This is a genomic window from Nitrososphaerota archaeon (assembly GCA_027887005.1).
GTDB lineage: Archaea > Thermoproteota > Nitrososphaeria > Nitrososphaerales > Gagatemarchaeaceae > UBA183.
The window spans coordinates 1-55,472 of sequence record JAPCJI010000008.1; the positions used below are offsets into that span (position 1 = coordinate 1).

At 59.1% G+C, this 55,472-nt stretch carries 59 protein-coding genes and 5 tRNA genes (1 of these 64 running past the window's edge); 25 read left to right on the forward strand and 39 right to left on the reverse strand.

What is annotated here, in order from left to right; all coding sequences use genetic code 11:
* Positions 1 to 21: 21 nt before the first annotated feature.
* Positions 22 to 126 (forward strand) — tRNA-Arg (locus OK438_06420).
* Positions 127 to 169: 43 nt separating this feature from the next.
* Here OK438_06420 and OK438_06425 read toward each other — a convergent pair.
* Together OK438_06425 and OK438_06430 are read right to left on the reverse strand one after the other, a co-directional pair.
* On the reverse strand, positions 170 to 1,675 hold the full coding sequence (locus OK438_06425; protein ID MDA4125065.1) for a gamma-glutamyltransferase family protein: 1,506 nt from the start codon (positions 1,673 to 1,675) through the stop codon (positions 170 to 172).
* A 36-nt stretch (positions 1,676 to 1,711) separates the two neighbouring features.
* Positions 1,712 to 2,296 carry a GNAT family N-acetyltransferase gene (locus tag OK438_06430; GenBank protein ID MDA4125066.1) on the reverse strand — a complete coding sequence of 195 codons (585 nt, stop codon included), beginning with the start codon at positions 2,294 to 2,296 and terminating at the stop codon, positions 1,712 to 1,714.
* Positions 2,297 to 2,364: 68 nt separating this feature from the next.
* Here OK438_06430 and OK438_06435 point away from each other — a divergent pair, with 68 nt between their 5' ends.
* Positions 2,365 to 3,033, forward strand: coding sequence for an ArsR family transcriptional regulator (locus tag OK438_06435; GenBank protein MDA4125067.1), 669 nt, complete (start codon positions 2,365 to 2,367; stop codon positions 3,031 to 3,033).
* Positions 3,034 to 3,060: 27 nt separating this feature from the next.
* Here OK438_06435 and OK438_06440 read toward each other — a convergent pair whose 3' ends face one another.
* Positions 3,061 to 3,237: a hypothetical protein gene (locus OK438_06440; GenBank protein ID MDA4125068.1), complete on the reverse strand. Its 177-nt coding sequence runs from the start codon at positions 3,235 to 3,237 to the stop codon at positions 3,061 to 3,063.
* 104 nt (positions 3,238 to 3,341) lie between these two features.
* Entirely contained in the window at positions 3,342 to 4,187 is an 846-nt protein-coding gene (locus tag OK438_06445) for a proline dehydrogenase family protein (GenBank protein ID MDA4125069.1), read from the reverse strand.
* On the opposite strand from OK438_06445, the gene OK438_06450 reads away from it, so the two are divergent.
* Positions 4,177 to 5,346 carry a Xaa-Pro peptidase family protein gene (locus OK438_06450; GenBank protein MDA4125070.1) on the forward strand — a complete coding sequence of 390 codons (1,170 nt, stop codon included), beginning with the start codon at positions 4,177 to 4,179 and terminating at the stop codon, positions 5,344 to 5,346. The two genes, OK438_06445 and OK438_06450, sit on opposite strands and share 11 nt — an antisense overlap.
* Before the next feature lies 1 nt (position 5,347).
* Here the strand turns inward: OK438_06450 and OK438_06455 are convergent, their stop codons facing one another.
* Positions 5,348 to 5,617: an Lrp/AsnC ligand binding domain-containing protein gene (locus OK438_06455; protein MDA4125071.1), complete on the reverse strand. Its 270-nt coding sequence runs from the start codon at positions 5,615 to 5,617 to the stop codon at positions 5,348 to 5,350.
* 57 nt (positions 5,618 to 5,674) lie between these two features.
* Between OK438_06455 and polX the strand changes: the two genes are divergently transcribed.
* From polX to OK438_06470, 3 genes are all read left to right on the forward strand, one after another.
* A complete protein-coding gene (gene polX, locus OK438_06460; protein ID MDA4125072.1) occupies positions 5,675 to 7,363 on the forward strand; it encodes a DNA polymerase/3'-5' exonuclease PolX in 1,689 nt (562 codons plus the stop codon).
* Positions 7,364 to 7,406: 43 nt separating this feature from the next.
* Positions 7,407 to 7,505, forward strand: a tRNA-Leu gene (locus OK438_06465).
* 93 nt (positions 7,506 to 7,598) lie between these two features.
* A complete protein-coding gene (locus OK438_06470; GenBank protein MDA4125073.1) occupies positions 7,599 to 8,195 on the forward strand; it encodes a tRNA (adenine(22)-N(1))-methyltransferase TrmK in 597 nt (198 codons plus the stop codon).
* An 85-nt stretch (positions 8,196 to 8,280) separates the two neighbouring features.
* Here OK438_06470 and OK438_06475 read toward each other — a convergent pair whose 3' ends face one another.
* Positions 8,281 to 8,859: a DUF998 domain-containing protein gene (locus OK438_06475; GenBank protein ID MDA4125074.1), complete on the reverse strand. Its 579-nt coding sequence runs from the start codon at positions 8,857 to 8,859 to the stop codon at positions 8,281 to 8,283.
* A 69-nt stretch (positions 8,860 to 8,928) separates the two neighbouring features.
* Entirely contained in the window at positions 8,929 to 9,528 is a 600-nt protein-coding gene (locus OK438_06480) for a DUF429 domain-containing protein (GenBank protein ID MDA4125075.1), read from the reverse strand.
* A 72-nt stretch (positions 9,529 to 9,600) separates the two neighbouring features.
* Between OK438_06480 and cpsA the strand changes: the two genes are divergently transcribed.
* The 3 genes from cpsA to OK438_06495 are packed head-to-tail and all read left to right on the forward strand — an operon-like array spanning position 9,601 to position 12,583.
* Positions 9,601 to 10,791, forward strand: coding sequence for a carboxypeptidase CpsA (gene cpsA / locus OK438_06485; protein MDA4125076.1), 1,191 nt, complete (start codon positions 9,601 to 9,603; stop codon positions 10,789 to 10,791).
* Positions 10,792 to 11,703: an MBL fold metallo-hydrolase gene (locus tag OK438_06490; protein MDA4125077.1), complete on the forward strand. Its 912-nt coding sequence runs from the start codon at positions 10,792 to 10,794 to the stop codon at positions 11,701 to 11,703.
* Positions 11,704 to 11,728: 25 nt separating this feature from the next.
* Positions 11,729 to 12,583, forward strand: coding sequence for an extradiol ring-cleavage dioxygenase (locus tag OK438_06495; GenBank protein MDA4125078.1), 855 nt, complete (start codon positions 11,729 to 11,731; stop codon positions 12,581 to 12,583).
* On the opposite strand, the gene OK438_06500 is transcribed toward OK438_06495, so the two are convergent.
* The 4 genes from OK438_06500 to OK438_06515 are packed head-to-tail and all read right to left on the reverse strand — an operon-like array spanning position 12,573 to position 15,780.
* Positions 12,573 to 13,277 carry an HAD family hydrolase gene (locus tag OK438_06500; GenBank protein ID MDA4125079.1) on the reverse strand — a complete coding sequence of 235 codons (705 nt, stop codon included), beginning with the start codon at positions 13,275 to 13,277 and terminating at the stop codon, positions 12,573 to 12,575. The two genes, OK438_06495 and OK438_06500, sit on opposite strands and share 11 nt — an antisense overlap.
* Before the next feature lie 43 nt (positions 13,278 to 13,320).
* The gene (locus OK438_06505) at positions 13,321 to 13,701 is read right to left on the reverse strand and encodes a DUF1634 domain-containing protein (protein MDA4125080.1); all 381 of its coding nucleotides are present in this window, start codon (positions 13,699 to 13,701) and stop codon (positions 13,321 to 13,323) included.
* 1 nt (position 13,702) lies between these two features.
* The gene (locus OK438_06510) at positions 13,703 to 14,536 is read right to left on the reverse strand and encodes a sulfite exporter TauE/SafE family protein (protein ID MDA4125081.1); all 834 of its coding nucleotides are present in this window, start codon (positions 14,534 to 14,536) and stop codon (positions 13,703 to 13,705) included.
* 50 nt (positions 14,537 to 14,586) lie between these two features.
* Complete coding sequence (locus tag OK438_06515; protein MDA4125082.1) at positions 14,587 to 15,780, reverse strand: hypothetical protein; 1,194 nt, start codon at positions 15,778 to 15,780, stop codon at positions 14,587 to 14,589.
* 139 nt (positions 15,781 to 15,919) lie between these two features.
* Here OK438_06515 and OK438_06520 point away from each other — a divergent pair, with 139 nt between their 5' ends.
* From OK438_06520 to OK438_06535, 4 genes are all read left to right on the forward strand, one after another.
* Positions 15,920 to 16,213, forward strand: coding sequence for a hypothetical protein (locus tag OK438_06520; protein MDA4125083.1), 294 nt, complete (start codon positions 15,920 to 15,922; stop codon positions 16,211 to 16,213).
* Positions 16,214 to 16,326: 113 nt separating this feature from the next.
* Complete coding sequence (locus OK438_06525; protein MDA4125084.1) at positions 16,327 to 17,463, forward strand: Re/Si-specific NAD(P)(+) transhydrogenase subunit alpha; 1,137 nt, start codon at positions 16,327 to 16,329, stop codon at positions 17,461 to 17,463.
* Positions 17,460 to 17,765 carry an NAD(P) transhydrogenase subunit alpha gene (locus tag OK438_06530; protein ID MDA4125085.1) on the forward strand — a complete coding sequence of 102 codons (306 nt, stop codon included), beginning with the start codon at positions 17,460 to 17,462 and terminating at the stop codon, positions 17,763 to 17,765. The genes OK438_06525 and OK438_06530 overlap by 4 nt, the downstream gene beginning before the upstream one ends.
* Positions 17,762 to 19,150, forward strand: a complete 1,389-nt coding sequence (locus OK438_06535) for an NAD(P)(+) transhydrogenase (Re/Si-specific) subunit beta (protein ID MDA4125086.1) — start codon at positions 17,762 to 17,764, stop codon at positions 19,148 to 19,150. The genes OK438_06530 and OK438_06535 overlap by 4 nt, the downstream gene beginning before the upstream one ends.
* A 35-nt stretch (positions 19,151 to 19,185) precedes the next feature.
* On the opposite strand, the gene OK438_06540 is transcribed toward OK438_06535, so the two are convergent.
* Genes OK438_06540 through OK438_06550 form a run of 3 tightly spaced genes read right to left on the reverse strand, consistent with a single transcriptional unit; the run spans position 19,186 to position 21,902 of the window.
* A complete protein-coding gene (locus tag OK438_06540; GenBank protein ID MDA4125087.1) occupies positions 19,186 to 19,731 on the reverse strand; it encodes an alpha-E domain-containing protein in 546 nt (181 codons plus the stop codon).
* Positions 19,732 to 19,752: 21 nt separating this feature from the next.
* Positions 19,753 to 20,601, reverse strand: a complete 849-nt coding sequence (locus OK438_06545; protein MDA4125088.1) for a transglutaminase family protein — start codon at positions 20,599 to 20,601, stop codon at positions 19,753 to 19,755.
* Positions 20,586 to 21,902 carry a circularly permuted type 2 ATP-grasp protein gene (locus tag OK438_06550; protein MDA4125089.1) on the reverse strand — a complete coding sequence of 439 codons (1,317 nt, stop codon included), beginning with the start codon at positions 21,900 to 21,902 and terminating at the stop codon, positions 20,586 to 20,588. The genes OK438_06545 and OK438_06550 overlap by 16 nt, the downstream gene beginning before the upstream one ends.
* A gap of 278 nt (positions 21,903 to 22,180) precedes the next feature.
* Here OK438_06550 and OK438_06555 point away from each other — a divergent pair, with 278 nt between their 5' ends.
* On the forward strand, positions 22,181 to 22,396 hold the full coding sequence (locus tag OK438_06555) for a hypothetical protein (GenBank protein ID MDA4125090.1): 216 nt from the start codon (positions 22,181 to 22,183) through the stop codon (positions 22,394 to 22,396).
* A 57-nt stretch (positions 22,397 to 22,453) separates the two neighbouring features.
* Here the strand turns inward: OK438_06555 and OK438_06560 are convergent, their stop codons facing one another.
* The 3 genes from OK438_06560 to OK438_06570 all read right to left on the reverse strand — a co-directional run bounded on the left by OK438_06560 (position 22,454) and on the right by OK438_06570 (position 25,564).
* Positions 22,454 to 23,530, reverse strand: coding sequence for a redoxin domain-containing protein (locus OK438_06560; GenBank protein MDA4125091.1), 1,077 nt, complete (start codon positions 23,528 to 23,530; stop codon positions 22,454 to 22,456).
* Positions 23,527 to 24,276, reverse strand: coding sequence for a cytochrome c biogenesis protein CcdA (locus tag OK438_06565; GenBank protein MDA4125092.1), 750 nt, complete (start codon positions 24,274 to 24,276; stop codon positions 23,527 to 23,529). Before OK438_06565 ends, OK438_06560 begins: the two co-directional genes overlap by 4 nt.
* A 418-nt stretch (positions 24,277 to 24,694) precedes the next feature.
* On the reverse strand, positions 24,695 to 25,564 hold the full coding sequence (locus OK438_06570) for a hypothetical protein (protein MDA4125093.1): 870 nt from the start codon (positions 25,562 to 25,564) through the stop codon (positions 24,695 to 24,697).
* Positions 25,565 to 25,669: 105 nt separating this feature from the next.
* On the opposite strand from OK438_06570, the gene OK438_06575 reads away from it, so the two are divergent.
* From OK438_06575 to OK438_06590, 4 genes are all read left to right on the forward strand, one after another.
* Entirely contained in the window at positions 25,670 to 26,038 is a 369-nt protein-coding gene (locus OK438_06575; protein ID MDA4125094.1) for a hypothetical protein, read from the forward strand.
* Between the two features lie 4 nt (positions 26,039 to 26,042).
* Complete coding sequence (locus tag OK438_06580) at positions 26,043 to 26,345, forward strand: hypothetical protein (GenBank protein ID MDA4125095.1); 303 nt, start codon at positions 26,043 to 26,045, stop codon at positions 26,343 to 26,345.
* Between the two features lie 639 nt (positions 26,346 to 26,984).
* The gene (locus tag OK438_06585) at positions 26,985 to 27,887 is read left to right on the forward strand and encodes a CPBP family intramembrane metalloprotease (GenBank protein ID MDA4125096.1); all 903 of its coding nucleotides are present in this window, start codon (positions 26,985 to 26,987) and stop codon (positions 27,885 to 27,887) included.
* Between the two features lie 55 nt (positions 27,888 to 27,942).
* Positions 27,943 to 28,431 carry an SRPBCC family protein gene (locus tag OK438_06590; GenBank protein ID MDA4125097.1) on the forward strand — a complete coding sequence of 163 codons (489 nt, stop codon included), beginning with the start codon at positions 27,943 to 27,945 and terminating at the stop codon, positions 28,429 to 28,431.
* 221 nt (positions 28,432 to 28,652) lie between these two features.
* On the opposite strand, the gene OK438_06595 is transcribed toward OK438_06590, so the two are convergent.
* The 3 genes from OK438_06595 to OK438_06605 all read right to left on the reverse strand — a co-directional run bounded on the left by OK438_06595 (position 28,653) and on the right by OK438_06605 (position 31,570).
* On the reverse strand, positions 28,653 to 30,575 hold the full coding sequence (locus OK438_06595) for an adenylate/guanylate cyclase domain-containing protein (protein ID MDA4125098.1): 1,923 nt from the start codon (positions 30,573 to 30,575) through the stop codon (positions 28,653 to 28,655).
* A gap of 134 nt (positions 30,576 to 30,709) precedes the next feature.
* Positions 30,710 to 30,821, reverse strand: a tRNA-Glu gene (locus OK438_06600).
* Positions 30,822 to 30,841: 20 nt separating this feature from the next.
* Positions 30,842 to 31,570, reverse strand: coding sequence for a hypothetical protein (locus OK438_06605; GenBank protein ID MDA4125099.1), 729 nt, complete (start codon positions 31,568 to 31,570; stop codon positions 30,842 to 30,844).
* A 64-nt stretch (positions 31,571 to 31,634) separates the two neighbouring features.
* Between OK438_06605 and OK438_06610 the strand changes: the two genes are divergently transcribed.
* Positions 31,635 to 32,492: a polyprenyl synthetase family protein gene (locus tag OK438_06610; protein MDA4125100.1), complete on the forward strand. Its 858-nt coding sequence runs from the start codon at positions 31,635 to 31,637 to the stop codon at positions 32,490 to 32,492.
* Positions 32,493 to 32,517: 25 nt separating this feature from the next.
* Here OK438_06610 and OK438_06615 read toward each other — a convergent pair whose 3' ends face one another.
* The gene (locus OK438_06615) at positions 32,518 to 32,832 is read right to left on the reverse strand and encodes an ATP synthase subunit C (protein ID MDA4125101.1); all 315 of its coding nucleotides are present in this window, start codon (positions 32,830 to 32,832) and stop codon (positions 32,518 to 32,520) included.
* Between the two features lie 78 nt (positions 32,833 to 32,910).
* Complete coding sequence (locus OK438_06620; GenBank protein MDA4125102.1) at positions 32,911 to 33,963, reverse strand: V-type ATPase subunit; 1,053 nt, start codon at positions 33,961 to 33,963, stop codon at positions 32,911 to 32,913.
* Between the two features lie 165 nt (positions 33,964 to 34,128).
* Between OK438_06620 and OK438_06625 the strand changes: the two genes are divergently transcribed.
* Positions 34,129 to 36,168 (forward strand): hypothetical protein, encoded by a 2,040-nt coding sequence (locus OK438_06625; GenBank protein MDA4125103.1) that lies wholly within the window; start codon positions 34,129 to 34,131, stop codon positions 36,166 to 36,168.
* A 7-nt stretch (positions 36,169 to 36,175) separates the two neighbouring features.
* Here OK438_06625 and OK438_06630 read toward each other — a convergent pair whose 3' ends face one another.
* The 9 genes from OK438_06630 to OK438_06670 form a co-directional block, all read right to left on the reverse strand.
* Positions 36,176 to 37,636: an NADH-quinone oxidoreductase subunit N gene (locus tag OK438_06630; protein ID MDA4125104.1), complete on the reverse strand. Its 1,461-nt coding sequence runs from the start codon at positions 37,634 to 37,636 to the stop codon at positions 36,176 to 36,178.
* Position 37,637: 1 nt separating this feature from the next.
* Positions 37,638 to 39,113, reverse strand: a complete 1,476-nt coding sequence (locus OK438_06635) for an NADH-quinone oxidoreductase subunit M (protein MDA4125105.1) — start codon at positions 39,111 to 39,113, stop codon at positions 37,638 to 37,640.
* Positions 39,110 to 41,284, reverse strand: a complete 2,175-nt coding sequence (locus OK438_06640; GenBank protein MDA4125106.1) for an NADH-quinone oxidoreductase subunit L — start codon at positions 41,282 to 41,284, stop codon at positions 39,110 to 39,112. The genes OK438_06635 and OK438_06640 overlap by 4 nt, the downstream gene beginning before the upstream one ends.
* On the reverse strand, positions 41,281 to 42,795 hold the full coding sequence (locus OK438_06645) for a proton-conducting transporter membrane subunit (GenBank protein ID MDA4125107.1): 1,515 nt from the start codon (positions 42,793 to 42,795) through the stop codon (positions 41,281 to 41,283). Before OK438_06645 ends, OK438_06640 begins: the two co-directional genes overlap by 4 nt.
* A 62-nt stretch (positions 42,796 to 42,857) precedes the next feature.
* Entirely contained in the window at positions 42,858 to 43,187 is a 330-nt protein-coding gene (gene nuoK / locus OK438_06650) for an NADH-quinone oxidoreductase subunit NuoK (GenBank protein ID MDA4125108.1), read from the reverse strand.
* Positions 43,184 to 43,690 carry an NADH-quinone oxidoreductase subunit J gene (locus tag OK438_06655; protein MDA4125109.1) on the reverse strand — a complete coding sequence of 169 codons (507 nt, stop codon included), beginning with the start codon at positions 43,688 to 43,690 and terminating at the stop codon, positions 43,184 to 43,186. Before OK438_06655 ends, nuoK begins: the two co-directional genes overlap by 4 nt.
* Complete coding sequence (locus OK438_06660) at positions 43,683 to 44,198, reverse strand: NADH-quinone oxidoreductase subunit I (GenBank protein MDA4125110.1); 516 nt, start codon at positions 44,196 to 44,198, stop codon at positions 43,683 to 43,685. The genes OK438_06655 and OK438_06660 overlap by 8 nt, the downstream gene beginning before the upstream one ends.
* Positions 44,199 to 45,368, reverse strand: a complete 1,170-nt coding sequence (nuoH, locus tag OK438_06665) for an NADH-quinone oxidoreductase subunit NuoH (protein ID MDA4125111.1) — start codon at positions 45,366 to 45,368, stop codon at positions 44,199 to 44,201.
* Between the two features lie 89 nt (positions 45,369 to 45,457).
* Complete coding sequence (locus tag OK438_06670) at positions 45,458 to 45,754, reverse strand: stress response translation initiation inhibitor YciH (GenBank protein MDA4125112.1); 297 nt, start codon at positions 45,752 to 45,754, stop codon at positions 45,458 to 45,460.
* A gap of 86 nt (positions 45,755 to 45,840) precedes the next feature.
* On the opposite strand from OK438_06670, the gene OK438_06675 reads away from it, so the two are divergent.
* Positions 45,841 to 45,949 (forward strand) — tRNA-Ile (locus tag OK438_06675).
* A 4-nt stretch (positions 45,950 to 45,953) separates the two neighbouring features.
* On the opposite strand, the gene OK438_06680 is transcribed toward OK438_06675, so the two are convergent.
* Positions 45,954 to 46,412, reverse strand: coding sequence for a nuclear transport factor 2 family protein (locus OK438_06680; protein ID MDA4125113.1), 459 nt, complete (start codon positions 46,410 to 46,412; stop codon positions 45,954 to 45,956).
* Positions 46,413 to 46,482: 70 nt separating this feature from the next.
* On the opposite strand from OK438_06680, the gene OK438_06685 reads away from it, so the two are divergent.
* From OK438_06685 to OK438_06695, 3 genes are all read left to right on the forward strand, one after another.
* A tRNA-Asn gene (locus OK438_06685) sits at positions 46,483 to 46,580 on the forward strand.
* Positions 46,581 to 46,630: 50 nt separating this feature from the next.
* Positions 46,631 to 46,927, forward strand: coding sequence for a hypothetical protein (locus tag OK438_06690; GenBank protein ID MDA4125114.1), 297 nt, complete (start codon positions 46,631 to 46,633; stop codon positions 46,925 to 46,927).
* Positions 46,928 to 47,099: 172 nt separating this feature from the next.
* Positions 47,100 to 47,267, forward strand: coding sequence for a lmo0937 family membrane protein (locus OK438_06695; protein ID MDA4125115.1), 168 nt, complete (start codon positions 47,100 to 47,102; stop codon positions 47,265 to 47,267).
* A 908-nt stretch (positions 47,268 to 48,175) separates the two neighbouring features.
* On the opposite strand, the gene OK438_06700 is transcribed toward OK438_06695, so the two are convergent.
* The 5 genes from OK438_06700 to OK438_06720 are packed head-to-tail and all read right to left on the reverse strand — an operon-like array spanning position 48,176 to position 52,209.
* Positions 48,176 to 48,412, reverse strand: a complete 237-nt coding sequence (locus OK438_06700) for a hypothetical protein (protein ID MDA4125116.1) — start codon at positions 48,410 to 48,412, stop codon at positions 48,176 to 48,178.
* Between the two features lie 60 nt (positions 48,413 to 48,472).
* Positions 48,473 to 50,122: a hypothetical protein gene (locus OK438_06705; protein ID MDA4125117.1), complete on the reverse strand. Its 1,650-nt coding sequence runs from the start codon at positions 50,120 to 50,122 to the stop codon at positions 48,473 to 48,475.
* A 7-nt stretch (positions 50,123 to 50,129) separates the two neighbouring features.
* Positions 50,130 to 50,900: a C1 family peptidase gene (locus tag OK438_06710; protein MDA4125118.1), complete on the reverse strand. Its 771-nt coding sequence runs from the start codon at positions 50,898 to 50,900 to the stop codon at positions 50,130 to 50,132.
* A 53-nt stretch (positions 50,901 to 50,953) separates the two neighbouring features.
* Entirely contained in the window at positions 50,954 to 51,994 is a 1,041-nt protein-coding gene (locus OK438_06715) for a hypothetical protein (GenBank protein MDA4125119.1), read from the reverse strand.
* A gap of 5 nt (positions 51,995 to 51,999) precedes the next feature.
* The gene (locus tag OK438_06720) at positions 52,000 to 52,209 is read right to left on the reverse strand and encodes a hypothetical protein (GenBank protein MDA4125120.1); all 210 of its coding nucleotides are present in this window, start codon (positions 52,207 to 52,209) and stop codon (positions 52,000 to 52,002) included.
* Positions 52,210 to 52,270: 61 nt separating this feature from the next.
* On the opposite strand from OK438_06720, the gene OK438_06725 reads away from it, so the two are divergent.
* Positions 52,271 to 52,954: a DNA alkylation repair protein gene (locus OK438_06725; GenBank protein MDA4125121.1), complete on the forward strand. Its 684-nt coding sequence runs from the start codon at positions 52,271 to 52,273 to the stop codon at positions 52,952 to 52,954.
* Here OK438_06725 and OK438_06730 read toward each other — a convergent pair.
* Entirely contained in the window at positions 52,938 to 54,035 is a 1,098-nt protein-coding gene (locus OK438_06730) for a DNA topoisomerase IV subunit A (protein ID MDA4125122.1), read from the reverse strand. The genes OK438_06725 and OK438_06730 overlap by 17 nt on opposite strands.
* Positions 53,998 to 55,472: the 3' portion of a DNA topoisomerase VI subunit B gene (locus tag OK438_06735; protein MDA4125123.1), read on the reverse strand. The gene runs 151 nt beyond the window's last position; 1,475 of the gene's 1,626 nt are visible here — the last part of the coding sequence; the start codon falls outside the window, past its right edge — the gene reads right to left on this strand; the stop codon is at positions 53,998 to 54,000. Before OK438_06735 ends, OK438_06730 begins: the two co-directional genes overlap by 38 nt.

Below are 55,472 nucleotides of genomic sequence, written 5' to 3' on the forward strand. Positions count from 1 at the left end.
ACCTTTTCACGGCTGTCGGTTGGGCCCGTAGCGCAGATCAAATGAGCGAAATATGGACAGCGCGGCAGCCTCCTACCCTCCTGGGAAGAGAGCTGTAGGTCGTGAGTTCAAATCCCACCGGGCCCGCTCATGTCACGCTTGAACGGGGGACAGGAGGCGTGCCTGACCCTCAGTATCCGGCCGGGATGCCGTCCCCTCGCGGGTCGCAGACAGCTTTGCGATAGTTCTCGGAGATCTCGACCCCCTGGCAGACCCCTGTCCTTCCTGGCATGGGAAGCCATTGGAGGTCGTACCCTCCCGAAGTGGGCGTTTCGTATCCCGCCTCAATGAGGAGACTCTTGGCTCCACCCCAGAGGAACCTGGGGTGTCCTACCACCTGCTCGAGGGGCATTCCGTAGTCAACTGCGTTCGTGACGAAGAGCGTGTGCTGCAGGGGGCGGTAGTCTCCTCCGCTGGTCCCTATCGCCATGTAGGGTCTGCCGTCGCGCTCGAGGAGCATCGAAGAGAGGGTGTTGAGGGGACGCTTCCGGGGCTGAACGGAGTTCGGCCCGGACAGGCTGAAGCCTCTCCCTCGGTTGTTGAGCATGATCCCGCACTCGGGGACGAAGACTCGAGACCCGAAATGGTTGAAGAGGCTCTGGATGCCGGAGACGAGATTGCCTTCGGCGTCGACAATGGAGAAGACAGTGGTATCTCCGGGGCTGATCCTGCTCCTTGGAAATTCGGACTGACCGTCGGCCTCCATGAACTTCGTAAGGTCGATGTTGGAGAACCTCGGATCACCAAGGATTGCGTCCCTGCGCGAATACGCCGTCAGGACAGCCCCCATTGTGGTCTGGATTCTCTGGCGGGACAGAGGGCCGGTTTTCGAAAGGCCTTTGTCCTCAAGTAGCTTGAGCATCAAGAGACATGTCGCGCCCATACTGTTGGGGGGCATCTCGTAGACGGTTGTGCCTCTGTAATCGAGCTTGAGGGGCTCGACCCATTCAGGTTTGAAGTCGCGGAGGTCCTCCTTTTTCCATTCGACGCCAAGATCCTCCATGGTGTCGCTGACCTTCGACGCTGGCCAGCCTGAGTAGAAGCCGTCGGGCCCAAGGGCTGCGACCTCTGAGATGACCCTGCCCAGGTTCTCCTGTCGGACCCGGTCTCCGGGAGCCAGAGGTCTTCCCTTCGGGGCGAAGACGGCTTTCGCTTCCTTGGACAGCTCGGAGTAGGCTCCTTCAACCGACCGGCAGATCCCGTCTCCTGCGGGGAATCCGGCAGAAGCGTATTCGAGGGGTTGTGAGAGGAGCTTCCCGAAATCTTCGGTCCCCAGTTTCCGGTGCATCTCCCAGACCCCGGCCACGAACCCGGGGACCATGCAGGTGAGGGGGCCGAACTGGGGGATGTCGTTCCCCATTGATTTCACCAGGTCGAGAGTCAGCCCGGAAGGGGCCCAGCCGCTGCCGTTCAGACAGTGGACTTCGCCAGTCTTCGCTTCGTAGAGCATGCCGAAGAAATCACCTCCCAGACCGCCGGCAGGATGGAACGTTACTGCGAGGGTGAAGCTCGTCGCGACTGCTGCGTCGAAGGCGTTTCCACCTCTCTTAAGAACGTCATAGGCGGCGAGGGTTGCTAGGGGTTGCTCGCTCGCCACCGCAGCGTGCTCGGCTCTGATTGTCTTGCTGGGTGCCAAGTGTCGGACCAGAATCCCTGTGCGTTAATAAGAAATCTAACGCGTGCTGAGCGAATAGACCCAGCTGCTCTTCCCCAGTGGACGGACGGGGGAGAAGCCTGCCTCTTCGAATAGCTTCGGAGTCCCGCTCCACAGGAGGGAGGCGGACAGCTTGCCTTCGACCGGATAGGCCTCTATGCTCGTCACGCCGAGGTCTTTCATGGATGCGACCGATTCTTTCACCGCAAGTTCTGCGAAGCCCATCTTCCTGTGGGTCCTTGAGATGAAGAAGCAGGTGATCCGCCAGATGTCGTTGGCCGTCGGGGTGTACCCCTTCCTTCGGTCGATCCTCGGCAGCTCCTCCTTGGGGCCGAACTGGCACCAGCCGACCGGGTCCTGGCCGCAGTAGACAAGGGTCCCGTGGGCGTGCCCTTCGTTCACCAGGGAGTGCTTCGCCTTCCTGTTCCTCTGGTACTGCTTGACGTCCCACTTTTCCGGTGCGTGGAAGAACATGCACCAGCACCCTCCCCAGACCCCGTTGTTGGCGGCGAAGAACTCCTCGAAGTCCGGCCAGGTTGCTTTGGAGAGCTGTTTGGATGAGCGCGCACCGTGCACGTGGGGCTCCGGAGACTCCGTCTTCATCACTTCCGACCCTCTTCGAATCTATTTATAGAAGAGTCATCCGCTATACAACCTCTGGGTGATGACTAGTGGGTCAATCTGAGTTAGACGCAGTATTGGGGACGGTGGAGAATCCCATAAGAAGGAGGATAATCGCTCGGTTGAGCCAGGAGCCCAACTACCAGCTGCAGCTGTCGAAGGAGCTGGGCCTGAGTCAGCAGCTGGTCGCCAAGCACCTGGTTACCATGGAGGACGCGGGCCTCGTGAGCACCATGCTCGAGGACAGTCCGAGGGGACCTCAGAGGAAGGAGTACCTGCTGAAGAAGAGCTTCTCGGTGACGATCGACCTAGCCCCAAGTTGGTTCAGGGCGCGGATCTTCTCTTTCGGGGCGGTTCCGGGCGCCAATGAGCCGGGGGAGCACAGCCAGGTGATGGCTCAGGTAAACGACGCGCTGAGGTACCCGGAGGAAGCTTCGAAGATCAGGCCGCTGGCGCAGATGATTGCCGAGGTTGACAGGAAGCTCCACGAAATGGAGGAGCAGAGGGCGGTACTGCTGTATCTCCGGGGCCTGGCGCTGAAGGAAGCCGCGAAGGCGACGACGTCCCTTGGCACCGCAGACAGGAAGAAGGTGCTCAGGTACATCATGAGGGAGCAGAGGGACGGGATAGGGGACATGTCTGCGTCGCTCGGCCTTCAGCAGAGGGTCGTCGGTGAGATTCTGGAAGAGATAGAAGAAGACCTAAACGCTTCAGACTAAAAAAGGAAGAAGAGGAGCGGTGCTCCTCTACAGTCCTACATTCGGGAAATCGGCCTTGGGAACTCCAAGCTGGCCCTGTAGGGTCCGGATGCGGGTCGCGTACTCTTTCATCCTTGGATTGTCGTTCTGGACCTTGGCGATCCGATAGCCCTTCCAAGCCTTCCTTAAGGCTCCCCAGATTTGCCCCTTTTGGTATTCGGTCATTTGAATCTGCCAAGCAATGAGGCCGCATCGGGTATTTTGCGGGGGGAGTCTAGAGTAGTTGAGCCTGTAATCAACGGTCGCTACCCGCCTCGGCCAGGAGGCCGTCAGACCAGCGACCGGAGCAGGAGCCAGACGTTGCTCGGGTGCTCGGTTATCCTCCTCTTGGAGTAGGCGAACCACCTGTCCCCATAGGGGAGGTACTCCGAAAGGCTGTATCCCGAACCAACCAGCTCTCGCTTCAGCTCGTCGCGGATGCCCTTGAGCATCTCGAACTCGAATTCAGCGTGACTAGACCCCGCGAGCTTCTTCGCCTCGTCGATGAGGGCGGAGTCGTGGGTGCCCACAGCGAACCTGTCGCCTCCTTCGAAGAGCATCGCCAACAGCCTGCCGTAGTTGGCAGAGACTTCCTTCCTGCTTGGGAACACTACCTCCCTGCTCTCACGATAGGCTCCCTTGACGAGCCTGACCATCGCACCCAGGTCCAAGAGGTGCTTGAGGTCGGCCTCGCTCCGTCTCATGTACGCCTGGAGAGCGATTCCCAGGTTCCGATGGCGTTCCAGAGTTCTCGCGTACATGGCGATGGTATCATCGGTGAACTTGGAGCCTTCCATGTCCACCCACAGGGCCTGGTTCAGTTTCCCTGCGTTTGCTGCCACCTTCTCGAACCGTGCCGCTGCTCCCGACTCGTCGGCTCCGAGGCCCAGCTGTGTAAGTTTGAGGGAAACAAACCCTCTGACTCCCTTGTCCGCGATGGCCTGCTGCAGCCTGAGGTATTCGTCTGTGGCCGCGTCCGCAGCAGTGGGGTCGGTGATCTCCTCTCCAAGAAAGTTCACTACTGCACCCATTCCCCTGGCGTTGGCCTTCTGGGCGTCCTTCACGGCGGAATCGAGGTCCACCCCCGAAATCCAGCGCTTCGCCAGTCCTAGAAGGAACAGTTCCTTGAGTCCCAAGACGGAGCATCGCCGACTGGACAAGATATTAACGGATTATGGCGAGACTGGTGGCGTGGTGACACCGAAGGCGAGCTATGCGGCGCGGCTGGCACGGCTAAGGGAGAACCTGTCGGCTGTCGACCTCGACGGCGTGGTAATCGTGCCAGGACCGAACATGCAATACTTCACTGGAGTCGAGTCGCTCCTCCTGGAAAGGCCGTTCATGCTCCTCGTCACGAGGGAGGGAGGCGCGAACCTGGTTGCGCCTGCGCTGGAGGCGGGGCCCTACAGGGAGTGTCCGATGCCCCTGGCGATTCACTCGTGGACGGATTCCCAGGGGTCGGCGGGTGCCATCAGCGAGGCGTCAAGTTCGGCTAGGCTCGGTGGGAGGTGGGGGGTCGAGGGGAAGGTCCCGTTCCTCTTTCTGAGCAAGCTGATGAGGTTGGGCGCGACGAAGTTTGAGGACGCGGAGCCGGTTCTGCAGGGGCTGAGGGAGGTCAAAGACGAAACCGAGGTAGGACTCCTAAAGAAGTCGGCGGAGATACTCGGCAAGTCGTTCGAAGGATTTCCTGACCTGATCAAGGACGGAGTCGCAGAGGCCTGGCTGGCGAAGGCGGCCACCGAACTGATCTACACGAATGGGGCGAGCAAGGTCGATGCGATGCTGGTCCAGTCTGGGGCGAGGGCGGCGGACCCCCACTCCCTTCCGTCCTCCAAGAAGGTCAGGAGAGGGGAGAGCATCATCTTCGACGTCGGGGCCACCTTCGAGGGATACTACGCGGACATCACACGGACTTTCTGTATCGGGGCGGCCCGCGACGTTGAGAAGGTCTACCAGAAGGTCCTCGAAGCGGAGGAAGGTGCTATCCTGGCAGGGGCGGAGGGCGTCGAGGTGGGGAAGGTTGACGGGGCAGCCAGGGAAGTGCTGACCAGGGCGGGGCTGGGGGAGTATTTCATTCATAGGACTGGCCACGGATTAGGGCTCGAGGTCCACGAAGCCCCGTACATCATCGAAGGGGGTAGGGAGAAGCTCAGGAGGGGGATGTGCTACACAGTCGAGCCCGGGGTCTATCGGAGAGGAAGGCTGGGGGTGCGCATCGAGGACGACGTGCTGGTCGAGGGGAGGAAGGGGGTCGTGACCACGGACACCCCGAAGGAATTCGGCTGGTGGAAGTAGACTACTTCGTCTTCGAGAACTGGGAGACCAGGGTCTGAGTGTCCTTGATGTACTTGATCTTCGAGACCTTGTCCAGGATTATCCGATAGATTCGTTCGTCGCTCGGGACGATTATCTCCTTCTGGGACTCGACCACGGCCAGGATGTCCCATTCTCCGGGAACTATGTGTGCCTCCTTGACTTCCGACACCTTCATGAGGTCGTCGAGGACCTTCTTCTCGTGGCCGGGGGCCACCCTAAGGAGGATGAAGGCTTTCTGGAATTTTGCCATGATTGATGGAGCTGGAAAGGTTGCGCTTTTAAAACTCTCGTCGTTCGGAACGCTGCCATGAAGAACCAGGAGGTTGCAGGGGTGCTCGACAGGCTCGGGGACCTGGTGGAGGCCAACGGGGAGGACCGGTTCAAGGTCATCGCGTACCATCGCGCCGCGACGAGTATCCGGAACATGGAGGAGGACGTGGAGGAGCTCTGGAGGCAGCAGAGGCTGGAGGAGATCAAGTACGTCGGAGAGGGGATAGCGAGGAAAATCGACGAGTATCTCAGCACAGGGAAGCTGCGGATCCTGCAGGACTTGCAGGCGAAGACGCCTCCGGGGGTGCCGCTCCTGATGAAGGTCCAGGGAGTGGGGCCGAGAATTGCGCATAGGCTTTCCCACGAGCTCGGAATCACGAGCGTCGAGGAGCTGAAGAAGGCCCTTGAGACCGGGAGGCTGGACAGCGAATTCGGCGCTAGCGCCAGAGCGTCGTTTCTGACAGGGATCGAGAAGCTTCAGAGCTTCGAGAAGAGGATGCTGCTCCCCGAGGCGGAGGGGGTCTTCCAGAAGCTGTCGGCCTACTTCGGAGCCCTCGGCATTCAGGTGGGGATGGCGGGGAGTCTGAGGAGGGGGAAGAGCACGGTGGGTGACCTGGACCTCCTCTCGACCGACGGTCGGGTGATGGAGGCGATGAAGAGGTGCCCCGGGGTCGCCCAGGTGTTGGAGAGCGGGCCCAAGCGCACCAGTGTGAAGCTAGAGGAGGGCGAGCAGGTGGACGTCCGGCTGTTCAGCGAGGACGAGTACGGGGCCGCATTGATGTACTTCACGGGGTCGAAGGACCATAACATCGCCCTGCGGAACCTCGCCATCGAGAAGGGTTGGAAGCTCAACGAGTATGGGCTGTTCGACAAAGGGGCCAAGAGGGTGGCCGGGAGGACTGAGGAGGAGGTGTACGCCAAGCTGGGACTCGGGTACATTCCTCCCGAGCTAAGGGAGAACCACGGGGAGATCGATGCCGCGCGGGAAGGAAAGCTCCCGGACCTGGTCAAATTGGACGACTTGAAGGGAGACGTCCAGATGCACACGACCTGGAGCGACGGGTCCGCCTCCCTGGAGGAGATGGCACTGGCCGGGAAGGAGCGGGGGTACGAGTACGTGGCGGTCACGGACCATTCAGTGTCGGTGAGGGTGGCCAATGGGCTCACAGAAGAGAGGTTCAGGAAGCAGTGGAATGAGATAGAGAGCCTGAACGATAAGCTGGCTCCCTTCAGGGTGCTCAGGGCGGTCGAAGTTGAGATCAAGAGTGACGGTTCGCTTGACTTCGACAGGAAGTTCCTGGACGAGTTCGACCTCGTGGGGGCTTCGCTTCACCAGAACTTCAGACAGGACGCGCAGAAGTTGACGGAGAGGGCGGTGAAGGCGCTGTCTCATCCGTCCGTCGACTTCCTCTGCCACCCAACCAACAGGCTGATCGGGCGGAGGGAGGGGAATCCCATCGACCTCGGGAAGGTCATCAAGACCGCGAAGGACAACGGAAAGTCCCTGGAGATCGACGGGAGCCCGAAGAGGCTGGACATGGATGAGGTGTGGGGGAGGAAGGCTATGGAGGAGGGAGTACCTATTGTAATTGACTCGGACGCCCATGGAGTTGGAGAGCTGGACAACGTGGGCTACGGGGTGACTGTGGCGAGGAGGGCCTGGGTTGGCGCGAAGTCCGTAATGAATGCGAAGAGTTTGAAAGGCCTTCTGAACTCCGTTTCGTGATTCAGCCCCAACTTAATAACGGAAGTTCGACCGCGGTTCAAATGCGGGGGTACTCAAGCCTGGTCAACGAGGCGGGACTTAAGCGGTATCCTGAGAAATCCCGTCCCTCAGGGGTTCGTGGGTTCGAATCCCACCCCCCGCATCAACAGAACCGAGAAATTGAACGCCCCTAGGATTCCCCTTGCGCAATGCTTGTTTAGGTGATGGCAAAGACCGCGTCTAGTTCGAGCAACCGATGAACCGGCTGGGTCCTGAAGATTACCAAAGCGGCAGACACATCAGGAAGTTGCTTCGTCTTGCGGGGGCAAAGGAGGAAGACGTGTTTTACGACCTCGGATGCGGGCGCGGTCAGCTCTGCATTGCTGCGGTCGCCGAGTTCGGAGTCAAGAAGGCGGTCGGAATCGAATTGCACAGGGGAAGGGCGGCCAAGGCAGCGGCCTCAGTTAGGAAGCAGGCATTGACAGACCGGATCCAAATCAGGAATGAGGACTTCATGGAGTCGGACATTTCCGAAGCGACCATCGTGTACTCTGGCCTCGAGGAAATCGAGGAGGATGTCCCCTTTTTCGAGAAGCATCTCGGTACTGGTTCAAGGGTCGTGAGCCTCTTCCTCCCCTTTGTGGGGATTCTACCTGATGCTGCGGACTATCCATTCTACTTGATGAAGATGCCATTCAAGAAGACGAAGGACGTGGATCTTTGGACTTCGAAGGTCCTGTCCAAGAGGACCTCCTTAGATGAGTTCTATGAAGAACTGGACGCTGACAGGGAGTACCGCTACGACAAGCGGGCCTTCAAGCGCATGATGAAGGAACGGTTCCAGGGGAGATGATTCGCCGCATGGAACGGCTCCCGCTCTGGGCGCGAGAACCTAGTCATTCGATTCCTGGTGTCGATTCCGGCCTTTCTGACCGGCTTCAGGGACGCGGCATGTCTTCCATGCCCATCAGATGACCGCCGAACCCGATTGCCCATAGAAGGACCGGGTACACCACCATCCGCTCCATCCCGCCGGCACCCAGACCGAGGTAAATCTGGCCCACGTAGAGGATAAGGGCGAGCAGAGTCCCCGCTCCCAAAATCATGGCGAAGTATGACAGTGGTGTCTTCTGGAACCTCGACGTGACGATGGCGGAAAGGCCGGCGAAGAGGAAGACGACTAGAGAAAAGATTGAATGCAGGGAAAACGGTGACCCTTCGGGAAACAAGCCCACACCCACCGCGCCGATGCCTGCCAGTACCATCAGACAGGTTGCGGGCTTCCAGTGAAAAGACCGCTGAAGGAATAACGCAGCGACTAGCACAGAGACACCGAGGACCACAATTGACGGGTTGTAGATCTGGGAAGAGGGCAGGTTCGCGCCCAAGTCACTGATGTAGTTTGTCGAGACGCTGTAGCTTGGCCAGACTGCTTCGGCGACTATCATGAATATTCCGAACTGAACCGTGCCGATGAACAGCGCGACGCCTGCTTTCGCCGGGTTCGAGAACGTCATGCCCCTTTGCTCTCCCTATCTGCGTTAAAAATGTAAGCGAAGGGGGATTCACGGCCCGTCCCACGCTTCCTATTCCCCGAGAGGTCTTGGGAGAATCATCAACCCCTCCTCGGGGTTACCGATAGCCCTGAACTCACCTTTGGCATAGTGGAGGCCGACGAGGGCAGAAGTGACCGCGTCCAGTTCGTCCCCGTTCAGCTCGCCTGAGGGACGTCCGAGGTCTATGCCGTACTTCTCCAGTGCAGCCGCAAGCAATGGGAGGCCCCCCTGCTTGCGGGGCATGCCCAGCAGATCCTGGATGGCCCCGGGGAAGCTCTCGATGACCTCGAGGCCGCCGCCTTCAAGGTCGGCTCTGAGCTTCATCCCCCGGGCCGTAAGCATTCGCATGGGGCCGAGCGATATCGGGAAGAACCTGATATGCATCCTGAGGAGTTCCTTGTCGCATTCTCTGAAGTGCGGCGGGCCCCGCTTTTCCAAGCTCTCCCTTCCCTTGGGCAGGAACAAGGGGGCGTCGATGCTCACGACCCTGGGTCGCGCAGCGAAGGTCTGCTCAAGTATCTCCGCGTTGGTGTGGAGGACCGCCGTGCGGCAGTGCATCCGGCTGTCCATGACGCAGAAGCCGGTGTTTCTCTTCTCGCTCCCCGCAAGGTCGATGCCAACTACGCTCAATTCAATCTCGCCCCCCGAATCCCAACCTCCGGAATGAGACCTTTTATCCGCCCCTGCCGAGATGGACACCGCATGGATTTCCTTGCGGAGGCCGCGGCCATCGAGCCAGAAATCATCAAGACCAGGAGGATCATACACCAGCGGCCTGAACTGGCCTACCACGAGACCGGGACTGCAAAGATCGTGGCGGAGAGGCTGGAAGCGCTTGGGATCAGCGTGAAGACGGGGGTGGGCGGAACAGGTGTGCTGGGGACCCTGAAGGGGGCGAAGAAGGGTAGAGTGGTCGCCTTGAGGGCAGACATGGACGCGCTTCCCGTGCAGGAGCTGGCAGATGTTGAGTTCAAGTCCGGGAAGACGGGGGTGATGCACGCCTGCGGCCATGACACGCACGTTGCTATGCTCCTGGGGGCTGCCCGCATACTCGCAAACCACAGGAAGGATCTGCAGGGGACGGTGAAGTTCCTCTTCCAGCCTGCAGAGGAGAACGGGGGCAGGGGAGGAGCCATGCCAATGATCGAGGACGGGGTGATGAAGGACCCCAAGGTGGATTTCGTCTTTGGGCTTCACATCGACAGCAACCGGAACTCGGGCGTTTTCGGGATGAAGGAGGGCGCGATTGCGGCCGCCCCGGACACCTTCAAGATCAGGATAATCGGAAGAGGAGGGCATGGCTCGGCGCCCCATGAGACGGTCGACCCGATCTACATAGCCGCCCAGCTGATTCTGGCGCTGCAGGGGGTGTCATCCAGGATGATCGACCCAGTTAGGCCCTTCGTGATTTCCGTGGGCGCGGTCCACTCGGGGACCAAGGAGAACATAATCCCGGACGAGGCGGTGTTGGACGGCACGATAAGGACCCTTGACGAAGCGACCAGGCGGAGGGCGAAAACGAAAGTGGCTGAGGTGGCGAGGGGAGTGTGCAGGACCTTCGGCGCTCGCGCGGAGGTGGAGTTCGAGGAAGATGCCTACCCGGTGACGGTGAACGACGCGAAGGCGACGGAAGGCGCAGAAAAGGTCCTCAGGAGGATTCCGGGGACGAAGGTCAAGGAGATCGAGGCGATATTAGGAGGGGAGGATTTTTCGCGGTTCCTGCAAAAGGCGCCGGGAACATTCTACTTTCTGGGGACGAACAATCCGTCTAAGGGATGCGTGTATCCAAACCACAGCTCGAGGTTCAAGGTGGACGAAGACGTCCTGAAGTACGGGGCGGCTTCGCTCGCCATGCTGGCGTTCGAATTCGGGAACCCAAAGGGACCGCAGTAGGTGGACAGAATCTACTCCACCAAGCTCGCCGACCGAGTCTACATGCTGGACACCTACGCGCTCGGCCAGCCGAAGACTGTCGCCGCCTACGTCATCAAGGGCCCGAAGGTCGCCCTGGTCGACTGCGGCTACGCTTCGTCCTATGAGAGTGTGCTCGAGGGACTGGCAGAGATCGGGGTCGCGCCGTCGGATGTGCGGTACCTAATCCCTACGCACGTGCATCTGGACCATTCTGGCGCAGCGGGGCGCCTGCTCAGGGACATGCCGAACGCAGAGGTCATAGCTCATCAAAAGGCCGTCCCCCACCTTGTCGACCCAACGAAACTGATGGAGAGTGCAACGAAGGTCTTTGGCGAGGTGATCATGCAGCTCTACGGTGCGCCCGAGCCAATCCAGATGGGGAGGATCACGGCGGTCGACACGGAGGCCCACCTGGACCTGGGAGATGGGATGACTGCGACCCTGGTCCACAGCCCCGGCCATGCTCCCCATCAGATTTCGGTGATGCTGGATGAGAGCAAGGACCTACTGACGGCGGACGCGGTCGGCATAGTCTATCCTGAGCTGAGCACCGTGATTCCGACGACCCCTCCCCCGAGCTTCGACCCAGACCGGCTCGTATCGAGTGTGAGGTCCCTAGAGCTGATGGGCCCGGTCAGGCTTCTGACCCCTCACTTCGGACCCAGGTCGGACGTGGCCTATGTTTTCGAGAACACCAAGGAGAAGGTGATGCGGTGGGTGAGGGATGTGGGGGACATGAGAGGAAGGGGCGCGAGCGTCGACGACGCGGCGGTAGCCATGGAACTGAGGGTCTCGGCGGAGACCGGCGTAAAGGACCTGCCGATCTACGTGAAGGTCTCAATCAGGACCTCCGTGATGGGGATCATGCAGTATCTTAACAGGAAAACTTGAATATTCAGAAAGGGCGTTCGTTTTCATGCCCGTCGTCTACGCTTGCATAGCGCCGCACGGGGGGGAGACTATCCCTTCCCTGGCCGGGGAGTCCCTCAGGTTATTCGCGCCAACGAGGGAGGGGATGAGGACCCTTGCGCGGGGGATGACCGCGTCGGCTCCAGACACCCTAGTCATAGCAACCCCGCACAACCTGCGGCTCCAGAAGCACATCGGGGTGGTGATCTCCGAGAACACCTCAGGGAGGCTGGCGGAGGGCAAGGCAGAAGTCAAGCTCAGGGCGAAGTGCGACCTCGAGCTTGGAAGGGCGTTGATTGACCAGGCCGAGGCCATGGGGCTCCCCGTGGCAGGCGCAAACTACGGCGGTCTCGAAGGCCCGTCATCAGACCTTGCCATGGACTGGGGAACATTGGTCCCTCTCTGGTTCTTCTTGAAGGGACGGAGACGCAAGAGTAGGGTCCTGATCGTCACCCCTTCGAGAGGGATACCCTTGAAGCAGAACTTCGACTTCGGGAGAGCGGTGGCCGAGGTCGCGGCTGAGACTACGAAGCGCATAGCCTTCGTGGCGAGTTCGGACCAGGCCCACGCTCATAGAGAGGACGGGCCCTACGGGTTCAGTCCGCGGGCCGAGGAATACGACCGGAAGGTGGTCGAGGCGGTCCGCCGGAATAGGCTGGATTCGATTCTGGACTTCGACCCGAGCCTCATCGAGGCAGCGAAACCTGACAGCTTTTGGCAAATGGCCATGCTTGCTGGGGTCCTGTCGATGGTCCCGATGGATGGCAGGGTCGTGTCCTACCAGGTCCCGACCTACTATGGGATGCTCTGTGCGAGGTTTTCGAGGCGCCCAAGTCCTGGGGACAGGGCGCCTAGCGCTTGAGGTGGTCGTAGACTTCGGCCAAGGACCCGATTCTTGGGCAGTCCACCCCAGTCTGGGTACCTTCCCTGTCGATTAGGATTCCGTCGATTCCTGCGTTCCGCGCACCAACCACGTCGGATTCGTAGAGGTCGCCGACGTGAATGGTCTCTTCGGGCTGTACGCCCGACTGGCGCAGTGCTATCCGGAAAATCTCGGGGTGCGGCTTCGAATAGCCGACGACCCCGGATATGATAACGGTCCTGAGGTAGCGTGGAAGCCCTAGCGCGTCGACGGCCCTGCCCGTGTCGGGGGGAGCGTTGGAGACGAGCGCCATGATGTAGCCGTCCTTGGAGAGCCTCTCCAACAGAGGCAGCGCGTCGGAGTACAGCTCCAGGGGGATCGTCTTCTCGAGCTCCGGCCACCTTTCGCCCGCTAGCCTCGCTATCCGCTCCGACTTTTCCGGAGCCCCCTTGGGGAAGAGGTCCAGGAAGACCTTCGCGTCCAGGTCCCTGTAGGCCCTGTCGGTCTGCTCAGGGTTCATCTTCCTGTTGCCATAGGTCGAAAGCCACCATGACTCGACCTTGAGGTAGGCGGTATGGATTTGCTCGAGGCCAACCTCCATGCCTGCCTCGGCGAGGACGCTCCTGAACACCCTGTCTCTCCGCATGACGAGAAGGGTGCCTCCAAGGTCGAAGAAGACTGCCTTTGTCCTCATGGGTCTGGTTTTCGATTCCTGGGGCTAAATGGGTTTCCTGGCCCTAGAGGAAGAGGAGGCCGAGGGTGATCACAGAGAAGACGATGGAAGTGATGCCGACGTACTTCCAGTCACGCTCGATGAGGTAGTACACCAGTGCCGCAATTATCCGGGCATATGGCGTCAGCATTAGGACGGCCACGCCGAGGGATGCGATTCCGGCGGGGTTTGCGCCGGAGAAGACCGAGGTGAGGCTATTCAATGCGAAGCCGAAGAAGTTTCCACCCTTCGCGAGCCATGCTGCCGATGGGACGGTCAGAGACGAGTCGCCTGTCTGCTGGTAGCTGAGCAGGATTCCCGCGGTTTCGAGGACGAGGCTGAGGCCGACTCCTGCTCGCAGAATCCAGCTTATTCCGACCTGGAGGGTCGTTCCTCGCGAACTCAATTCAGGCCGACACCCCCTTGAAGAGCATTTCGACGATCAGGATGACCAGCACCACCATGAACAGCAGACGGACCGATCTGTTGGTCATCCTCGGGAGGACTCGCGCCCCGCCGAACGAACCAATCGTCGTCCCGATTGCCAGGACGGCCGCGAGGTTCACGTAGACCAGGCCTGACCAGATGTACACCGAAGCACCTGCAAGGGCGGTCATGCCGATTATGAAATTGCTGGTCGCCGAGGCCACCTTGGTGGGCATTCCCATCACGATCTCCTGGACCGAAGTCTTGAAGGCCCCGGCACCGATTCCGAGCATCCCAGCTGCTATCCCTGCGACGACCATACCGGGGGCCGCCAAGAGAGGTCGAGTCAGCGAATAGGTAACCTGGGTTCCGCTCTGCTTGTCGAAGTAGGTCCCTTCGAGCTTCAGGGACCTCGCAAGACTGTCGGGCTGGACGGCGACGGCCCGTCCTCCTTTCCTGCTGAAAATCCCGTAGAAGGACGTGAGGAGGAAAGCGGCGAAGAAGAAGTAGAGGTAGCGCGTCTGGCCGTTGACTAGGTAGCTGGTTACCACTGCGCCGATGATGGCGCCCACCGCAGTGAAGATCTCGAGGTAGAAGGCGGCCCTGATGTTGGAGAGGCCATCCCTGACGTAGGACGACGCCGAGCCGCTCGAGGTCGCGACTATGGCGACCATGCTTGCGCCGATGGCATATTGAATCGGGACCCCGAAGAAGACCAGGACCGGCGTAAGGATCAGAGAGCCGCCGATCCCGACTATGGAGCCCACGAGGCCTGCGAAGACTGCGAAGACGAGGGCCTCGAGTATTCCTATCAATGGCTACTCCCGCTTTGAAGTTCGATGTAGGCTATTTCAAAGTGCCCGCTTCAAGCTTCTTCGAGGGCGGAGACGATCTTCCGATGGGAAGCGTCGATGCCTTCGACTCCGGTGTTGAGGATGATGCAGGGTACCTTCCAGTTCTCGAACATCTCCCTGAAGAAGGCGGCCTGCCTCTCGTTGTCGAGCTCCAGCAGGTAGGGGTTGTACCAGGGTTCGTTCGAAATCGTCCCCCACTTCTCCTTGGGGCCGGCGCCAGGGAGAATCATATACTCCCCTTTCTGCAGGGTGGCGATTGCCTGATCGGGGGTCAGTGCCTCCTCTGCCGGGCTGTGGTCGTCCCTCCTCAGCAGGACCACGAGGTTGACAGGGACTTCGTCCACCACCTTTCCAGGGCCGAGGATTGCCTCTCTTTCGACCAGGACTCGCGAGTTTCCAAAGGAGTAGTAGCACCAGTTCATCCCGTCGTTGAAAACGCATCTCTTGCCTGTCACTGAACAGTGGTCGGGCCCCTCCGGGTACTCGCAGTCCTCCTTCCGCATGGTCACGTTCTCGTTCATGGACCTGTCGAAGACACCCCGCAGCCAAGGCTGCTCCTTTTGGGATTCTGACCTCATGTAGAGGGCCCGCTCTGGCTGCCTGGCGACGAGGGGGGCCGACGGGCGTGGAGGCGCGGGGTCGGGGAAGGACACGTAGGCCCAGTCGTCTCCGCAGATCTTGCCCTCCTTGTTGAGGAATATCCTGAACGATTGGGTCGTCTTCCCGGTGCCAGTCGGGGCGATAATCACGACACCCTTTCCCTTGTAGAGGGCAGTGGCTCCGTGGATTGACAGGGTGTTGAAACTCTTCTCCAGTATCGCTGCGGCGATTCCCAGAGCCCAGGATTTGCACTGGCCGTAGTATTCCGTGTTCAGGAAGAGGGCAGTGTGGAGCTCAGGGCAGTACTGGGCGGAAGGATCGGCTCCTTCGACCCCGGTGACGGAATAGATCTGCGCCTGGGAGGCAAGGCCGTCCGCAGCGGGCCACCAATTCTTTCCCCAGAAGGCGGCCTGGTGGTCGCTGTTGGTGATGAGCTCGACAACGATCCCGTTCAGGTTGGCCTTCAACGACATCGCCTGCGATCGGTCCAGGGTATCCTTCGCCTTTCTGAGCAGGGGGAGGAATTCGGCTTTCGGGGCGTTCTTGTTCCCCTTCACCCGAGACCTGGACTGCGTGATGTAGTTGTGCAGACCCGGGGCGGACATGGAAACGATTCCGACGAGGCCGAGCTTGTGGCCTTAAAACAATTCGTGGGTTCTGGGAAGTGTATCCAGCTGTCGAAGTCGCTCGATGAATCTTCGAGGCGTGGTCGGCTTTATTACAACCCCGGGCCCCAGGCCCGCTGTGAAGAGTTCGGGTCTTCTCCGCCAAAGCGAGCAGCCCGCGAGGATGGGGAGACCCTGGCCTGTGGCGCCGGTAGTGGCCACCATATTGGTAATCATAGCCTGGCTAGTCTTCATACTCCTCTACGCCCTTTATTGGTCGAACGGGTACAGCCTGTTTCAGAACGTCATCGTCACCATAGTTTCGCTGGTCATCACAGCCCTGCTGGTAAGCGTGGGATGGGTCATCTGGGGCTCCAGGCACCACTGGGATTTTGCGGAATACGGTTGGGAATCCCAACACAAGAAAGAGTAGTCTTCTGAAGGTCGGGGAAGCCACTCGTCCTCCAGCTTGCGGGCTGCGTTGCATGTCGCGCACGGTCGCCTTCAGTCAAACGTAAAAACCCACTCCAGAGGGGACTGTCTGCGTTGATAGGGGGGGTCGCGAAGGAGACAGTAGAAGGCGAGAAGCGGGTCGCTCTGACACCAGAATCTGTTCCGAAGATCAAGCAGATGACCGTGGCAGTCGAGAAGGGCGCCGGAGGTGCCGCGGGCTTCTCAGATTCCGCCTACGAAGAAGCCGGGGCGCGGGTAGTCCCCGACTCGAAGGCACTCTATCAAGAAGCGGACTTGATAATGAAAATCAGGCCGCCCTCCCCGGGAGAAGCCGTCCTGTTCAGGGATGGGAGCGCCCTGATCTCATATCTCTATCCGCTCAACAATCTGGAGGCGATGAAGATGCTTGCCGAGAGACGGGTCACTGCGTTCGCTCTCGACTTGCTGCCCCGCATCAGCCGCGCTCAGTCCATGGACACCCTTTCTTCCCAGGCTAACCTGGCAGGATACAGGGCGGTCACCCTTGCCGCGGATTCACTCCCGAAGCTCTTCCCCCTGATGATGACTGCCGCTGGTACCATAGCACCGGCCAGGGTCTTCGTCCTTGGGGCGGGGGTCTCAGGGCTCCAGGCGATCGCCACTGCCCACAGGTTGGGGGCTGTGGTCGAGGCATACGATGTGCGGCCGACGGTGAAGGAGCAGATCGAAAGCCTTGGCGCGAAGTTCGTCGAGCTCCCCATCCAGGCCCAGGATGCCCAGACCGCTGGAGGATACGCGAAGGCCCAGAGCGATGAATTCTACAGGAAGCAGCAGGAGCTCCTGGCCGAGCACACCAGGACGGCTGACGTGGTCATAGCCACCGCCCTCGTGCCTGGGAAGAAGGCCCCGAACCTAATCTCCGAGGAAGCGGTCAAGGGGATGCGCCCAGGCTCGGTTATCATCGACCTGGCAGCCGAGCAGGGGGGGAATTGCTCGCTGACTGAACCCGGAAAGACCGTCGTGAAGTATGGAGTGATCATCAAGGGCCCTCTGGATGTCCCGTCGACCATGGCTCCCCAAGCCAGCCAGCTCTTCTCCAGGAACGTCACCGCTTTCCTGGGAGCATTGGTGAAGGATGGAGCTTTGAACCTGGACATGAAAGACCAGGTCGTCAGGGACCCCATGGTGCTCCTCAAGGGGGAGGTCGTCTACGGTCCGTTGAAGGAGGCATTGGCGGGGAGTAAGCAATGACGCCCCTCACCTCCGCGGACCTTGAGGTTGACCTGCTGATCTTCCTCCTCTCGACCCTCCTTGGGCAGGAGCTCATCAGGCATGTTTCGCGCCTTCTCCACACTCCCCTGATGGCCCTGACCAATGCAATCTCATCAGTCTCGTTCGTGGCTGCCCTGATCGTGCTTTCGGAGCCTGGCAGCGAGTTGGTCTCGCTCTTGGCCGGGGTCGCGGTGGCACTGGCGGCGACGAACATCGTGAGTGGGTTCCTGATCACCGACCGGATCCTGAGGCTCTTCGAGAGGAGGAAGCCGAAGAAATGAGCGACCTTCTGGTTGAGTACCTGTACATCGTGTCCGCTGTGCTCTTCGTGCTTTCGCTGAAGTTCATGAGCGAGGTCAGGACCTCCCGGCTGGGAAACTTCTGCGGCGTCGCTGGCATGGGTCTGGCTGTGGTGGCGACCCTGGGCGCCTTCCAGGTCGGACGCGTGGACCTTCTGGTGGGAGGGGTAATCATCGGAGCCGCCCTCGGGGCCCCCATAGGCCTCAAGGTGGCGATGACGGCCGTGCCGCAGAGGACGGCCATGTCCCACGCGTTCGGGTCGCTCGCGGTAGCCCTGGTCGGGGCGGCAGAGTACTACCAGGGAGCCCCTGCGATTGACACGTTCACGCTTTCTGTGCTTTCAGCGGAGATGATCCTCGGCTTCCTGACCTTCACGGGAAGCTGCCTGGCCTTTGCGAAGCTCCAGGGGTTGATCACCGGCAGGCCAATCCTGTTCCGTGGGAGGACTGTAGTCAGCCTCACGACCCTTGGCGCTGCCGTCGCTTCAGGTGTGCTCCTCGTCGCCTACCCAGGTCAAGAGTACCTCCTCCCTGTGATGGCCGCCCTGGCGCTCCTCTTCGGCTTCCAGCTCGTGGTCGCCATTGGTGGGGCGGACATGCCCACGGTCATCGCGATCCTCAACTCGTTCGCGGGGCTTTCGGCGGCCGCCCTGGGATTCGTCCTAAACAACAAGCTGCTCATTGTTGCTGGGTCCCTCGACGGGTCGTCGGGGCTGATCCTCGCCCTGATCATGAGCAAGGCCATGAACCGGTCCTTCGTGAACATACTCTTCGCCGGGGTCGGGGCGCACCCGGTAGCAGCCGCGGTCCAGCCAGGAGAGCAAGGCAGGACCGCCCAGACCTACACCGTCGAGGACGTGGCGACCATCCTGGCGAACGCCCAGCGGGTGGTCTTCGCCCCCGGGTACGGCCTCGCGGTGGCCCAGGCCCAGCACGTGGTCAAGGAGCTGGCTGACGTCCTGCAGGCGAGGGGGGTCGATGTGAAGTACGCCATACACCCGGTGGCCGGGCGCATGCCGGGGCACATGAACGTCCTGCTGGCGGAGGCCCAGGTCCCCTACGAGCAGCTCTGGGAGATGGACCGGATCAACCCGCTCTTCCCCGAGACGGACGTGGTCATGGTAGTCGGGGCGAACGACGTCACGAACCCCGCGGCGAGGACGAGGGCCGACTCGCCCCTGTACGGAATGCCGATTCTGGACGTGGACAAGGCGAAGACGGTCGTATTCATCAAGCGGTCCATGGGGGCGGGCTTCTCGGGAGTCGAGAACGACCTATTCTACAACCCCAACACGATGATGGTCCTCGGGGACGCGAAGAAGGTGGTCGGGGAGCTCGTCTCAGCGATGAGGAAGCAGAGCACCTAGACTTCCCACACTGGGACGGCGGGAATGTGACGCAGTCACTCTTGCTGGACATACGGTCTGATGAGTTCCGCTTCTGACAGTGGCTGTCTCTTGAACCAGACCACCTCGATTACACCAAAGGTCTTCTTCAGGCCGTCCTGTATTTTGGCCATCAACGCCTGAACGTCTTCTCGTGACATCTTCTCGCCCTGCTCCTTGTGCGAACGGAGTTCCATTATGGTTTCGTTTATGGACGAGATCAATTCGATAGGCCCGACGTGGCTAGCGTTTTCCCTCGCCATCTTCAGACACGAGGAGATGGATGAGCTAGTTTCCTGCCACATGAGCATGATCAGCGCTTCATGGGGGGTCTTTGAGCTCAAGCCCCAGGCGGATGAGATCCTTTCCAAGGCCTGATAGAACCCCTTTTCGGTACTGGAAGTTGAGAGGAGTGCGGCTGCGTCCAGAGCCCTACAGATGTTTTCCGCACGCTCCAGCCATCGCCCCATCCAGATTAGGTTGTAGACCCGCGAATCCGTTAGCCACCTGTCCTTGGCAAAGACGACAGAACGAGGGTCTTCCGATGGCTTCGCGCCAGCCATGAGGTTATTCGGACACTACGGCTAATATGTGTTTGTCCTGGTCGCAGAAGCGAAGACTCGACTCAACCCTCCCGTGCCAGTCGACAGGAAGGTTCCGTTGACTGGTGAGACATCGGTATAGTCTCGCCCCACAGCTAGTTTCAGGTAGTTTGTTCCTGCGTCGATCATTATTGCCTTCGTTGGGTCGGCCGGCAGCCACCCACATTGTGGATGGAGAAACTCAAGGTACGCATGGGTGTCACCATCCTGGCCCGTTAGGATGCAGCTCACGTAACGGGAAGGTATCCACAGCGACCTAAGGATGCCCAACGCCAAGTGGACCTTATCCTGGCAGACACCCCTGCCGTTGGCTAGCACCTGGTGTGCTTCCGTTAGGACAGTAGTAGTGCCCTTCTCGTACTTGATGTTGTCATGCACCCACTGGGTTATCTTTCCGACAGTATCCAGGAGGCTGTCAGAATCCCCCGCAATTTTCACGGCTAGGTCACGCAGGAGTAAGGGCTTCACCAGGGGCGAGGGGGAGAGAAAGTTCGTCACGTCCTGGTTGAAGTTCATGTTCTGTAGCTGTGCGTCGGGATACGGTCCGTGCCAGGGTGCAAGCCTGAATTCTCCCTGTGAGACGATGCTCAGTTCCTTGTGCCTGGTCGTCACCTTGATGCGCCGGACGATGTTGCCGTAGTCGTCGCTGAATTCTACGTATGCGGAGGGCGGAGAGGTCACCACATCGTAGCTATCGAGGAAAGTGTGGTCGTCCATGTGCGGTATGACGCGCAGGAAATCGTCGTTCTGAAGCACGTAATCCGAGTACCGGTAGACCGTTTCGTACTTGTACCGTCCAGCGAACTCGGTCTGGCCTATTTGAGAACCCATGTTGGCTTGCACGACCCACCGGAAGAGTTGTTGGTAATCCTTGTGTTGGCTCGGGCAACACGTGTAAGCCCACCTGGAAAGACGGTCACCCTGCCCTCCCCGTCCTGCACCGCGTAGACCCGGAGGTCGATGTATCGTTCCTGAAACCCTCCTGACTTCCTATCGAATACCACGTGCTTTGAGAAGTCCAGCGGCTCCTGCGCTATGAAAGCGAATGGCCTGTCGATGATCCGTTGCGACATCTCTTTGCGGTGACTCTGATCAAGATCCTGCATGATGTAGACTCCGAGTCCCCCGTACCCCTCCCTCGCCTTGAAGACCAGTTTACCAATGTTCTGGAGCGCAAACTGCCTGACCTTCGGATCCATGAGGTTGTAGGCCTTGGCGTTGGGTAGGATCGGTTCTTGCCCAAGGTAGCGGCGTATCATCTCCGGCACCCACAGGTATACCAGCTTGTCGTCCGCAACCCCTGTACCCAGCGCGTTCACGAGAATTACCTTGCCCTGCCGGTACGCTTCAGTAAGGCCCGGGACAAAGAGCTCTAGGTCTTCCACCCTTCGGTAGATGAGGTCGACCCTGACGTCCCCGTCGATGGTCCTGGCCCGGACTGTCCCGTCCTCAGCTATGAAGAGGTCGGAGCCTTCGACAAGAGGAATCCCTAGTATTTCGGATAGGTACCGATGCTCGAAGAACGCCGGGCCGTAGCTGCCATCGGTCAGGATGACACAGGCCGGCGAGCGGGTGTTGCAAAGAGATTCGAAGAGTCGCAGGTAGGTGCTGCGTATCTCGTAGTCTCTCACTCGGTACGGTCGCTTCAGTTCAGGGATGGCTCTTTCTGTGAGGTTCCTGCACTTGAGTTGGTACGATATTCCTGAAGGGATGCGCAGGTTGTCTTCCAGGACCACGTAGTTCCCGTCGCCTAGGTTCACAAGGTCGACGCCATAGATGTGCGCGTAGACGTCCTTGGCCGGCCTTACCATCTGGAGAGCGGGGTTGAAGTTGACTGAAGAGTAGACGACGCTCTTGGGGACCACGTCCTGCTTGCCGCAGTAGAGTTCCAGGAGGAACTTGTTGATCGCCCTTAGGCGCTGTTCGACGCCAGCGGCTATGCGTGACCACTCCTCGCGTCCGATCAGCCTGGGAACCCAGTCGATTGGGACGGGCCTCCAACGGTGCGGGTCAAGCTGGAAGGTGAACGAGTCCAACTCAACCTGCCGGTTCGCGTTCGACCACCTCTTGCCGATCTCCCTTGCGCCGAGACCGTTGATGGTCTCGATCATCTTAGAATAGGGAGCCCTCACGCTCCTATCTGGACCGAAGACTTCATTGTTGTCTGATGGAATCGGTGTTTGCAGGGATGTGAAAGAGAAAATGGACGAGAAAAACGTTTAGCCCACCTGGAGGGTCGTTGTCATGCGTAAAGCCAGCAAAGAGAATGTTTCCCCAGGTCTGCAAGGCTTAGACTGCATTGACTGCCCGAGGCACAACATCCGCTTTCAGTTTAGCAATCGCCTCTCCAGAATTGCCAATCTTGTGCAAGTCTTAATTATAGGAGGGTCGAAATGGGGACGAAGGAAAAATGAGACGAGCGATTCCAATCGTAGTGGGCATCATACTTCTTCTGCTCGGAATTGTATGGGGGGCGCAGGGAGCCGGGGTAGCAGGGTCAAACAGTTACATGGACAGCAACCCGACCTTCATTAGCCTGGGCGCAGTTGTCGCCGTTATCGGGGTCGTGTTCATCGCCATCGGGACCTTCTGGAGAACCAAAACCGCCCCGTCTTCGACTTCGTAACCACACGCGATCGCCGCGGTTCAATGCACATCGGCTGCGGATTCCACCGAGACGATTCTAACCGAATGTGAACGTGTAGAGTTTGAACCCGGGACCTGCGATTATCTCCAACTCATGCCATCCGTAGGAGGGCCCATTGACGATGTCGTAAAGCCTCGCCGAGCCTATGTTCACAGACGCAACGCCCTGATGCAGCATCACGTCGCTCCCGACGTATGTCGGAGACAGATTGTTGCCGTCCAACCTTACCTCTATCACACTGGAATTCCCCTCCGCGACGACGTTGACGTTCTTGGCCTGGTAGATCAGGAACAGCTTCGAGCCGTTTCCAACCGACACCATGCCGTCAGGCGCGTTGTACCATTCGCCCGAGAAGTACACGGTGTTGTTCTGCATGTTCCCGGTGATGGTGTAGTCGACGACCTGTCTCGGTGAGAATCCCTGAGGGTTCCCTATCGATGACCTTGCTGTGTTGTAACCGACGTAGATCTCCGGGGTTCCTATCTTGCCGAAATCCACGCTGGTCGCGTTCACAGAGTTGGCAACCACCCCCGCGCTCACATTGTACCCCGCCTTCTGCAGCAACCCTATGATCAGCGTTTCGGTGGTGTTGTATCCCCCCTCTCCTATGTGCGTCTCCCTGATGTTTCCCTTCGCGTCTATGAGGTAGTCTGCCGGCCAGTAGTGGTTGTTGTAGGCGTTCCAGGTGGCGGAGTTGCTGTCCAAGGCGACGGGGTAGTTTATCCCGAACGACCTGACCGCTGCCAAGACGTTGCTGTAGTTCTTCTCAAACTGGAACTCGGGGGTGTGCACGCCTACGATCACCAGCCCGTTGTTCCCGTATTTGTCGAACCAAGCGTTGAGGTAAGGGATCGTCCGTATGCAGTTGATGCAGGAGTAGGTCCAGAAGTCCACCAGGACCACCTTCCCACTCAGCCCCGAAATGTTCAGGGGCTGGGTGTTGATCCAGGCTGCTATGCCCTGAAAGTTCGGGGCCGGGCCAAGGTTGGGGAGGTTCGACACGTTTTCGACGGTTTGAGATGGGCTGAGAAACGGGAGTAGGACCGACACACCTGCCGCAACTATCACGATGCCAACGATTCCAAATACGATCACGTACGCGTTGAGCCTCATCGTTTCGCCGCCTCCACTGAGGTGCCAGACACGAACGCCAGGAATGCCGGCACGAGCGGCAGTATGCAGGGCGAGATGAAAGTCAGGAACCCCGCGGAGAGAGCGATCAGAAAGTTGAGCTGGGACTGGGCGAGTGGGTTTGCCAAAGAGCCCAGTGGGCCAACCCCATTTAGGAAGATCTGTAGGATTCCGATGTAGTTGGTGACCACGAGCAACCCCACCCCTATCAAGAACAGCCCGCTGACGACGTTGAAGTACCTCAGGAACCTCCCACTCTTCTTAAGAAACCCGGAGACCCTCGATACGAACGCGCCGGCTACGAGGAAGGGGATGCCCAACCCAAGGGAGAACGCCATGAGGTATAGGAATCCTAGTCCGGGTGAGACGGCTGCGAGGGTGTAGACAGAGCCGAGAATCGCGCCCACGCAAGGGGTCCACCCTAGGGCGAAAGCGACCCCGAACGCTACTGACGTCACATAGTTGTTCTTGAACTTCCTCGGGCGAATCTTGTGCTCGACGCTGAAGAACGGTATCGCGTACCTGACAGATGCGATCATGAGGATTCCGAAGACCACAATGACGGACCCACCGACCAATCTGATCGTGTTGATGGCACCGAGCGAAGCAGTGGAAAGAACAGTCTGCAGCAGCACCCCCACGATTGAAAACACGAAGGTAAACCCTAGAACGAAGAACACCGAATTCAGGAAGACCTCCTCTCTGGCCCTCGCCGGATCTGTCGACATGTTGCCAGGTCACACGGGTCTCATTACAGGCGTTAGGCAGCCGCCTTGGTCGCGTCGTTCATAGCCAGAACTGGCTTGGAAAATGACCTGCATGTTCTCAGTTTCTCACGTGGACTCCGATATTTATGGAGATAGCAGAGGCCGAACCTCAGGAGCGTCAGGGTTCCAGAAGTTGCCCCGGCCGGGAATATGAAACTGCGCGTACGAGTTCCTGACGAGTTCTAAGCCCTGCGAGGCTCCGGGTCCGAATCCCCAAGCGGCCCCTCCCCGGTTTTCACAGCGGACTCAGCGTAACACGTTGATGAGCATCTCTATGTCTCCCGCAAACAGATGCAAACAGGGTTCGAGTCAAATAAGCCATTGTAAGAACAGAGACGAAGTGCGGTGCCAGGATTCCCACTGGCATCACTGGGTTGGCTTAGCTAGGCAAATGCAGAGCTGCTTCAAGCTCGGTCGTCTGGCGAAGCCAGGTTGAGGGGAGGCTCATGGCACTCGCAATAAGGCAGAACCCTCCAGCAGTAAACGGGATGAATGCCACCAGAAGGTCTACGAAGGGGTCGCCCGAGGACGGTATCAGAGTGGATTCTCTCAGGACACCAAAGAGTTCCAGCGCGAAGAACAAGCCGAACCACATCGCGTGTCTTCGGATTGCAGCATCCTTGCCCCTCAGAGCGAAGACAGGTAGGCCCACAGCACCCGCGGCAAAGGTGACGAAGGGCGGAAGCCAGAATGCCCCCTGTTGGGCTACGTGCTGCGTTGCTCCTGAAACGGTCACAGTGTACGTGGATGGGCTGAACAAGTACGCGACAGCTATGACGACGGAGACCACGAACGCGATCCATAGAACCGCCCGCAATTTCGTCTCGCGACCAGCGCGCTGGGATTGCGAGCCAATGCCCGCCACAGGAATCACCGTCCTGTCCACTCCGTAGAGCATCATCGCTGCCCCGACGTACACAATCATGAATTGCGCCTGTTGATAGAGGAAACCTCCGAGCAAGCCTGCTCTGAGAAGTGCCAGGAAAGAAGTCGCGCCGACGAAGACAATCGCGAACCCCAGGGCAGCGAGTCCTGTACCGGTGGCTCGAGCCCGCTGGCCCTGGTCGTTGAATTTGACCCTCACTCTGAGGGCGAATATGGCCGCTGTCAGCGCGACAATTATGATCAAGGCGGTCAATCCGTAGTATGTGGGGTCAAAGACGACGTTTTCGAGGCTCGGCCCTGTGTTTGGCGAGATGCTTTCCGACGAAACGGCGACCGATTGCAGGATTCCTGGGAGTGGATTCACGCCGGATTATGCAGACACCAAGTGAATACTTAACAAACCGTCTGGATGTAAAGTGGGGATAACGTCCACATCGGTTATATCTGCGAAGCGCCAGTAACCGTAGAAATGGACGGATCTGCCAAGGCGACTGAAGAAACTGTTGAGATGGGGCTAGGCGACCTTGAAGAAGCCTTGAGATTCGTGAAGGCGGACGCGTCAAACCTTCTGAGTGACCTTCTCAGGGGCATCTCCATGTGGGGCTTCACCGCCCTGATGGCGTTCCTTCTTGCCGCCATATGTCTCGTCCTTTCACAGGTCATCCTCACCTATGCCCATCCATACGGTTCTCTCCCACCAATCCTCGACATCCTGTACGTCAGCTACGGATTCGCGATAGGGTCGGCATTTCTTGGCTTCGTCCTTTTCTGGAGATACTACTCGCTCAGGAAGAGATACGCGAGACTCTTTGAAATAGTGGGAAGCCTGCGCCGATAGAGACGTGAGCTCTCTCCCCGGCGTCTCGAACAGAATACTTCAGTACCTCAACAAGATAAGTGACGAAGCGGGCAGAGCTAAGAGAATGGATTTCCTGAGAATTGCAGGGAACGAAGCCAACCTCGACGACTGGGTGAAGTACCTGGTCCAGTGCAATCTGGTAAGACTCGAGGTATCTCCGGCAGATGGAAGAACCACATACGTCATGACTGGATTCGGTCATAAGGTGCATCAGATTTTGAAGGATTATCATTATCTCGGCCCACTCTTCGGCGACCTCAGCAGAAACAGGCGTAGGCGTCAATAGGGAGCACACGAACGCAATCGTAAGGCGTAAGGAAGTTTCAAGCGAGACTGCCACCAAGTCAGCGTTGAAATCCGAATTTGAGCAGGGAAGCGGAAAGGAAGGAGAAGTGAACCCGTAGGTTTGATGCCCAGGCCGGGACCTGAGCACCCATATGGGTGCCCTTTCGTTCTGCCAGATGCTTGGGCAGGCGACCACGATATGGCGGCAACATGATTGCATTCATACCAGGGTTGTGCGGTCGCCGCGCAGTTGAACTTGGGTTCAAATCCTAACGGGATCCCCCTTCATGCTCGCTTCATGTGAGGATGCGCTCTGTCTGACACTACGCTTCCCATGTCTGAGAAACGTGGACTGGCCGTAAATACGCTTCAACACGCCTCGTTGTCGAGAGATTTGGCTCCGCGAAAGCGGACCCCTCTACGGGCCCTCATAGTTATTTCCATTCTCATGCTACTTGTTCTTGTCAGCCTTCCCGAACAGCCCTTGGCAGTGTACGAGGGTTCCCTCCTGGGTTTAGTAGGGGTTTGGACCGTCGCTCTCTTCGTCTTTAGAAGCCGCAGCCATACGTTGCCGCAACGTCGGCAACAGCCTGAAAGGGAGCATACGAATCCGACTGTTCTCGCAGAAACCTCAGCGTCCTTGAGCCAACCAACTGTGGCTTCCAACGGTCTGCGAGAGGCGATGCGAAAACACCCGCTGTTCTGCTTCTTCTTGATCGCCTACGCGTCCTCGTGGGTCGCTTTGATACCCGGCATCCTTTCGGTTTGGGGCTTCCTGCGGTTCGATTACACGATTTCATCCATCCTGAGCTCGTTTGCGGGACCGCCCGTGGCGGCCGTGATAATGACCTACATCACCGAGGGGAAAGCAGGCGTGAATGGCTTGCAGCGGCGTCTTAGACAACGAGGCGCCGGCAAGCCGTGGTATCTGTTCATACTGCCGTGCATTCCATCGCTGCTCTTGCTTGGGATAATTGTCCAGCCAGGAATGCTTGCGAGCTTTCAGGGTCTTACCCCCACCCTTTTGGTGACCTATCCTGCATACTTCTTCGTGGTCTTCTTTGGGGTTGCGCTGCCCGAGGAAATCGGTTGGCGCGGCTTCGCGCTACCCCGCATGCAACCACGCTATGGACCGCTTTGGGGTACTCTGCTTCTAGGCGTCCTGTGGTCCTTCTGGCACCTGCCCCGCTTCCTGGCGCCGGACCAAGGGGGCGGGCCAGGCACGGGCATCGCCACCTTCCTCACAAACTTTTCCGTCTTCTTTCTCTTGCTTCTGGCATTGGCGATTATCTTCACTTGGGTCTTCAACTATACCGGAGGAAGCGTCTTCATCTCCAATTTGTTGCATGCCAGTATCGATACCCCAGCAGCTGTCTGGATACCCCTCTTCGCTGCCGTGAACGTGACGAGCATAGACTTGGCCAACCTCATCGCGTTTGGAGTGCCAGCACTTTTGATTCTCATCCTGACCCGGGGTCGGCTTGGATACAGACCAGTGATTATGGCTGCCCCGAGGAAAGCGGAGGTCGTGCTGCAACCGTAGCGATTGACTCCCTAAACTTCATAGTCACGTTTGCCCTGACCAGGGATATCGCACAATGAGCAAGAATTCAACTCATGTCATTCGACGCGTGAACGCGACGCGTGAAAGAATCTACCGCGCGCTTGTTGATCCGATTGCGATTGCCAAGTGGCGGGCGCCAAATGGGATGACAATGCGCGTGCATTCATTTGAAGCTCGCGAGGGTGGCCCGTTTCGGATTTCCCTCGAATATGACGATCCAACATCGAAAGGCAAAACTAGCGCGCGCACTGACACATATCATGGTCGATTCGTAAAGCTAGTTCCAAATGAGCAAGTCGTCGAAGTGGACGAGTTTGAATCCATGGACCCCGCGCTTGCAGGCGAGATGACAATAACGATTACGCTTGTGGGAGCGGGTGGAAGCACCGACGTCATTGGCATACACGAAGGACTACCGCCGGGAGTGTCAACCGCCGACAACGAGCAGGGTTGGCGAATGGCACTCGGAAAGCTCGCCAAAATGGTTGAGACCAAAGAAAAACGCACCCGTAGCAGAACTTGAGAGGTCAAGGCTCTTGAACTTCTGACTCATTGAAATGAATTGGGACGGTGGGGTTGGGTAGCAATAGTGTGCCCCGGCCGAGCTTAGCACCAACTAGCTAATTGCCCTGACATACTCTAGGTGAATGAACCGGTAGGGAAAGGTCACCTTTGTGGACCATGCGTTAGCCCAGCCATCTTGAAAACCACCTCAAGACGACAATAGCAATAATGCTTGCGTGATTAGAACGTCGCTCTCAGCTTCTGCATTAATGCCTGGTATCTAGGATCATCTCTTGATTTGGCCAGAAGTGGACAATACATCACGTACGCATATCGAATTGTGTGTTGGTCAAGTGCCAGATTGGCATAAGTGAAGTATGAATCGAGGTCCCCGAGAGCGTGGTAGATGAAGGCGATGTCATTCAGGTTCGTGGCTCCAAGCCACTTCTTCTCAATTTCTTGAATTACATCTAGGGCTCCTTTTCTGTCACCCGTGTAGCCAGCTATGAAGCCTCTCATCCATGTGGCCCAGCGATGAGTGGGGTCCAACCTTTCTACTTTCGAATGAAACTCCCTCGCCTTTTCGACGTCACCTTTGTAGAGGTAATATTCGGTCATCGCTCTGTATGTGCCAGCGGGGGCGACCAGCACCGTCTTCTCCCAGTGCTGCAGAGCCTTGTTCTCCATCCCAAGGTAGAAGTAGAACTGTCCAAGTCGCTCTGCGTAGCGCGCCAATACCGGATCTAGTCTGTAGCAACTCTCCGCGGCACTGATCCCTTCTTCCTTTTCGCCTCTCGTCAGAAAGACGTTGGACAGGACAAAGTGAGCCTCCGCAAGACTAGGGTTCAATTCGATCGCACGTCTGGCTTCAGTTTCGCACCCTTGAATATCATCCTCTTGGAAGTGTACCCTTGCTAGAGTGGCATGCGCTTCGGCCAGTTCTGGGTCAATTTGTAGGGCCTTTCTAACCGAGATATCTGCCTTGGGCATGTCCTGTTCATATGGCTCGTAGTTGTCGGTAACAAGCTCTGTGTAGGCCCAGGCAATTCCAGCATGAGCTTTGGCAAAGGTAGGATCAAGAGTTATCGCTCTTTCAAGTAATCCCAATGCCTGCCTCAAGGAGGATTCCGTCCTTTCGCGGATGAGCTCTCGTCCTCTCAAATACAGGGTGTAGGCCTCCGTGTTCTCTGTCGGCCTTCTTTCAATAACCCGTTTCTCATCCTCAACAAGTCGGATCTTGAGTTCCCCTGCGACCTTCTCAGCGATTTCAGATTGGATGGCAAAAACATCTTCCAATTGCCTGTCGTAATTCTGGGCCCAAATGTGACCTTCAGTCGCAGTGTCGATGAGCTGGGCAGTAATCCTGACCCTGTTTCCCGCCTTCCTCACGCTCCCTTCTAGCATGGTGCCTACCTCCAACTCCTTTCCAATCTCCTTCACTTTCTTCGTCGTCCCCTTGTATCCCATAACCGAAGTCCTAGCGATGACGGTGAGCTGCCTCACGCCGGATATTGAAGTGATGAGTTCCTCGGTCACGCCATCGGCGAAGTACCCCTCCTCTGGATCGGAGCTCAGGTTGGTGAATGGGAGAATTGCGATACGCTTCTTGTCCAATACAACGCCCATGGATTCCGGCCTCTCCCAAGGGAACACCACCCTGAAAACCTCCAAGGATTCTCCGACGTTTTTCAGTTCTTTCTTGCCGATGCTGAGAAGTTGAAAATCAGATTTGTTCTTTACGTGGTCGTACACATGCTCTGAAATGCAGACTCCTCCCGGCGTAGCAAGAGGTTCTATTCTGGAGGCAATGTTGACCGCGTCCCCGTATACATCGTTCTGACTGTGTATTACGTCCCCTAGGTGGACACCTATTCGGAGAAATATCTTCCTATCCACGGGGCGACTTGAGTTGAGCTCATGCAGAGACTCCTGTACGTCGAAGGCGCACCTGACTGCCTCAAGGGCGCTTTCGAACTCTATGAGGAAAGCGTCGCCGATGGTTTTGACCTCTCTCCCGCCATGCCTCAAGAGCACGGGCCTGACGAGGATACGCTGTTCTTCCAAGAGTTCCATCGCAACTGCTTCATTCTTCTGCGTGAGGGATGTGTAACCAACTATGTCGGTGAACATTATCGCGGCGAGCCTTCGTTCCCCTTCTGACACAGAAAACTCCAGTCGTTTGGCCGTACCACAGGTTAACTCTTTCGTAGAGACCCAGCAACATTGTGGATCACGACGACATGGTATGATGCCCCTCTCCACTCTTGCAGAATTGGGCCTGTTTCATGTGAAAGACGTGCCCCGGCCGGGATTCGAACCCGGGTCGCCGACTCGAAAGGCCAGCATACTCTCGGCCTGCTCGCACGGAGTTGACCGGGCTGTACGCGCAGCGCTCTATACTACCGGGGCTGAATCGCACCCTCTTTGCTTCAGCAATTAGAGCTTTCGCGGATGATTGGCCTCAGGAAGCACCATTCGCCAAGTCCAGCGAAGAACTCAGCCTGTTTCGCGTGGGAAGGAAGCAGGAGGGAACTGAAGTGGAGCATCCCTCCTTTGGGAAGGTAGGAGTTCCTCCCTCGTCTTTCACCCGTCGCCCTCAGCGTCGACGAAACGGCGTCGGGGTCGAGCGACGACTCATAGTATTGGCGTCGGCCGAGGACCCTGACTCTGCTTCCCTCGGTCGGGAAGTCGGTGATGAAGATGCAGCCTTCCTTCGAGGATCTGACGACCATCAAGACGACGTCCCGCTCATCGGGGGTGAGCCCGCACTCTCCCGCAGCCCGCAGATCGGCCCACAGGGGGGAGGATTCCATTCTGGTGGAGAACCTGACTGTGAGCGACCCCCCGGACCTGCCTCCGCTGAAGTAGCGGGCCCTGAGTTGGTCTATTGCCAACCCCTCGCGTTCCATCTTCAGGAGGTCGGGGAGCGCAGGACCGAACGCGTCGCTCGGGTCTTCGCGCGACCAGCAGAGCCCTGCTGGGTCGACGTGGAGGACCGTGTCTCCTTTCCGCGCGACGAACACCCTCGACCCCCCTACGGTGTAGCCCTTGGTCCTGAGGCGGTCGGCGATGAACCGTGTCTGGGACTCGGCGAGCTTAGGCAGGGGCAGGTACCAGGTCTCGCCGAGTTTGATCACCCTCCAGGTGTAACTGGACAACCGCGCTTCATCTCAACGAAACATTATATAGAATATGAAAGGGTGAAAATTCGAGGTCTCAAGGTTGGATGGTCGCCGGGCTGTCTCGCTCGAAGCAATCGACGCACGGATGAAATCGTACCGGGAAAGGGCGGACGGAGCGATGGCGACCGAGCTGGCGCTCTACAAGCATTCGAGGTTCCATGACCCGCTGGTGTACGCCGTGGAAGGGGGGAAGAGAGTCAGGCCCGTGATGCTAATGCTCTCCGCCGAGGCGCTCGGCTGCAAGGACGACTCCGTGCTGGGAGCGGCGGTCGCGGTCGAACTCCTGCACACAGAATCGATCATCCATGACGACATCATCGACGAGGAGCTCGCTAGGAGGGCGAAGATGACGTTCCACGTGAAATATGGCTACAGCGCATCTCTGCTGACTGCAGACTTCGTCTTCTCCATGATCTTGGCCATCGCTGCCAGATACAGGGACAGGCGCGTAGCCGAAGAGCTGAGCAACGCAGCCCTCCGCATGGCCGAAGGGGAGTACTCGGAACTGACGATAGACCCAAAGGTGTACAACCTTACATGGGACGAGTATCTGAAGATCATTTCGGAAAAGACGGCGGCTCTCTTCGAGACGTCAGCGAAGCTTGGAGCACTGGTCGCGGACGGGAATGAAAGGGAGGTCGCAGCGCTCGCTGCCTACGGCAGGAACCTTGGTACGGCCTACCAGCTTCGGGACGACCTGTTGGACTGGAGGTCGCAGGACAAGATTGCCATAGGCCTGCTCAGGAATCATAGTGAGAGCGAAGTCGTGGGCAAGATGACAGCTCTGTCCCAGACCTATGTCGAAGAGGCAAAGCGGCAGCTGATGGTGCTGCCCAGGAGCAGTGCCACCGACTTCCTTGAACTTCTGACTGACTTCACGATACAGAGAAAGTACTGACTGGCGCGAAGGCGGATCTGGGAGCTTACCCTGATTGTCCGAGTATGATGAACGCGATGGCGAATCCGTAGATTGCGATTGCCTCTGCAAGCACCACGAAGATAAGGGCCGTCGTCCTGACCTCGGCCTTCTCGGTGACCGCTGCGATTGCCGCTGAGCCAGAGGTCCCAACGCCGATGCCTGCTCCGAGCGCCGCGAGTCCGAACGCGATTCCCGCAGCGATGAATTTGTTGCCGTTCGACGCTGCTCCGGTGGTCTGTGCCGCCGCGGGTCCAGGCAGGGCGGCGAACGTGATTGCGAGGAATGTCGCGGCCAGAAGCATCACGAAGAACCTGCGCATGAATCGACGAATCAGCGCCCTCGAAGACCCAATATAAAGATTGCAGCGAATTTTCGGCTATGGGCCCAGGGCGGCGACCTAGAGCCTCAGCTTCGAAATGATCTGCTTCGGGTCCATGCCGGCCTCGACTCCTATGGAAATGGCGGCTAGGTTGCTCACCTCGAACTCGAGGAGCTTGATCAACCCCAGCATCGTTCCCGGGCTGAGGCCCTGCCAGACGAAGGCGAGAGAAGCAGTCTCCCTGAGCTTCTTCGCGAAAGACTCCTCGACGAAGTCGATGATTTCCTCCTGGTCCTGCACGTTCGGGATTGAAAAGCGGTATGCAGATTCGACCAACTTCGCGGCCTCGCTGATCGTCTCCGCTGCAGCCATGCTCGAGAGGGTCGAGACACCGACGCGGCGGGTCGGGGTCACGATCAGTTCCTGGATCTCGGAGTCCTTCAACCCCCACACCTTGGAGCGGAGGATTGAAACCACGTTGTAGGCGTCGACATCGATTGCGACTATGTCTCCCACTCCGTTGGTTCCACCTGCCCTGGATGCGTAGAGCCTAGAGTTCAGAGAGAACTCTCTGGAGATCGCGGAGAGGACCGCGTGGTCGATGTAGACGTCGAAGAATCTGACCTCCCCTTTTGAGGAGTAGCCTGCGAGCGCCCTCTCAACGTCGCCGAAGAACTCGGTTCCCGAAAGCATGGTGACCGCTTCGTTCACGTCTCGGGCTGAGAGAACCTTGATGATCAGGTCCCGCCTCCCGACGAGTTCTTCCGCCTTCATGCTCAGGTATTCGATGGTCTCCTCGTAGGACCGGTTGAGGGCCTTGGCCTTCAGCACCAGCTTGAGGTCCCAGGCGATGTTCTTGAGATAGTATTGCTCCAGGATCCCGTAGCGACCAGCGCCTTGGGTGATGGAATGATGGACCGTGGCGAGCCTTTCTCTGAGGGCCAGCTCTATCCTCTTCGCTGAGTACGGCGTGGGGAGCCCTGCTAGGGCCTCGGAGTAGGGCGTACCCTTGAGCCTGTTGACAAGTTCGTCGAGCGACGATGTCTCGGCCAGCTTCTGGATGTTCTCTGAGTCGAGGAGGGTTCCGCGGAGTGCGAAAGCCTTGGTGCCGACATAGGTTTTGCTCGACAAGAAATCGAAACTCCCTGCTTGAACGGGCCGAAGCTGGTCGGCTTATATTGGTTTCAGAGCTTCGGCAGTTTCGTCCGCCGGGTTTCAGGGGTCGAATCGTCAGGACTGCTCCCTAACCTTAATAACCGAACTCGGTCGCGGCTGAAAACACAAAGCGGGTATCATTTGGGCGTCCAGCGTCTCTCCAAGGTCACAATCATTTCCCCGCGGAGCGAGTATGAAGCCGTCGCCAGGGCCCTGGCAGAATTCGAGGATTTCCACCCCCTGGGCGGAGCTGGTGCAAACTTTGACCCCGGAGTCCAGGAACTCACCGTCAGGGCGGTCCGCCTCTTCGCCCAGGCAGACCAGGCCGTGAAGGACCTGGGGCTGCAGTTGATGCCGGGTCAGATTGACATAGTGTTCAGGGGGGTGAAGATTCCGCAGAGTGATTTCGAGGCTGGGACCTGGGAGGAGCTCCTGGGAAAGGCGGAGGCTCAGCTTACCCCGGTGGTGGAAGAGGTTCGCGAGAAGAAGGCGCTGCTCCAGAAGGCGACCAAGGACGAAACGGACGCTGAGAACATGATGGCGACTCTCAAGGCGGTGTCGGGGTTCTCGGCCGACCTCGGAGGCCTCTCCTCCCTCCATCTGCTCAAGGCCGTGGTTTCAATCGTCGGGAACCAGAGGCTCGAGGAATTCAAGAATTCCATACCCGGGGCCCTCTTCCTCTCGCAGCCCGTCTCCGACCAGCAGGCCCTGATTCTGGTCGTGGTACGGAGGACTGACGAGTCCAAGCTCGACAGGGCGATGAAACTCCTCGAGCTCAAGGCGCTTACGATACCCGAGGGCATGCCCCAGAATCCAGCCGCGGCGTTCAGCAAGGCGTCCGAAGAGCATGCCGCGGCGGCAGAGGCGAGGGAGAAGGTGGAGGCGGAAATGAGTGGGATCAAGAAGAGGAACGCCACTGAGCTCCTGGCAATCAGGGAGTTGACCGAGGTCTCGAGGAGGATGCTCGACGAGGCCAGGGTCTCAGGGAGCTTCAAGAGGATGGCGACCATCAGCGGCTACTTCCCGACGAAGAAGGAAGCCAGGCTGAGGCAGGTCTTCGGCCGATGGATCGTCGGCACTGAGAAAGTCGACCAGGCGGATGAAGAGGCGCACGTTCCGACTCTGCTGGAAAACAGAGGGGGACTCGGCATCTTCCAGCCCATAACAAAGGAGCAGGGGATCCCCGGAGGCCATGAAATAGACCCCACTCCCATGGTGTCCTTCGTCTTCCCCATCTTCTTCGGAATGATGTTCGGCGACGTAGGCCACGGCCTCATCCTGACACTCTTCGCTCTGCTAGTGAGGCAACGGGGCACGGGCACCCTGAGGCAGTGGGGGACCATCTTCCTGGTGGCAGGCCTCTCTTCGGTGGTCTTCGGGGCGATCTTCGGGGAGTTCTTCGAGCTGTCGCTCTACAGCTTCGTTCCGATTCCGGCGGTCGTCGAGATAATCCACAGGGTCGGAGGCTCGCCGGACACGTTCAACATCCAAGGAGTCTACCTCGTCATGGAGGTCGGCATACTTATCGGAGTAGCCCATCTCATCACTGCCCTCAGCCTCGACCTTTACCAGGGGGTGAAGGAACAGGACCGCATCGAACTTGTGCTGGAGAAGATACCGGCACTCACAATGTACGTCTCAGGAGTGGCCTACGGACTCGCGTTCATAGGCGCCGGCTTCAGCTTCAACGTCCTCAAGACGTCTGTCCCGGCTCCTCTCATCGGGATTCCCAACAATGTGCTGGGCGGGATCGCCCTTGCGGTGCTCCTCCCCTCCATGATCTTCCTCTTCGTCGGTAGGGCAGGCGCCATCGCCCTGGGGAAGGTCAAGGGCGGGTCCATAGGTGGCGCCCTGGCCAACGGAGGTTTGGAGGTCTTCGAGAGGATCTCCCAGTTCCTGTCTAACACCGTGAGCTACGTCAGGCTCGCAGTCATGCTGTTCGTCCACGCGGGCCTGCTCCTGATCACGAATCAGTACTTCGGCCCCTGGATCAACCCCCTCTATGCGATCCCCTGGGTGATCCTGAACCTCCTGATCCTGACCTTCGAGGCGTTCATCGTGTACGTCCAGGACCTCAGGTTGCATCTCTACGAGTTCTTCACGAAGTTCTTCGAAGGTACAGGAAAGCCCTTCAGGAAGATCCTCCCGGACAGGGCCCGCATCAGAATCAAGTGGCTCTAGAGGGAGGTCAGCCCAGGACGTTCGGGACCGCGCCTGATGCGAAGTTTATCGCCTGCTGCGGGAAGAGCCCGATTCCGATCATCAGCCCGACCAGCACAGCGAAGACGATGACGAACCATTTCGGTTCCTTCACCCGCTCTGTGCTCTCCCCTTCGTCGATGTAAATGCGCTTGATGATCCAGGCGTAGTAGCCGAGGCTGAACGCGCTGTTGAGTATGCCCGCGACCGCGAGCCATCCGAACTGAGGGCTCGAGACGGAAAGGAAGAGGAGCAGTTTACTCCAGAAGCCGTTCAGCGGCGGGACCCCGGCGAGCCCGAGGAGGGCGATGGTCATGGTGAAGGCGGTTATCGGCATCCGCCTGGCGAGCCCGTTGTAGGCCCCGAGGTCGGCCCTCTTGAGCTGCATCAGGACCAGGCCCGCGCAGAGGAACGCGGCCCCCTTCATTATCGCGTGGTTGATGATATGGAAGATGGAGCCCGTCAGGCCGAGCGAAGCGGCCGACGAAGTGGGGTCGGCGGTGAAGGCGACGAACCCGATGAGGATGTAGCCGGCTTGGGCGATGCTCGAGTAGGCGAGGAGCCGGGTCATGCTCTTCTGCGTGAGGGCGGATACGTTGCCTACTGTCATTGTCAGCAGCGCGAGGACCGCGAAGACGTTGGCCATGGTGAAGAGCGGGCTCCTGGTCACGACGTAGAGGGTGGTCACCGCGAGGAGGACCCTGATGGCCGCGATGAACCCTGCCTTCTTGGTCGCCGCCGCGAGGAGCGTGCTGATGGGGGTGGGGGCGCCCTCGTAGGCGTCGGGAATCCACATGTGGAAGGGGACAATCGACATCTTGAAGCCGAAGCCCGCCACGAAGAGCAGGGCCGCGACTCCGCCCAGGGGGGACGCCGGATGCGAGAAGTACCACTGGGCCACGGCGGATATCTGGGTGCTGCCGGTCAGGCCGTAGGAGAGGCTGATCGCGTAGAGGATTATTGCCGATGACATGGCGCCGATGACCGCGTACTTCACTGCTGCCTCGTTAGATTGGGTCCTCTTGTCGAACCCCGCCAGGACGTAGGTGGGGAGGCTCATCAGTTCCCAGGCCACGAAGAGCATCAGGAGGTCCGTGGAGTAGGACAGGAGGAGCATGCCGAGGGCGGTGAAGGACAGGAGACTGTAGTAGACTGGATTGAAGGACGTCCTCTGGAAGTCGAGAGAAGCGACGACCACGGCCAGGGTCACGCCCAGGGTGACCAGGGCGAAGACTCCCCCGAGTTGGTCCGGGGAGAGGAGGGACCCGAACCATGGGACAGGAGTTGGGTTGAGGGTGAAGACTGCGACCAAGAGGATGGCTGCGCCGAGGACGGCCGCAAGGATGTACCCGGAGAGATTCCAGTTCCGACCGTTGTAGAGCTGCAGGAGCGGGAGGAGGAGCGACGAGGCCCCGAGGAGCGCGACCGCGATCGTGATCAGGTCGACCAAGCTATGCGAGCCCCCTGAGGAACTGGGCGACTGGGAGGGCGGGAGTCAGTATTAGGTATGAAGCGACGATGAGCACGACCAGAGGTATGAGGTAGACCGCGAAGGAGGCCAAGTCTCCGAGGTCCATGTCATGGACCTCCGTCCCTTCGGGCAGGGACAGGACAGTCCGCTTGATCATCCATAGGAAGTAGCCAGCGGTTATGACCGGGACGAGGATCGAGACGGCTGTGATCGTGTAGGCGGAGATGCCGGCCGCGATGACCATGAACTCGGCCAGGAAACTTGCGAAGGGGGGAAGCCCCATGGCTGCGCCTGACGCGAGGACGAGTATGGCGGCAGTGCGCGGCATGGTGAGACCGAGGCCCTTGAGGGAAGGGATCTCCCTGGTCCCTGCCTGATGCTGGATGTATCCCGACAGCATGAAGAGGCTCCCGACCGCGAGGGCGTGGGTGAACATCTGGAGGATGGCGCCCTGGATCCCCAGCAGGTTCCCTGATACCAGCGTTGCGTAGGCACCGAACAGGACGAAGCCCATGTGGTTAATGCTCGTGAAGGCGATCATCTTCTTCAGGTCCTTCTGAAGGACTGCGGCCACCGCCCCGTAGAACATCGAGAAGAGGCCGATGGCGAGGAAGGCCCAGGCATACTGGACTGACGCCTTGGGGAAGAGGCCGATGCTTATCCTGAGGAATCCGTAGCCGCCCATCTTCAGGAGCACCCCTGCGAGGAGCACGGAGATGGGGGACGGAGCTTCCACGTGCGCGTCAGGGAGCCAGGTGTGGAAGGGGACCAGGGGAAGCTTCACTGCGAAGCCGATGAAGGAGGCGAGGAGAGGCAGGTACTGCAGGCCGATGGGGATGTGCCCCGCGAGGGACGGTATGTCGAATGAGGGGACGGGCATCATCCCCAGGTAGACGTAGAGGAAGCCCAGGAGCATTATGGTGCTCCCAGCGTAGGTGAATAGGATGAACTTCATCGCCGCGTACTTGCGTCGGGGGCCTCCCCAGACTCCGATGAAGAAGAACATCGGGATGAGGACGACCTCCCAGAAGATGTAGAAGAGTATCAGGTTCAGGGAGGTGAAGACTCCCATGATCGCCCCCTCGAAGAGGAAGATCAGGGCGTAGTACTCGGGCTCGTGCTTGTCGATGAGCTTCCTCGAGCCGAGTATGGCGAGTAGGGTCAGCAGGGCCGAGACAAAGATCAGCGGGGAGCTGAGGCCGTCGGTGCCGAGGAAGTAGTCAAGCCCGAAGGACTTGAAGCTTATCCAGGAGTACTGCTCCTGCAGGAGGTACTGGCCGGGCGCCGGCGGGTTCGCGATGACCTGCCAGGAGATGTAGGTGGCCACGCCGAGGACGACGGCAGCGAGGCCGAGGCAGGCGTAGACCCCCCAGCGCTTGTTCATCCGTGTCAGGAGGTAGACCAGGGGGGAGGCCAGGAGCGGGAGGAAGACCAGCAGAGAGAGGACGAAGCTCACGGCAGCCTACCTCCGAGTGCGAGCAGGAGGAAGGCGACCAGGATTATGATCCCGATGGCGAAGACCTGGGCGTACTGTTCGACTATCCCCGTCTGCATCCTCCGGACGAAGCGCGAAAAGGCCTGACCGAGGGCGGAGAATCCGTTGGCCACTCCGTCTACGACCTTGACGTCGAACCAGTTGCCTGCCGTCGATAGTGACACGCCGAGCACCGACCCGGCCTGGTTGACCCTGAAGAGTCCTCTGAAGTCGAAGGTCTCGCTTAGCCAGCTGGCTGCGGCCATGGGAGCGTCCACGAAGACCTTGTAGTAGATCGCGTTGATGTACCACCTCTTGTAGAGGAAGGAGTAGAGCCCGTGCATGAAGCCCGTGGCGCCGACGAACCTGCTCGCGCTCGTCCTTCGAATGAGGTAAATGGCCGCGGCTGCGAGGAACCCAATCGCTACGAAGAGGCCGACGATGCCGGAGGCGGCCGCGTTGAAACCTGCCTGAGGCGAGGAGAGGACCTGCGAGGGGAAGAACGTCTGGACGTACGAAGTGGCCGCCGAGTCGAGGGTGGCCTCCACGTTGAACGCGGGGACGGCAAGGCCCAGGAGCGCCCCCAGCCCGATCAGCACGGTCGCGCCTGCCAGTATCCCGTAGGGGATCCACATGATTGGGCTTGGCTCATGGACGTGGTGGCCGCTCCCCTCGACCTCTTCTAGCCGCTTGCTCCTCCCCCCGAAGAATACCAACCCCAGCATCCTGAACGAATAGAAGGCGGTGAGACCTGCTGTCAGTGCCCCAACTGCGAAGAGGGCGTACTGCCCCGCTCCCCAGGCTGCTCCCAGGACCGCGTCCTTGCTCCAAAAGCCGCTGAAGGGCGGGATGCCAGAGAGGGACGCGACTGCTATGAGGAACGCCGCGAAGGTGAGCTTCATCCTGTCCCTCATCCCACCCATGTCGCTGATGTACTTCGAGTCTGAGGCGTGGATCAGGGCACCGGCGGCCAGGAACAGGCAGGCCTTGAAGATGGCGTGGCTCATGAGCTGGTAGAGGCCTGCTGCCAGGCCCTGGGCGAAGTCGACGGAGAGGCCCGCGACACCGACAGCGAGCATCATGTAGCCGATCTGAGACATGGTCGAGTAGGCGAGGATCTTTTTCAGCTCGAACCCAACTAGAGCCTGGCTCGCGGCCAGGACGGCGGTGAACGCGCCGATCCATGCCACCGTGAGGAAGAAGGGTTGGACCGAGGCGAGCCCGAGGGTCGGGTTCGCCAGGGCGATGAAGTAGAAGATTGGTGCTATCCTCGCGACCAGCACCACGCCGGCCTTGACCATCGTGGCGGCGTGGATGAGGGCTGACACTGGTGCGGGGCCCGCCATAGCGTCAGGGAGCCATTCGTGCAGGGGGAACTGGGCCGACTTGCCCACTGCACCGCCGAAGATCAGGAGGGCCACCGGAACGAGCAGGCCGGACCTGGACAGGCCTTCGAACCAGGAGTGCGAGTCCGAGGCGAGCTGGTAGTAGTTGAATGTCCCGGCGTAGTAGAAGAGGATCAGGATCCCCGCGAGCATCGCCACGTCGCCGACCCTGGTCATTACGAACGCCTTCATCCCTGCGTGCGACGGGGAGTAGGCCTGGTCTTCGCCCAGGGCCCTGTCTCCGGGGGTGCCGACCCAGTCCTTGGTCTCGTCCTTCCAGTAGTGCCCGATGAGGGCGTAGCTGCATAGGCCGACCATCTCCCAGCCCACGAAAAGGGAGAGGAGGTTGTCGGAAAGGACGATGAGCTGCATGCTCCCGACGAAGAGGCTGACGAAGAAGAAGTAGCGGTTGGAACCCCCGTCTTCCTTCATGTATTCGAGACTGTAGACCATGATCAGGAAGCTCACCCAGGCCACGACGTTGGTCAGTATGGCGGTGTAGGGGTCGGTCAGGACGCCGACGGTGAGGTTCAGTCCTGAAATCCATGGCACGCTCTTCGGAATCACCGAATCGACCACGCTCAGGGCCTGTCCTTCGAGGAGGGGAAGGAGCATGCTCAGGGCGAAGGCCGCAGAGAGGAAGGAGAACGCAACCGAGACCACGTTGGCGGGCCTTCCGGCCTTTCTGAGGGCTACGGTCAGCAGCGCGCCGGCGTAGGGCAGGATGAAGATGAGCCAGACGAAGTAGGACGGGATTACGAAGGTCACGCGTGTATCCCTCCTATGGGCAGGCTGCTGGCGAAGGCGATCAGGAACTTCGAGACCAGGTCAGGGTAGATGCCGATGACTATGGATGCGACCACCAACGCGAGCATGGGTATCGTCATCGTCAGCGGCGCGTCCCTGACCCCTTCGAGGGTCGGCGGGAGCGAGCCGAAGAAGATCCTGCGGACCGGCCAGAATGTGTAGGCGACGGTCAGGAGGGTCGCGATGAGCCCGAGGATTGCGACCAGCAGATAGCTGGAGGAGCCGGCGGCGCCCTGGGAGAAGATGCCCGCGAACATTATCCACTCTGCCTGGAAACCGCTCGTGGGAGGGACGGCAGAGAGTATCAGGGCTCCCAGCACGAAGATGGAAGCTGTGAACGGCATCTTCGCGGCCAGGCCGCCCATCTGTTTGACGTCTCTGAGGCCCGTCTGAGTGAGGAGTATCCCTGCCACGGCGAACATCACGAACTTCCCGAGGATGTGGCTCGCGAAGTAGAAGACTCCCCCTGCTACACCGAGGGCAGACCAGCTGGCGATCCCCAGGATTGAGTAGGCGTTCTGGCTCATGGTCGACCAGGCGAAGATGTACTTGACGTCGGTCTGGGCGACGGTCACGGCGCCCCCGTAGAACATTGTGACGACTGCCCAGACCATCAACGGGAGGCTGAAGGTGTGGAAGGTCGAGGGCATGCCGAAGAGCAGCAGCCGCGCGATGACGTAGCTCCCAATGCCCGAGACGACAGCCATCGTTGGCGCGAAGGAGGTCGGGGGCTCTGCCTCAGTTATCGGAAGCCACATGTGCAGACCGAACACCGCCATCTTGACAAGCCAGCCCACGAGAATCAGCCCGGCGATCCAGAAAGCGATGGAGCTCGACTGGGCCAGGTGGAGGGCGCCTATCTCGAAGCTCCCTGTTGCGACGTAGGCCAGGGCGATGCCGGCGAGGAATACGAAAGCACCGAGCTGGTTCCAGATGATGTAGATTATGCCGACCCTTTCCCTGTCGACGTAGCCGAAGAGGCTGATGATCACGAAGGTCGGTATCAGGACCGTCTCAAGAAAGAGGTAGAGCTCGATGAGGTTTGTCGAGAGGAGTATGCCGTCCAGCCCGGCGGAGACCAGCATGAAGCTGAGGTAGTAGATTCCGTAGCTCCCATGCCTGTCTTCCCCGTAGAGCGAATTGACCCGGGTCGTCATGTAGGGCATTGAATAGACTGCGGTCGCCGCCAGGACGAGGTTCACCACGATCACCAGGGGGAAGCTGAGACTGTCGGCCAGGAAGCCGAAGGTCAGGCCTGCGCTGGGGGCCCAGGTGTAGGACTCGAGGACCTGTGAGATGCTCCCCGTGAAGAGCTGTGAGGCTGCGAGCAGGAGCAGGGAAGCGGTTGTGATAAGGAGGGCGGCAAAGGCGAGCCATCCGACGTTCTTTCCGAGCTTCCCCGCCCCCAGGTAGCAGAGGGCCGCGAATACCATGGGAAGGACTACGGTCTGGAGAAGGAGGTATTGGTACATTGGTGGTTACACCCGAGGGCCGCTGACGATGTCGCGGAAGGATGGTTTTCTCGTTGACATTGTTACCCTTCCATGGATTTCAGCTCGCTCACGTCCACGTCCTTGTGGAGCCTGTAGGCGACGACGACTATGGCGAGGATGACGGCAGCCTCCGCGGCCGCGAGGGCGATGGAGAAGAGCACGAAAGTCTGGCCGACCCCGTTGACCACGGTCGCGCCCGCAGCGGCGAACGGGGCATACTGGCTGAAGGCGATGAAGTTCAGGTTTGCGGCATTGATCATTATCTCCACTGCGAAGAGCAGGCGAAGTGCGTTCCTCTTGGTCACCAGGCCGTAGATTCCGATGCCGAAGAGCATGGCCGATACGAGGACGAAGTCCGTCAGCGAGTTCACTGACTCTTTTCCTCCCTGTCGACCCTGGAAAGGGTCAGGGCGCCGACGACCGAAGCAGCGAGGACGAAGGCGAGGACCTCGAGCACGGGCGCGTAGTTGGTCGAGATGAGCTGGCCTATCTGGAGGAACCCCGCGGTGTTCTGAATGCTGGTCAGCCCCGAGAGGTCGGTGGCTACCAAGGCGAAGGCGAGCGCTATGATGACGGCCAGGCCCGTGAGGACTCCGGCCAGCTTGGTAACGGACTTGGCAGGGACCTCCTTGGCCCACTTCTCTTCCCGCACGAGCATCACGGTGAAGAGTATCAGGACGGCAATTGCTCCGATGTAGACGGCTATCTGGAAGACGGCAACATAGGGCGCGTCCAGCAGGAAGAAGAGGGTGGCTACCCCGAAGAGGCTGCCGGCCAGGCCGATTGCGCCGTAGACGATCTCTTCGGCTTCGAGGGCCACTATGGCGCTTCCGACTGTGACCACCATCATGGCGATGAAGATCAGGTCAGCCATGTCTGGTCGTACCTCTTTCGGTGTCGAACTCCACCCTGTACTTCCTCCCCTCCAGCTTTGGAGGGACGGCGAGCATGTCCGGAGTGTACTTCAGGCCTGCCTTGTCGTAGGCCGCAAGCTCGTATTCGTTCGTCATGTAGAGGGCATCAAACGGGCAGGCGTCCACGCAGAGTGCGCAGAAGACGCACCTCCCGTAGTCGACCGCTGGCCAGATGTCCTTCTTGTTATGGGCCTTCCCCTTCTTCACGTTCTGCATCTCTATGGCTACGGCCACTCCGTCGCAGGCTATGGCGCAGAGCTGGCAGCCGGTGCACTTGTCGAAATAGAGGATGTGCCGGCCCTTGAAGCCGGGAAGGCCCACCCCCTGCTTGGGGTCGTACTTGTACCCCGGCCCCTGGAGGTCCAGCTTCTGCTCCGGGTAGCGAAGGGTCATCCTCGGACGGGTGAGGTGCCTTAAGCCGCTCCAAGTGGCGATCAAGACGCCCTTGATGTACGAGAGGGTCCCCATCTAGGCGATCCCCAGGGAGACAATCAGCAAGGTGAGGAAGATGTTCGCGAAGGCCAGCACCAGGAGGCGGACCCAGCCTCCCCTCAGGAGCAGGTCGATTCTCAACCTGGGCAATATGCTGCGCGGGAGCATCATGACGAGCATGACAACGGTCGTCTTCAGTATGAACCAGACCTCTGGGGGAACGGGAGCTGGACCAAGCCATCCGCCGAGGAAGAAGGTTGTGAAGAGTCCTGCGAGTATGTACATCCGGGAGAAGTTTGCAAGCTGGAATGTCCCGAAGAGCATGCTGCTGTATTCTGTCTGCCACCCTGCGACTATCTCGCTATCGGCCTCCGGGATGTCGAAGGGGATCCGCTCGAGCTCGGCGAGCGCGCCGATGAAGAAAACAAAGGCCCCGAGGGGCTGGAGGACGATGTACCAGAGGCCGTTCTGGTGCGTGACTATCTGCATCAGGTTGAGGGATCCCGAGAGGATTACCGCGCCAAGGAGGGAGAGGACAAGAGGGATCTCGTAGGCGACCAACTGATGCAACGCCCTCACGCCGCCGAGGAAGGGGTACTTGCTGTTGCTTGCCCAGCCGGCCAGCAGGACGATCAGCGGAGAAAAGCCGAGAATTGCGAACACCAGTATCGCACCCACTGAGGGATTTGCGATGTAGGTGGTCGGGGAGAGGGGGACGAGGGCGACGAGGGCCCCTGCGACGGCCATCAGGGCGAACGGGACGGCCACGAAGGTGCCTTTGTCGACGCCGTCGGGGATGATCATCTCCTTGAAGAGCAGCTTGAAGAAGTCGGCGACGTTCTGGAGGATTCCTTCGAACTTCCCGGCGTACATCGGACCCGTCCTGAGCTGGATCTTCGCAGTGAACTTCCTTTCTACCCAGCCCATGAAGATGGTGGAGTAGACGGCCACGAAACTGAAACCGGGAAACACGGTCAGGGCGAACAGAGTCTTGAAGGGCTCGGTGTTGATCAGGTTAAGCTGGATGGCTAGGAAGTCCAGGGGCTTGACGGTCGCCAGGGCGAAGATGTCCGTGGGGAGGCGGAGGGCGGCGAAGACAAGGTAGTAGATGGGGAGGACTATGAACACGGTAAGGAGGAGGACCCAGAAGACTACCCTGATGATTCTCTTGAGGAAGTCCTCGAAGGTTATGATGGGCTTCGACATCTCGACTCGAGACCTTCCAATTGACGGTTCCGTCTACCCGTTATAAACGTGGGGGAATACTGAGTCTTGAGACGAGGCATGAGTTCCTGTCAAAGGACTTCTATGGAGCTCTCGGAGAAGCCATGTTGCATGAGCATCTTCTGGGCGGCCTCCCGGTGGTCTCCCTGAAGGATCATGATCCCGTCCTTGACTGTCCCGCCGGTGGCAAGGGCCCGTTTCATCTTGGAGCTCAGCTCGTGCATATCCTTTTCGCTCATCTTCAACCCTTCGATCACTGTGGTGGGCTTGCCAAAGCGGCGCATCTCCATCCGGATTTTTACACGGGCTTCTTCACGGTCGAGCTCGGCGAGAATATCCTGGAATCCTTCGTCTAGGTCCTTGCTCACGACTTACGTTTGGCTTCGGTTTTGAGGGTCTAATTAGGCTTTGGTCATTTGCTTAAAGCCATCGCCTTCCGAACCGATGAAACCGTGGGCCCGTAGCTCAGCGTCTGGAAAAGGCGGGAAATTCGGTTAGAGCGACCGGCTCATACTCCCGGAGGAGACACCGGTCGGTCGCCAGTTCAAATCCGGCCGGGCCCACACTTCACTGATTCTTCTTTGGGGCGCCCGGTGTCTTCCAGTCGGGAAACGTGCTGAAATGCTCGTGGGCTATCTTCCAGCCTTTCATGGTCCTCGCGAGCACCATGGTCACCCTCGCCCTCGAGCCCACGGGTGAACCCTCGAAGGAGTAGTCGTTGATGAACATCCCCTTGTATGCCAGGTAGAAGGTGGCCACCGCCGCGTCCCCCAGGAGGTCGATCCGCAGGCTGTCGATTTGGTACGAGTAGTCGGAGATGTTGGCGAAGGCGGCCTGCTCGTGAACGAACGCCTCCTCCGAGTTCTGTCTGGTGTAGGGGGCGTTTTCGTCGAACTTCGAGAAGGAATCGTGGGCCGAGTGGAAGCCAGCGAGGGAGCTCAGGTCCTTGTTCTTCCCCGCCTCGAAGAAGCCGAAGATGACCGAGGTTATCTCCTTCTTTTCCCTGTCCGACTGTGATTCAGCCATGTCCCTAGGGCATCCCTCGGGCTTTCAGACTAAGAACGTTTTTCAGCCCATCGCGGAACCGACCGCCTGCGGCGCCGTAGCTCAGAAGCAGGTAGCTGCTGGGCAGCGTGGTAGAGCAGCAGGCTGTTAACCTGTTGGTCGTCGGTTCGAGTCCGACCGGCGCCGCCAGAGTCATTCTTGTGGAACTCTAAAATATCCAAAAGCTGAATCATCTGATCATGAATACCAAGAAGTTGTCTACTGTGGCAGTAGAAGTCGGAAGCGCCGCTCTTTCGATTTATGGCTTCGCGAGCGCATTGTACTGGTATTGGATTTTTCTTCAATCAGCGCCCAATCAGACCATAAGCTCCAATGCTCTTGTGCTTCAGGGCGTCCCTCTTTCCCACATCATCGAGAGCCTTTTGACAATAGCCCTAGGCGGCTTCGTTCACACTTTACACAGGCTTTGGCCAGAGATTCTCGACCTTTTCGAGCGCGTTGGGCAGGGAGTCGAGTCTGAGGCGAGACACGTGTGAGCTGTTGGAATCTGCTCTTTGAACCCACCAGGCCAGCTCTATTCGAAGTATCTTGACTGGTCCATTTGGCTTTGTCTGAATCTGGTTTCTTCGTTTGTTGCGAGCATATTCGGAGCCCCTTCGGCAAGAAAGACCATAAATAGTTGCTAGCGCAGAATCGAGGCGGCAAGACTTGAAGATAGACCTATTCTGGACAGTCGCCATAATCCTAGTGGTCCTGTGGCTATTCGGGTTCATCGGCGGGGTCGGCGGGGAGTTAATCCATCTATTGCTGATCGTCGCCGTCATCGTGGTAGCCTACAGACTCTTCACTGGGAGAAACGTGGTCACGGGCAAATGACTGCGCTCGAACGTGGGGTAATCAGTTAGGTCAGTTTCATCTTGTGACCGCAAAGATGACACTTCCTCGAACCCTCTTCTTCGGGGAAGATATTCGCCAGGTCGCATTTGCACGTACATGGGACTAGGTCTAGAGTTGACCAATCACAACTCTTGCACAAACTGAGACAACTTTTCGTGTCGCTGTGATTTATCTCTATCCGGTGTCAGAACGAAAGATTGAAGCTCTTGAAGCAACGCTCTTCACTTGGATTGGAACGACCCTGCGACGATTGATCATGGCCCGGAACCACTTTCCAGACCTGTTTAGGGGGGTGTTCCACTGGACCCACGAATTCGAATTGCATGCTAGGTTTCAGTAAGGGAGTGCGACCAGACTTGCGCTCTGAGCTCGGAATGCGACGCTGTCGGCGAAATCAGTTCGCATTACTCCCGACTTTTTCCGTTGGATGTCCCGGCGACAGCACGCCGTTTCCATTCGAGTCCCAAGCCAGGTGCAAATCTGCAGCGAGTCCGAGCGGCGCCGTCGAGAATAACCTCAGACTGAACTTTGTTTGCCTAGATTAGCTAGATTCGCCCCTGTTTTCACGGCTGTTGCCGCTAGGTTCGAATCACACCGACCTCACCGCATGCAAAGCACACGTGCTACTATTCCCGCATTGCATACATCGCATCTCACTCAAAGCTTCCGTGCGGTAGCAGGGATTTCAACCTGGGTTTGTTCCGTAGGGGCGCCTACCTGAATTGACAAGCCCCGGCCAGGACGCCACGTTGCGGAAGTAGTTTGGGTCTGAACTCGGCACGACAAATCGGTCGAGCTTTCCCTGCTCCCCCACAGAAAGCAGATCCGAGCCTCTTTCCTCGAAGGAGGAGGTGGGTGGATCGAACCTTCCTGCCCTCGCTGCTGATTCACTTGGTGCGGGCGGGCTTGTGTACGTAGGCTTCCACGATATCGCGGACGTCTCTCTTCTCCTTGAATGACTGTCTCCATAGCTCGTCCCGTCTCCCGGGGGCCATCTTGTTCCAGTACCTTGCGATGTCATCTGCCACTTCCAAGACGTAGAACTCGCCCTGCTTGAACGGTCGTTCCCGGCCCTGCCCTACAACAGGCTGAGAGCCGTTGTCCTTCACTCTGATTGAGGCCATAGGAATCCCCCCGAAACCCCGGCGTAAAAAGGACAGGGTCGTGACTGGGTGGAGGGAAGATTACCAGAAGGGCGTGAAGCTGACCATGGTTGAGCTCGAATTGCTGAACGTCACCCTGTATGTGGACGCATTTGGCTGCCCCTGGACTCCTGGGAATGATTCACCCCACCTCCAGAGCACCTTCCAGTAGGACTGGTCACCCTGGAGAGATTCTGAGTGGTCGATGCAGCTCCATGTCCCCTGCCAGAATATCGACGGACACGAGAATGAGACAGACCAAGGACCGCTTAGGTCTCCAAGCTTTGAAACCCCGAATTGGAAGAAGAAGGCGCCGCCCGGGGAAGGATTGTCCGGAGGACCGAGCCAGCCTGCATTGAAGGCAACGTTCGCGCGCGCCGACGCTTCGAAAGCTCCAAGCTGGTTCGTCTGACCGCCGGTGCTGTACTCCCAGAGGACCGTGTGATTCTCCCAACTCAGCGTCAGCTGGAGTTGATCCCCGGGATTCACGACGGTGAAGTGTCGAGAGGCGAAGAACATCAGGAGCCGCCAGGAGTGACCTCCGCAGGCGGCGTTCGCATCGCAGACCTTCCAGGCAGTGGCGTCGAGCATCTGACTTCCGTTCCCGTACAGGATTGCGTCGAAACGGTAGCCGTAGTCAATCCCGTCGGTGCAGCAGTCGGCAGAGTGGACCCCGATGCCTCCGGCGAGGAAACCTCCCGCCGGGGCGGAGGAAAGGTCGTGACTGGGGAAGGTCACGTTGACCCTCACGCCAGTGGGCCGGACCATCGGGCTTGACATGAATCCTCCCGCCGAGTCTGGAATGCCATAGTAGTAGCTAGTAGGTGCTCCTGAGTTCGAAGTCGAAATAACCTGTCCTACAACCGCGTCGGGCCAGACCACCAGGGAAACTAGGATCACGAAGACGAGCATCCCTGCAAATGGGAGGGGCGACCGCCTGAAGCGCGTAGTGGCCCGGGTCGGGCGCAAGAGGATGAAAGCCCCCGCTGTTGCTCCCGCCAGAGTTGCGAGGATAGTCAGACCGACCGTGGGGAAAATCTCCGAATAATACTGCTTGGCCATGCCCAGGCTGACCAGGACAAGCGCTGCCTGGGCTGCAAGCGGCAGGAGCCATGTCGCGGGCCGCGTTCTGTCCGCGAATAGGAGGACAGCCGAGAATGCGAGGAACGCCAGGAGGGCGGGAAGTGCGGCTCCGTCGGCGGGCGCTAGAATCGTCGCTCCTGCGATGGTGAAGACCATGGGGATGTATGCGACGGCGTAGAAGGCGCTCCCGCCCGCAAGCAGCCTCTCCCAATCGCCTCTGTCTGAAGTACTGCCTCTGCGGTGGCCGAGGTATGCGGTCGCGATCCCTATGGCGAGGAAGAACGAACCCATCCTTGCAGGCTCGAGGCCGTCGACCCCAGTGCTGTAGCATAGGATTGGGTCGCAGACGGTGAAGAACAGAGTCATGAGGGTCAGGACGGAGATGAGGTATGCCAACCAGGCGTGCACCAGGCTCCTGCTTCCGTAGCCGATGACTACCCCGGCGAAGGCGAGATAGTAGATATCGAAGTAATACCGCTGGCCCGAGAAGAGGAAGAAGAGGTTGCTATGGAAAAGATAGAGGTTCTGGGCGAGTCTTTCGAAGGCATACGGCGGAACCACAGTCAGTACCAGCGCGAGGGGCCACCAGAGTATCCGGAACGTCGCCATCGGAATCCTAGGTCACCACCCTGATGGTCCAGAAGTCACTAGAAAGATACTCGCTCAGGAGGTACTCGTAGGGCATGGTGAAGTATCCAGCTCTGCCGAACCTCGGCCCCCAGGAGTTCCTCACCCAGAACCTCCGCTTGGGCTCTTCGTAGCCCACGGCCAGGACGGCGTGATGTCCGATGATCCTCTCTCCCTGAGAAGGCATCTCCAGCCGCCCGGTCCTCTTCACGATGTCTTGGAACCTCTGATGGGCCAGAAAGCCGAAGACGAAGGGATAGCCAGAAGCGATGCAGCTACGAAAGTCCTCGATGCTCCGGCGTATTCTCTGATACGCCACGAGCCTGTACTTGAGCGCGTCATCGTAGCACTCCCTGGGGGGTCTAGTCCTGAATCTCTTCTCCACGTAGGGCCAGAGGCTTTCAGGGCAGTCCCCCAGCTTCGCGACCGACTTGAGCGTGTCCCGTATGGAGATGCCGACATTGGACCTTACGGTCCCTTCAGCTGCCCGGACGTTGTAGTAGAGGAACAGGCGGGAGGGGAATATCACCCTTCTTTTCTTCTCCTTGATCAGGTCGAATTCGACGGCAGCCGCAACTGCGTTCGCCGAGCAGCTGTTCAGTTCCTTCTGGTGGTAGACAGGAGGGCATTTGCTCCTCAGGTCTCTGGTATTGGGAAGTAGGCGGAACAGGTCAGGAGGAGGCAGGTAAGCGCGGTCCCTGTCGTCGGGGAGGTCCTTCTTCCAGCCGAAGCCGTGGGTCGTAGACGTGGTCGGGTGCAACAGAATCCCCCGGGATATTTATCGTTGGATGGGTTCTGTGGTCTGCTCAGGATTCAGCGCACGTAAAGTGCTGCGAACTTCGAGTATGCTTCGTCGAAGTGCATGGGTTTCGGCGGAGACTTGAACCCGTAGGCGCAGATCTCGTTTACGGTGCCAAGCTTGCCGCTCTTCATGGACCTGTGGGTGGCCCTCAGGACGTCAAGGAGTACGTTGCCCGCGTTCGCCCCATCTGAAGAACGGAGGTAGACGTCGACCGAGATCCCGGAGTTCATGAAGCCGCTCGCCTCGAACCAGAAGTAACTGGTCCTGTCGTTTCCCATGTAGTCGACGAAATCAGTGGTGCCCGCGACCGTTTCGAACTGGTAGGGGACCTCGCTGGCGACAGAAGCGGTCTTCATAGTCCGTTTCGCAGCCTTGATCGACTCGTCCATGGTGTTCTGAGTCTCGGACCCCCCGCCAACGTCCAGCTGGTAGCTCTTTGAGACCTTAATCCCCCGCTTGACCATGAACCCGAGGAGTCCTCGGTGAAAGACCGTCCCGCCGAACTGGCTCATCAGGTCGTCCCCGACCAGAGGCAGCTTGGCCTTCTGGAACCCCGCGGTCAGCCTGTTCTTTCTCAGAAGGGAAGTCGGTGTGCAGTTCACGAAGGCACACCCTGCCCTCAGCGCCGCCTCGGCGTACTCCTCAGAGGAGGCGTCTGATCCCGAAGAAATCAGATTTACGAGCATGTCAGCGCCGGAGTCCTCCAACACGCTGGAAACCTCATCAGACCGTGCCTTCTCAGTCTTGGCGCCCAGGAGATGGGGAGCGAGGTCGCCTCTCGAAATCCCAGGGCTTACCTTTACGCCGGTCCTGCCGAGGTCGTCGTACTTCTTCGCGACGTTGGGCGGGGCGAAGGCCGCCTTTGAGAGGTTCAGACCGACCTTCCTCGCGTCGATGTCGAAGGCAGCCACGACTTCGATGTCCTTGGGTTTGAGGCCGGCGACGTTGGGGTGCCAGAGGCCCTTCGAGGTGTGTTCCGAGTAGAACTTGAGACCCTGAAGGAAGACGGAGGCACAATTGCCGACCCCGGCGATGGCTACCTTGACGGCCATTCCAGTCACTTGAACTTCGCGAAGGATGCGAAGAGGCCGACTATGACTAGGAGGATGCCCAGGGCGTAGTTGATCGTTACGATATCGGGGGCGATTCCGCTCGCGGTCGCGTTGGCGTAGGTGTAGTAGACCAGAGCGCCGCCGAACCCTAGTACTACGAGACCGAGGAGCCGGATCAGCGCGTCAACCCGCGACTGCTGGGCGGTGAATGTCATCGCTGTCTGTTTCGGGCAGAACCCGATGGGTATTTAGAAGTTCTCGGAGATGAGCCCTTTCATGGAGGCCCAAGAGGTGATCAGGGAGCTGAGGTCTCTGGCGGACCCGGGGTCTTTGAAGGGGATGGCCCGCTACGGGATATCCACCGGAAGTGCGCTGGGGCTCGCTATACCAACGCTGAGGAGGATAGCCAGGAAGACCGGCAGAGACCACGGGCTGGCCCTGGAGCTCTGGAAGAGCGGGATACACGAGGCAAGGATCCTCGCGGCCCTAGTGGACGAGCCAGCGAAGGTGACGGAACGCCAGATGGAGGCCTGGGTCGCCGATTTCGATTCGTGGGATGTGTGTGACGGCTGCTGCGGGAGTCTCTTTGACAAGACGCCCTTCGCCTTTTCCAAGGCACTGGAGTGGTCGAAGAGGAAGGAGGAGTTCGTGAAGAGGGCGGGCTACGTGCTGATGGCGGAGCTAGCCGTCCATGACAAGGCAGCCCCAGACGCAGCTTTCCTGAGGTTCTTCGGGGCGATCGAGAGGGGCGCGTCGGACCCAAGGAACTTCGTGAAGAAGGCAGTCAGCTGGGCACTGAGGCAGATTGGGAAGCGGAACAAGAGGCTGAACAGAGAGGCGTTGAACTTCGCTGCCAGGATCTCAGGGCTGGAGGGCGGAGCAGCGAGGTGGGTGGCCTCGGACGCGGCTCGGGAGCTTAGAAGCGAGGCGGTGCAGAAGAAGCTCAGAAGCTCTTCATGAGCTGAAGCTTCTCCGGAAGGTAGGTGTCGACGATGTATGAGAGGCCGTACCTGGCGAACGCCTCCTGTTCGCTCTTTTTCTTAATCTTCAGGAAGACGTCCAGCTCGTCGTGCCACATCTTGTCCGTGTATCTGGGGTCCTGCTTGAGCTCGTAGAGACGCTTGATGTCCACCTCGGTGAGTTTGTCGGAGGGCAGCTTGTACTTCACGATGTCGCTGGCCCAGACCCCGAGCCAGACGGCGTCTGGGGTCGTCAGCTCTCTCAGGTGGGCGGCGTTGGCGGAGCCGGACTTGCAGACCATGGCGATGTGGGCACCCCAGGGGTCTGCGTCGCAGAGTATCCCCACGGGAAGCTTGAGTTCCTGGTTAAGCCTGCGTAGGAGATACCGCGTCGACCTTGGGGGCTGCCCGGCCGTGTTGATCAGGAGGGCTTTGTACTTCTTGTGGACCCTCTCCTCGACGAACCGGGTGAAGAGGCCTCCCTTCTCTATGGCGAGGACCATCTCCGCGTCGGTGTCTGCGAACTCCGCGGTGGTCAACGCAGGCCCTATCATGACTCCATCTGGGTTTGCCGAAAGGTCTGCCTTCTTCCCTTCGTAGCCGGGGACTGTGTATTCGATGGTGAGATTCCCGAAGATCGCGCTCCTTTCCTCAGGGTAAATGTTCATGCCTTCCCTGGCCATTTGCATGAGGACCTCCAGGTCTGTGATCAGTTCGTCAGACTCTGCCTGGTCCATGAACTCGACGCCGAAGGCCTGGGCGGAATAGAAGACGTCCCTCAGGGTCGACGTGCGCTTCTCGTCGACGAGTTTCTTGGCGAAGTAAGCGAGCCAGATCAGCTGAGTAAAGGGGCGTATGTGCTTGATGTTCCCGGACGCCCTCTTCACCGTGGTGGGCCCCAGGATGAACTGCTGCAGCTTCTTGTCGTAGACTATGTTCCGGACAGACCTGCTGGCCATGGTGAGGCTGGGAAACTTCCCCTCGTCGAGGTCGTTGTAGACGCTGCTTCCCAGGTCCTTCAACAGGGCCTGGGCGCTGCTCTTCCTAGCTTCCGCTGTACTGGTCGATTTTCTTTTGCTCAATCTCTGTTTCCTTTGTGTTTTCGGGTGCTGCTTCGGACGGCATCTCTTCTCCGGCGGGCTGTGGCTCGGCCTCTTCATAGGCTCCCGAGTCCCCTTCTCCGATTAGCTTGCGGTACTTCGGCATGCGCTTCTCGCCGGCGAGCTCAGTCGAGAACTTCGCAATGAGCGGAAGGTACTTCCCGTAGATGTTCATCTTCCTCTGCACAGCCTCCATGCTTCCCTTCTTCGAGAGGAAGATGCCCAGCCTTCGAAGGGCCTCTCTCGCTGCGTTCTTGATTTCCCTCTCGATTTCAGGCCTGTCGGCGATGTACTCCTTTCCGACCGTCTTGTAGGGGATTCGGGTGCTACAGATGTGGGTGATGACCGCGACAGGCGCCTCCTGAGGCACGTGGTACCTCTTCCAGTCGACCCCCTCGTTGAGTACCTGGAAGCTGACGTCGCTGCTCTCGTCGTAGAGGAGTGGGATGCGGTTGGCGAACCGGAAGAGCCTCATGCCGGGCTGGAGGACCTTGCCGCCGTAGGCGACCCCCACTTCGACAAGGAAGGGGAATCCGGAGTAGGAGGACGGGGGCCTCGTCACCACGGTCGAGAACTCGGGCTGCAGCTCTTTGTTGATCCCCGCCAGGAGGATCTCCTCGCCCACTGGGGAGAGGACTGCGGCGTCGGGCTGGAGGAAGTCCGGGAATCGCTGCAGGGCATCCACCAACGAGACCACCTGGAGGTTGTTGAGCCGCTTCGGAGGGAGCTTCAGACTGACGCCTGCAAACTCGAGGAACTTGGTCGCTATCTTCTCTCCGACCCGGTGGAAGTTCGTGACCATGAAGGACTTCATGTCGTGTTCCTCGGAGAGCTTGACGATGCGCTTGAACGCTTCCACGTCTATCCCGTAGGGATGGGGGAGTGTCTCCATGGGAGCTGGGGGCATGGAGCTGGTCGCCCGCTCGTAGAAGGTTACCTGCCCAAGGGGGTCGACGAAGGTGATGTTCGCGTAGCTAGCTACGAGGGCAGTCTGCTTGAAGTAGTCGCCGATCTTCTGAGACGCCCTGAGGTAGTCGCCCTCGAGGGTGAGGTCGACTCGGGTGCCTGTCGTCCCGTTGGCGTCGGTCACGACCCGCTTCAGGACCACCGGCCTGTTCTCGCCGATGTCGATCATCATCTGGAAAGCGTACTTCCGCTTGCCGTCAGGCGAGGTGGTGACCATGACAGGCTTGTTAGTGGTAATCTGGCCGTAGAGAATCGCCATGGTCCCGCCCAGACCGAACATGCCACGGGACTGGCGGAGGACGTACTTCGAGCCGTAGAAGACCTTGCCGAAGGCGCTGGGCACGTGCTGGGGAGCGACCCCGGGGCCGTTGTCGATGACCGTGAGCCGGTAGGGCTTCGGGTCTGGGAAATCCGGGTTGGCGCTGTCGGAGATGATCCTGACGTACACTTCGG

What these genes read in the sequence shown, in the direction of transcription:
- OK438_06430 (MDA4125066.1), bottom strand. Translation starts at nt 2,296, where the DNA reads ATGAAGACGGAGTCTCCGGAGCCCCACGTGCACGGTGCGCGCTCATCC.
- OK438_06440 (MDA4125068.1), bottom strand. Translation starts at nt 3,237, where the DNA reads ATGACCGAATACCAAAAGGGGCAAATCTGGGGAGCCTTAAGGAAGGCT.
- OK438_06455 (MDA4125071.1), bottom strand. Translation starts at nt 5,617, where the DNA reads ATGGCAAAATTCCAGAAAGCCTTCATCCTCCTTAGGGTGGCCCCCGGC.
- polX (MDA4125072.1), top strand. Translation starts at nt 5,675, where the DNA reads ATGAAGAACCAGGAGGTTGCAGGGGTGCTCGACAGGCTCGGGGACCTG.
- OK438_06470 (MDA4125073.1), top strand. Translation starts at nt 7,599, where the DNA reads ATGAACCGGCTGGGTCCTGAAGATTACCAAAGCGGCAGACACATCAGG.
- OK438_06475 (MDA4125074.1), bottom strand. Translation starts at nt 8,859, where the DNA reads ATGACGTTCTCGAACCCGGCGAAAGCAGGCGTCGCGCTGTTCATCGGC.
- cpsA (MDA4125076.1), top strand. Translation starts at nt 9,601, where the DNA reads ATGGATTTCCTTGCGGAGGCCGCGGCCATCGAGCCAGAAATCATCAAG.
- OK438_06495 (MDA4125078.1), top strand. Translation starts at nt 11,729, where the DNA reads ATGCCCGTCGTCTACGCTTGCATAGCGCCGCACGGGGGGGAGACTATC.
- OK438_06500 (MDA4125079.1), bottom strand. Translation starts at nt 13,277, where the DNA reads ATGAGGACAAAGGCAGTCTTCTTCGACCTTGGAGGCACCCTTCTCGTC.
- OK438_06515 (MDA4125082.1), bottom strand. Translation starts at nt 15,780, where the DNA reads ATGTCCGCCCCGGGTCTGCACAACTACATCACGCAGTCCAGGTCTCGG.
- OK438_06530 (MDA4125085.1), top strand. Translation starts at nt 17,460, where the DNA reads ATGACGCCCCTCACCTCCGCGGACCTTGAGGTTGACCTGCTGATCTTC.
- OK438_06535 (MDA4125086.1), top strand. Translation starts at nt 17,762, where the DNA reads ATGAGCGACCTTCTGGTTGAGTACCTGTACATCGTGTCCGCTGTGCTC.
- OK438_06540 (MDA4125087.1), bottom strand. Translation starts at nt 19,731, where the DNA reads ATGGCTGGCGCGAAGCCATCGGAAGACCCTCGTTCTGTCGTCTTTGCC.
- OK438_06545 (MDA4125088.1), bottom strand. Translation starts at nt 20,601, where the DNA reads ATGGGTTCTCAAATAGGCCAGACCGAGTTCGCTGGACGGTACAAGTAC.
- OK438_06555 (MDA4125090.1), top strand. Translation starts at nt 22,181, where the DNA reads ATGAGACGAGCGATTCCAATCGTAGTGGGCATCATACTTCTTCTGCTC.
- OK438_06560 (MDA4125091.1), bottom strand. Translation starts at nt 23,530, where the DNA reads ATGAGGCTCAACGCGTACGTGATCGTATTTGGAATCGTTGGCATCGTG.
- OK438_06565 (MDA4125092.1), bottom strand. Translation starts at nt 24,276, where the DNA reads ATGTCGACAGATCCGGCGAGGGCCAGAGAGGAGGTCTTCCTGAATTCG.
- OK438_06575 (MDA4125094.1), top strand. Translation starts at nt 25,670, where the DNA reads ATGGACGGATCTGCCAAGGCGACTGAAGAAACTGTTGAGATGGGGCTA.
- OK438_06590 (MDA4125097.1), top strand. Translation starts at nt 27,943, where the DNA reads ATGAGCAAGAATTCAACTCATGTCATTCGACGCGTGAACGCGACGCGT.
- OK438_06615 (MDA4125101.1), bottom strand. Translation starts at nt 32,832, where the DNA reads ATGCGCAGGTTCTTCGTGATGCTTCTGGCCGCGACATTCCTCGCAATC.
- OK438_06645 (MDA4125107.1), bottom strand. Translation starts at nt 42,795, where the DNA reads ATGTACCAATACCTCCTTCTCCAGACCGTAGTCCTTCCCATGGTATTC.
- OK438_06655 (MDA4125109.1), bottom strand. Translation starts at nt 43,690, where the DNA reads ATGGCTGACCTGATCTTCATCGCCATGATGGTGGTCACAGTCGGAAGC.
- OK438_06660 (MDA4125110.1), bottom strand. Translation starts at nt 44,198, where the DNA reads ATGGGGACCCTCTCGTACATCAAGGGCGTCTTGATCGCCACTTGGAGC.
- nuoH (MDA4125111.1), bottom strand. Translation starts at nt 45,368, where the DNA reads ATGTCGAAGCCCATCATAACCTTCGAGGACTTCCTCAAGAGAATCATC.
- OK438_06680 (MDA4125113.1), bottom strand. Translation starts at nt 46,412, where the DNA reads ATGGCTGAATCACAGTCGGACAGGGAAAAGAAGGAGATAACCTCGGTC.
- OK438_06690 (MDA4125114.1), top strand. Translation starts at nt 46,631, where the DNA reads ATGAATACCAAGAAGTTGTCTACTGTGGCAGTAGAAGTCGGAAGCGCC.
- OK438_06700 (MDA4125116.1), bottom strand. Translation starts at nt 48,412, where the DNA reads ATGGCCTCAATCAGAGTGAAGGACAACGGCTCTCAGCCTGTTGTAGGG.
- OK438_06705 (MDA4125117.1), bottom strand. Translation starts at nt 50,122, where the DNA reads ATGGCGACGTTCCGGATACTCTGGTGGCCCCTCGCGCTGGTACTGACT.
- OK438_06715 (MDA4125119.1), bottom strand. Translation starts at nt 51,994, where the DNA reads ATGGCCGTCAAGGTAGCCATCGCCGGGGTCGGCAATTGTGCCTCCGTC.
- OK438_06720 (MDA4125120.1), bottom strand. Translation starts at nt 52,209, where the DNA reads ATGACATTCACCGCCCAGCAGTCGCGGGTTGACGCGCTGATCCGGCTC.
- OK438_06725 (MDA4125121.1), top strand. Translation starts at nt 52,271, where the DNA reads ATGGAGGCCCAAGAGGTGATCAGGGAGCTGAGGTCTCTGGCGGACCCG.